Genomic DNA, 57,671 nt, shown 5'->3' with positions numbered 1-57,671 from the left:
ATGAGCTAACTCAAAGCTTGCCTGCTAATTCAGTCATAGTTGTTGTTGGTGGAGAGGTTTTATGTACTAAGAATCAAACACTATATCTGCATATGCAAGGTAGTAGTTTGTATCACTTTGCTTTGAAAATTTTTAGAAAGGTTTTGCCGGCATTGTTCGCTAAATTTGCCGACACCCGATATTCTGCTCAGTGGGAATATCCATTTATTCCTCCGCAAAAAGCATTTTCTCAACCTGTTAATATAGTATTTAATACAGTGGGAGGTGATGTGCAGAGCTTAACTCAAACAGAGCTTGCAGATGTGTCTGCTCGATTTGCTAACGCTAGTTATTTCTCGGTAAGAGATGTAAGAACATACGAGGAAATAAGTCCTTTATATAAAGATACTGTATTAGCGCCAGATTCAGCTTATATAATGTCTGACCTGCTTGCTCAATCTGATCTTGAAGCAAAGATAGATGATACGTTTGTTGAAGAGCTACCAGTACAGTATGTAGTTTTTCAAGCTGCTCCTGGGAAAGTTGGTTGTTCTGCAAATAAATTAACGTTATTAATTGATGATCTAGCAAGCAGGCTGAATAAGAAGGTAGTACTATTGCCTATAGGTTATGCTTCTGGGCATGATGATCATCAACTTTTAAATAAAGTACACCGAGCATTGCCTAAGCAAACTGTACTATTACATGATTTGAATATTTGGCAGATTATGTATGTAATTAAAAATGCTGAGCTTTTTTTTGGAACTAGTTTACATGGAGTGATTACAGCCATGTCCTATAGCGTACCACATTATGGTATAAACCCTCTGGTACAAAAGCTAGATGCCTTTCTTCAAGAGTGGAGTGTTGCTCCATTTAATCAGTGTTATGATATAACTGAGTTGCCTAACTTGCCTTCACTTGTTACTAAAGAAAGCTCGGAAAATCTTAAGACGAAATCAAATCAAAATATAGCCTTAGTCAAGGCCAATTATCATGCCTTATTAGCGTCACTCTAAGAGCATGGTGTCAATTAAAATAGAAAACCGGCATTCATACGTTTGAACCTTCAGCAACCTCGGTTAGTTAAAAAGTAGCTTTAACTAACCGAGGTAGATTATTAATTATTGATAGTAAGCGTGGAGAGAGTGTTACCTTCTATGAGGTACCAAGTATTATTTTTATAAACTGCTTTTCCTAAAAGAATCCCAAAGTGATTAGCTCGCCATCAGGCTTGCTCAAGTACCTTAAGTATTGCTTGAACGCTAGTAAATGTATAAGCCCATAGGCAAAATAGCAGTTTAAAGGTTTTGAAATATATACTAAATAACCATAGTTAAGGGACCACAAAAAGTATAAATTCTATTTGGTTTTTACATTTACTTAATCAAGATTTATCTGAAATAGTGTTCGGCCAATGGCTATATACCACTTACCATTAATATACTTACTTTTTCCTAGACTAGAGCCGATTAATATCAATTCTTCATTAGGCTTACTCAAGTAGCGTTTGTTGTCGTGAATTAACATCAACTCGCCATTGTCTGCCAGGGTGTCGATTAAGCTATCTGAACTAAAGAAAGTTCTTTGTGCTAAGGTGCCCTGAGTATCTCGTGTCCAAACATGAGTTTGTTCTGTACTGCCTAAGTTGGTATAGGCAACCCAGCCGTTATTTACCGCATAATAAGTATGTGGCTCGGGATCAAAGCTATCGTAATCGTAACTGTCAGTGAGCATTACTTCATTGTTGCCATCATGCATGGCAATGGCTAGTGTAGTATTCGTAACTCTATTAACCTTTAGGTATACGCTTATTGTACCGTCGGTTAACGGATCTCTTCCAAACGAGAACGTTGTAACGCTATTATTGTCGTTCTTTTTGATATCGCTTACATACCCTTGCGCACTAATGTTATATACAACTGTGCCATTACCACTAATATCATGCAGAGAGTAATCATTTTCATTTTCATATCTGTGAGTAGAAATACTACTCATCCATGTATTAGCCTTAGTTAACAAATTTCTTTGCCATAAAGAGTCGTTTTGAATATAAGATAAGTAGTTTCCTGCTGCACTTACTGACCCTGTCCAGCCAAGATTTAATAGCTCACCATTATTCCAATCATATGTAACTGCTAGCGAATGCCTAGGTTCATAATTCCAGTCACTATTGACTGCTTGATATACTGCGCCGGTTGGCGTTAGCATACTGTCTACAATAATAACGTTAGAAGGGACGTCTACTGTTTCATCGTTATTAGAATTTATATTGGTGATTGCTAAGCTAGCATTGTTATTATTGGTTTTATGAACTAAAGCTCTTGAATTATCGTAATCTGTTATTGCTGTTGAGAAGTCTTTAATGGTTCTCAGTATGTTTGAGGACTCAACAAATATCGATGTGCTAGTTGATGTTAGCTGATTTGAGCTATCTTTGCATTCAGTATTAAGGGTTACAGCTTGGCCTTCATAGGCACTTAAATCAAAAGTACCTTGAATTTGATTCACTCCAGTGGTTAATATGTTACCGTCTTGCCAATTTGTAGTCGCTCGAACTGTAATTTCGGTATCAGATACATTGTCATCACAACTAAGATTGATTGATAATTCAGGGGTTGCCACTGTGCCTTCTAACGGTGTTGTTAAGGTGATTGATGGTGGGTTATCCATTATTATAGTTTTAGTTGCCGTATTGCTACCAGCAAATATATCTGTTGCGGTAACCGTTAATGTATATTCTCCATCTGGTTTACCTGTTAAATAGATAGTGCTGCCATAATAGCCGCCGTTACCTGTAGGTACAAACTCAAGTTGAGTTGTTAACTCTTCAATTGACGCTGTTATTTCGTTGATTTCAAAGGTAGATTCAATTGTAACACCAACAGGGACACTAGTATCGGTGATTGTATTAGGAACAAAAATGTTTACGAGCAATGGCACTACTTCAACCGTAATAGTTTGTGTTGTGGATACCCCATAGTCATTTGTTACAGTTAATGTGTAAATAGTGGTGGTTTCTGGGAATATCGTTTTTTCTATGCCTGAAGTGATCTCACCTACATTGTTATCAATAGATGCTGTGCCATGAGAAAAGTCAGCGATAATCTTTACTTTATCGCCTGCTAAAATCTCACTTGCAGAGACAGAAAAACTGATGATTTCGGGAAGTATTATTTCAATAGCTACTTGCGCGGTAACAGTAACACCTGCTGAATTGGTAACAGTAAGCATATAAGTTGTGTTGTTTTCAGGAATTATGCTTACTGGCGTATTCGAACTAATAGTACCCACACCGTTATCAATGCTGGCTGTGCCATTGGAAAAATCAGCGAATAGCTCGATAGTTTCGCCAGCCATAATAGTAGTTTTACTGGCGGTAAAGCTGCTAATTATTGGGGCTGGTTCGGGCGTAGGTTGGTTATTATCTGCGTCACTACCTCCACCACAGGCAGTCAGCAGCGTTATGAAGATAAAATAGAGAAAAATGTGCTTAGTCATAGCTATCATTTACTGTCCTTGTATGTGTTTGACTTCATATTATTACATTTAGCAAGCCCATAAAAGTGGCTGTTACAAAGCTATCAAAAAATTAAATTGATTGTTTGCCTAAAACATCAGAACTAGCTAATTATTATTCTAGATCAAGTGCTTGCATTTCTTGCAAGGTGCATAGCAGAATATTGATGTTTTCTATTTTTGGAGGAAACCTTTGTTACTAGGCGAAGTATAAAAGGCTTAGAATTAATAGTGCTCAATAACGCTTAACTAAATGACTTCATATTGTTTTGAGAAGAGGTTATGATCCAGCTTCCCTTTTGATGGTTTTAAATTATGGATTTATTCAAGAATCAATTTTTCTTATCTGCAGAGCAGCCTTCTGGTGTAATTCCCGACTTCCTGAATACTCGGTTTCACAAATTTAATATTTATCATCATTTAAGTTGTGAAATTACTTATACATCTCAAATGAAGCACGATGTTTTACTTATTGGATTTATTATTGATCCAAATAGTTTGCATTCTAATAATCAAGATGTAATCACTAAAATAGCATTGAAATATAGCGATAAAGAAGAGTTTTATGATTATCTCGATAGCCTTTCTGGTCGGTTTGTTTTAGCAATAAAAGATGTGGATGGTTATGTATTTATTGGTGATGCATGCTGTTTGAAGCGATTTTTTTATACGACTAGTATAGATGAGTTCTGTGCAGGAAGTTCAGTTTCAATACTTAATCATATGGGGGTTATCGAGAGTGGGGAAAAAGAGTTGGGTATTTATGACAACTCAAAATATGTTAAAGATAATATAGAGCATTTTATGCCGAGTGGGTTATCAACAAGAAATTCAGTACGTAGTTTGATACCTAATCATATGTTAAAGACTGAGCTCCTAGCTCAAGAGCGCTTTTGGCCTCGTAAGCCGTTAAAATCGAGGGGTGATTATCATTTATCTAAAGCAATATGTACGAGAAAAATTAAAGAGTCAATTCAGATAGCAAATAATAGATATGATTTGTCTTTTCCTGTTACAGCTGGTTGGGATGCGCGACTTCTTTTATCGCTAGCGAAAGACTACCTGAACGATATGTACATATATACTCTGAAATATAGAGATCTAAATGAAGAGTCAACTGATATATCTATTCCTCGGAAGCTGTTGCAAGATAATAATTTTACCCACAATATTATAGATTGTACTCAAAACCCATCGAACGAATTTAGACAAATCTACGAAACGAATACTGAACCCAATCATTTTAATGATTGGGGCATAATTGCCAATGGTCTTTTCCATTCTGAAATAAAAGATAAAATGTGTCTAAAGGGCAATTGCTCAGAAATAGCGAGGTGTTACTATTTCCCTTCTGGTAAAAAAGTTAAGGTAAGTGATTATTGGGAACTAATATCATTAACTGAGCCAGGATGGAAGGAGCTAGATTTTATAGTTGAAGAAGTTGAGCGCTGGTTTAGTGAGGCTAACCCATTATGCGAAAAACTAGGTTATGACATATTAGACCTTTTTTATTGGGAGCATAGAATGGGCTCTTGGCAAGCTCAAAGTCAATTAGAGTGGGATATATCGCAAGAGGTATTTACACCATATAATAACCGTGAGTTATTAGAAGAAATGTTAGGGCTTGATACAAAATATCGTTCAGAGCCGTCATATAAACTCTATAAAGATATTATAAGTGAAAACTGGAAAGAGTCTTTAAATTATAAAATCAACCCCAAGACAAATATTCAGATAATAAAATCTATGTTGAAAAAAGCGCTTGATAAAGTAGGTCTGCTAATCGTAATAAAAAGACTTATTAGGTGAAAATACATTTCTTAATGTTGAATGAATGGTGTACATCTTTTTTTGCTATAGCGTAGATGTTATGAATTTGTTCAACAAGCTTACTTGGTAAATTTTAGTTAGCTATTTAAGTTTGTAAAAAGGTAAAAGTCTAATCTTTTACCTTTTGAGCGTTTTTATATTAATGCAAAATTAGCTCAGTTTGCTGATACATTGTTTTAATTGCACAGTCCAATGAGCTGAAGACTCAATGAAATAAGATTCACTCGCATTGAGTAAGCTAAAGTTTGGCCTTTTGGCAGGAGTAGGGTAGCTAGTTGCAGGAATAGGTTTTACTGGTATTTTCTCTTTTAGTAAACCTTCATCAAAAGCAATATTTTGAATCGCTACAGCAAAATCATACCAAGACGCGACACCGTAATCGCTCCAGTGGTATATTGGCACAATGCTTTGCTGCTCAGTTAATTTCCATAAAAATTTAGCTAAGCTGTTAGCTGAGGTAGGGCAGCCAATTTGATCACAAACCACACCTAGCTCTGGCTTTTCTTGCATTAGCTTAAGCATGGTTTTGACAAAGTTATTACCATAAGATGAGTACAACCAAGATGTTCTGACAATGGCACTGTTTTCAGGGCAGTGTTCTTGAATCTCTTGCTCGCCAGCAAGTTTAGAAGCGCCATATACCCCACAAGGATTAGTATTATCATCAACAAGGTAAGCTTTGCTTTGTTGGCCGTCAAAGACAAAGTCTGTGGAAACATGAAGTAGGCGTATACTGTACTTATTTGCCAATTTAGCAATGTTTTCAACGGCATGTTGGTTTATTGCATAAGCAGCGTCCTCATCTGATTCGGCTTTATCCACGGCAGTATAGGCCGAAGCATTAATGATAACGCTAGGAGAGAGTCTAGTTATGGCATTGTCTAGTGATTCCACAGAGCAAATATCTACATCGTCTCTACCTAAACATAACACTTCAGCGTTATTTGGTTGTTCATCCCTTAATTCGTGCGCCAATTGGCCACTTTTACCTATTATTAATGCTTTCATTTAGTATTATCCTAAAAAAGGCAGCGATAAAGCTGCCTTTGTTATTACGGAGATTGGTTTTAATTACCTAGGCGTTCTCTTTGGTAGCTGCCATCTTGAACGTGTTGACACCATTCTAGGTTAGCTAAATACCACTCTACGGTTTTCTTAATGCCTGTAGAGAATGTCTCCTCTGGTTTCCAGCCCAACTCTGAGCTAATTTTATTAGCATCTATAGCATAGCGAACATCGTGGCCTGGTCTATCGGCAACATAAGTGATTAACTGATTAAAATCAGTAATACCTTCTGGTTTATCTTGCACTAACTCATTAAGATGATTACAGATAGTATTAACAACCTCAATGTTTTGTTTTTCATTGAAACCACCAATATTATAGGTTTCACCAACCTTTCCAGTTTCAACAACACAGAATAAAGCTTTTGCATGATCTTCAACAAATAACCAGTCGCGAACTTGCTTACCATCACCGTAAATTGGTAACTGCTTGCCTTCTAGAGCGTTAAGAATAATTAATGGAATTAATTTTTCAGGAAAGTGATAAGGGCCATAATTATTTGAACAGTTGGTTACCACTACTGGCAAGTTAAAGGTGCGGCACCAAGCTCGAACTAGGTGATCTGAAGCCGCTTTTGATGCCGAATAAGGAGAGCTAGGGTCATAAGGTGTTTCTTCTGTGAATAAGCCTGTCTCGCCCAAGTCGCCATATACTTCATCGGTAGATATATGGTGAAATCTAAACGCTTGCTTCGCTTGTTCATCAAGCGTGACAAAGTAGCTACGTGCTGCTTCTAAAAGTGCGTAGGTGCCAACAACATTGGTTTGAATAAAATCACCTGGTCCATCGATAGAGCGATCAACATGACTTTCAGCTGCTAGGTGCATAATATAGTCAGGCTTAAATGATTTGATTGTTTCGCTCGCGAAGGCTTGGTCGCAAATGTCACCTTGAACAAAGTGGTAGCGGTCATCATTTTCAATTGACTTTAATGACTCTAAGTTACCTGCATAAGTTAACTTGTCAAAATTCATGACGATACTGTCAGTTTCGTTTATTAAGTAACGAACAAGCGCTGAACCTATAAAGCCAGCCCCACCTGTGATAAAAATTCTTTTACTCATAATTTGTGTCTACTTATAGTCACTTTGCCAATACTAACGATAGTATTGAGCATCTTTAAATAATTTACCCGCTTTGTCTTTTTCTGACAGTAGCGGCTGTTCATTCGTTTTAATTGGCCAGCTAATTTTTAGTGCTGGATCATTCCATAATACACTTTGCTCAAATTCAGGAGCGTAGTAATCTGTGCACTTATAGACAAATTCAGCTGATGGTGATGTGACATAAAAACCGTGAGCAAAGCCCGCAGGAACCCACATCATACGCTTGTTTTCACTTGATAGTAATGTTCCGAAAGACTGACCAAAGCTTGGGCTATTTTCACGCATATCAATAGCAACATCATATACTTCGCCAGAAATGACTCTAACGAGTTTTCCTTGTGCTTGTTTCAGCTGATAATGCATACCGCGCAAGATGCCGTGAGATGATTTGCTATGGTTATCTTGTACAAAAGTTACATTAGCGACATTTTCTTTAAACCAGTCATCGCGAAAAGTTTCTAAAAAGAAGCCGCGTTCATCGCCAAATATTCTTGGCTCTAGTATTTTTACATCAGGAATGCTGGTATCGATAATTTCCATTAAAATACTCGCTCATCAAGCAATTTTAATAGGTACTCGCCATAGCCACTTTTACGTAGTGGTTCAGCAATCTCTCTTAATTTCTGTTCAGAAATCCAGCCATTTCGGTAGGCTATTTCTTCAGGGCAATTTACCTTAAGGCCTTGGCGCTTTTCAACCGTTGCAATAAATTGCGCCGCTGCTAATAAATCATCGTGGGTACCTGTATCTAGCCAAGCAGTACCACGCCCCATAATTTCCACTTGCAATTCACCGGCTTGCAAGTATTGGTCAATGACTTCTGTTATCTCAAGCTCTCCGCGGGCAGATGGTTTTACATTCTTAGCAAATTCAACTACGCGGGAGTCAAAAAAGTAAAGGCCAGGGACAGCATAATTAGATTTAGGCTCAACAGGCTTTTCTTCAATAGAAATGGCAGTGCCTTTCTCGTCAAATTCAACAACACCGTAAGCTCTTGGGTTGGCGACATGATAACCAAATACCGTACCACCTGTTTCTTGAGCACAAGCATTTTTTAGTGATTTAGTAAGATCATGTCCGTAGAACATATTATCACCTAAAACTAAAGCAGCTGAGCTTCCGGCTAAGAATTCTTCGGCGATAATAAATGCTTGAGCAAGACCGTCTGGACTTGGTTGCACAGCATAAGATAAATTCACGCCAAATGCATCGCCATTACCTAAAAGGTTTTCATAGCGGTGGATCTCTTCTGGTGTTGAGATAATTAAAATCTCTTGAATGCCCGCCTGCATTAAGGTTGCAAGCGGGTAATAAACCATTGGCTTGTCATAAACAGGCATTAGCTGTTTACTAACAACTTTGGTTAAAGGGTACAGGCGTGTACCACTACCGCCTGCTAATATAATTCCTTTGCGCATAGGTGATTACCTTATAAGTGTCATTTAATTCAATAGGTTGAAGTACTGTTGCTTTACTATTTTCCATGTATATCTGCGCTGTGCAATCTCAAGCATATTGTTACCATTATCAATTTCCGCTTCTTGGTTGATATTAGTAACTAATTCTTCAATATTGGAAAAGTAATGCGCAGACTCTTCTGTGCTAGCCCGATTGTAGTTACAGTCAAAGGCTAAAATTGTTTTATTAAAGTGCATCATTTCAACAAGCGATGGGTTTGTGCCACCAGCTGAATGGCCATGTACGTAAAAAGAGCACTTTTGTCTGAGCTCGAAAAGTGAGTCGAGATCGTAAACTGGCGCTATTATATCGATATTTTCATAACTTTGGTATTTAGCTTTCATTCTTTGGCCAAAGTCACTGTTGTCCCAGTTACCAATAAATTTTAATTTTTTATTCGTTCGGCTAAATGCTTCTAAAATTAACTCGACATTATTTTCTGGCTCGATTCTGCATAACGCCAAAGCATAGTTATCGTCTGATAAATTGAGGGATGAATTAACGGCATGATCGCCACCGTAGGCAATAACTTCTGACTTAACGTCATATTCTTGAGTCACGTAATCTGCAATTGCTTGATTGTCTGCAATAATTGTGTCTGAGTATTTTACTGCAAGCTTTTCTGAGAATTTTAAGAATTTCTGAATCAATGGGTGCCATTTATCTCTTTTCCACTCTAGACCGTCAATGTTAGTAACTATTTTTGCCTTTGAAAATAGCTTAATAAAAGGTAAGCAAATGGCGCCAGATACACCGAGTAATAAAATATTATTAGTCTTTTTTATTGCTGCATGGCACAGAGACCAAATATCGTAAGGGATACTTTGCCCACCATTTGCGTGCAATGGGATATAATGTAAATTGGCATTTTTATATTTTACAGGTTTGTCTTGGTAGCTTTTTGAAGAGCAATAAACGGTAATCTCTTGTGAGCTGTCTTTTTCATCTAATAAGTTTTCTACTAAGGTTTCAAACCCACCATAACAAGCAGGTACACCAACCGTGCCTATAATCGCAACTGTATTCATTATTTAGGCCTGTTTATTTCCGATAAGGTACTGATAATATTCTTTAAACTAAAGTCTAGTTTCCATTCTTCTTTAATGGCTTGAGAAATACTTTCACTGCCCGAGATTTTGAGCATATCTGAAATATCCGCTAAAAGATCAACACTATCGTTATAGTTTCGGATAAAGCGAGTATCAGTGATTTCATAGTCTATAGAGGTTAAGCATGGAATGTTATATTTCATATATTCATAGAGTTTTAACGGTGAGCCATCGTGGCTTTTCTCTGCCAGATAAGGTAATAGGCCAACCTTAAATTGCTGGCAAATGTTTGGGACTTCACTATATGAAAACTTACCAAAGGTTGTCACATTAGAGAGTGATGAAAGAGTTTCGCCAACTTTTTTATCCATGACTTGACCGTAAATAGCTACACTATGATCTTTAGCAATTTTCTTAACAAACTCTATATCAAACTTATCTGTAATGAAGCCTATAAAGCCAAAATCATATTGCTTTGTTGCGCTATTTTCTTTTGTTGGTAGTTCACTCGCTTCAAATACTTTATTTGAAACCACTGTAGTATTATGAGCTCTATAAGGGCCATTACTCTCTAAACATACGGGGGACACCGAACTAACCAAGTCACTATGTTGTGCAACAAAACGGTACTTTTGTTTAACAAGTGCTTTTTCATTTTTGCTAAAGCGATTGTGCTTAGTAAAATTATCTATAAAGTCATACCAATAATGCCAGCCTTGCAATTTAGTAGGATTAAATTCACCTATAGGTAGAAAGTCTAGAAAGACATTTATACAGTCTTCTACTTTTGTTTCATCTAGGTGCTTTTCTATAACTTTATGGTAAACATCGTTAGCCCAGCTTCGTCCTTTAATTGCGCCAAAGATATCTTTAGACGTTGAGTCAAAGGTCGCTACCTTAGTCATCTTTATTTTTTTGCTTGTTGGCTTTTTGAGTAGTAAGCGCTCGAGCACTGATACAGGCCTATTAATAACCGTTATTGAATGTACTTCATTAATCCTGCTAAGTGTTTCTATAAATTGTAAATCACGTACTGCTGAACCATAATCATGGTGAAAATATGCGTCGCGATAAGGGGTGATAAGTAGATTAATTTTCATTAAATTTTACTTTAGTTTAGTACCAATATAAGTGTTATTAAGGGTTAATATGACGATGACGAGGCTTACTCTTTTTTTCTTCCAAATAGCAAGTAAATCCATCTTTTATCGCTTTTAGATATGTTCTAATGTTATTGAGCTTAAACGTTAATAAGAACTGTGTAATAAATATTAGGCTGAAGATAACTACATTTGATACATATTGCCCTTTGGAGTTGCTTCGTAACAGGCCTAACCAAGTGTTATTTCTTACTGAGTAATATAGCTGTGTTGCATTTGCATTGCTAAAGCGATTTGATAGCAATTTGCTTCCCTTTCTAAGGTGAAAGCTCTTTTCTAAATCTTCAATTAGAATATCTTCAGAGAAGATGATTTTGAAATTATATTCTGTTACTAATCTATTAGTGTACTCATAGTCATCGGCATATAAATAAAAGTCTTTTTTCGGGAGTATGTCTGTATCAAGAGCCTTTTTATTTAATAGCAGACCTCCATATGGAGCCGCGATAATATCACCAGCGTACTTAGAGTTTGATTTAATTATTTTCGAGAAGATATCTCTTCCTAAGAAAGAGTTCTCACTACCCATGACAAATTCGGGTTGTCGCTTCTCTTTTGCTAATTTGGGCAGCATTCTATCGGGGCGGTGGAAGTAATAAAGCTCATCTTCTTTAATATCTAGCTGCATTAATGTTTGATAGCAATTCCTAGGGACTAAATTGTCATCGTCAAGTAATAAAACATAATCGGCGTCATCATTTTGTGCAATATGTGTTATTAGTTCATAGTAACCTCCTGCAGAACCCAAATTTGTATCTGAATATAAGGTTATAACAGGTGTACCGTGATATTTGCTTGTTAACTTTTGATAGTTGTCTTTAGTAATACCATTACAAAAGACATAAATCATATCGAAGCCTTGCTCTAGTAGCCTATCTATTGATTGGTATAAAAAATTTAATCTATTACCGTAGGTTAGGGTCGCGGCAGATATTTTTTTTAACATATTAACTATGTGACTTGTAAGTAAAAGTTGGAGATAAATAGTTAGCTATTTAGCTGTAGATATTTTGTTATTATACTCGTTTTTAAATACGAATAATAATGGGAATGTCCAATAAAATACTAAAAATATGTTTTCATAGAAAGAGTTGTTTAAAAACATTGAAAACAAACCTGCATTAAACATAATTAAGCAAGCTGCTGACTCGTGGCTTGGATTTTGATTGTAGATTCTTTTTAGCTTGAAAAAAGTTATCGAGATTATAGCGAAAAAAAGCAACAACCAAAAAATACCATTTTGGCTAATAAAGTAATAGAAGCCATTATCGAGATAAAATTCCGTATTGGCTAAGCCTTGAACGAACCCTTTACCTATAAGTATGTCAACATAATTCTCGGGGCTTAAAAATGATACCCATGCGTCAAATCTTACTGCTAATGTGCTCATTTTACTGAATAAGCCAGAGGTAGATGAGTGACCAAACTCGTATTCAACGACATTAAGGAGTAACGGAAGTAAAAATACGGTTAATAAAATAATGGTAAGTAGTGATGACATATACAGTAAGAAAAAGCTTTTTAAATATCGCCAGCAGAAATAAGCTGAAATACTAATAGCAGCTACGGCCATGCCATTACGATTGAATGTCATTATTAGCAATGGGAGAATTACTAACACAGTCAATATTTTTTTTAATGGGCTCTTTATATAAAATAAAGCAAAAACTATCATAACATTGCAGTAAAGAGCTAAAGAGTAGGCAGAATAAAAAATGCTGCTAAATCTCAGTTGTAGGCCGTCTTTGTGCGACTGAATAGGGTTAACAATTAAGTTTTGTTTCATTAATACAACAAAAAAGTCTGTAACAGTTTGGGGGTTCTTAATAAATAGAACAAATAAAATTGATGTGGTAATTAATGTAAATATGCCTAAAATGATATTTGATCTCATTATGGCATTGAACATGTGAGTTGGATGTGAATAAGCTATAAGAAGTAAGGTTATAGGCATTATTCCTTGAAAGAAGAGTGCAATTAATAAATTAAAAATATTGTAATCATATGTATTATCGAGTAAGTAGTATAAGATAAAAGATATATTATTCCATGAGAAAAATATGAGTAAGAGAAGTGCGATACTCGAGATTTTTTTTCTTAAATAGATATGGGCAGATGCAACTAAAAAAAATACCACATGTAACGGTAAAAATATGTAATTTACATTAAGAGGAATAAAATAAGTAAGTATTTTAAAGAAGTCTTTTAATAACAAACTTAAAATTAAAAATGTTAATAGGTAATGTAAACCATTCTGTTTTATATTTGGAATTTTCATTAATTTTTATCAAAAAAGAACTGGTTAATTTCATCAACGCTTTTTTTAACATTCATTAAAGAGCTTTTCTCTTCTTGTATGATATGCTCTTTTACTAGATGTGCTGTTAATTTTGCTTTTTCAATATTATCAAACCCGTAAGCTAGCCCATATCGATCAGTCTCTTTAGGATACCATTCTATTTCACTTGTCCCTTCGTCTGGTATTACAATTGATTCACAGCCACATAACACGGCAAAAATAGAATAAGCGGTATAGGTATCATAAGATATGAATTGCTTGGATTTTTTTAATATTTTAGCGACCTCTTTGTGAGGTAAGTTATCAATCAAAGTCGCATTAGTAGGATTATGAACTAGCTTTTTGTGCTTTCCTTTACGAATACAGTAGGCAATTCCTTTTTTTTCAACAGGCACTTCGTTTAGATTGTAATGCTCTAAGGGGTAATGAATAACCTTTAGTTCTTGCGTTGAGGTTTTTGAACCTGGAAATTCAAAATCATTTATGGCGCTATTAAATTTAAAAAGTAGTTCGCCTGGGTTGTACATTATCTGTCCATAATGAAAGCCGGGCTGGTGTAATAACCAACGAACAACATTCTTAGCATTAAGAGGGTTACCTAATACTATTTCTGAATAAATTACTACGCAGTCATCATCAACTTGATAATCTTTCGAAGGTTTAATTACTGGTGTATTTAAATGTGGGTTTGTTTCAAATCCTTTAATCAGCTTTTTAATTAAATACTTTAATTCAACTTTAAAAAATAACTTAAGTGTATGGAAAAAATTTACTTTATCCATTACAAACTGCTCGTAGTGGGGGTAAATTTTTGCATCATGTCCTAGTTCATTTAGAAGGTGACATAATTTATGTAATACTACAACACCACCCCATTTTTCATTATATGGTGGTGAGAAGATGACAAACTTTTTTACTTTGGACATTTATTTCTCTGTAATTAATGAAACTTTTTTTATCGTTGAATTAATAGGCTGTCTTAAAATTAAGGCTGCTAATAATAAAAGACCTACACAACTAATGCCAGTAAAGCTTAAAGATAAAAATGTTAATCCTCGTTGATTGCTATATAAACTAACAAAATATTCCAAATTTGTTAGTACAATGGTTGAAAAGATAGAGGTAGTTATCAGGGCTGGAATGAATATTAAATTTACAAAATTGCGCAAATATTTTTTGAATGTATACCCCCCCCAAAGAATAAAGAAAATTATATTGTGACACATCCAAAAAATAGCTGCGCCTTCACCTTGATAGTAATCGATAACAGGGAAAATTAGAGGTATTAAAATTGCGCTGTATAGGGCGTAAGCGATTAAGTGCTTTTTTAGATTTTTAAGTGTAAATTGTAATAAAAAGGCGAAGTTCATAAAAATGACAGCAATGTTGCCTATCGCTAACCAGGAAATATAACGAGATGCCTCTTGCGCAGCTTCCTCATTTCCTGTCCAAGCCCAAACCAACTCTGTTCCAAATACCACTAAAAATATACCAAGAGGGATGAAGGTAAGGATTGAAAATAATACAGACTTTATCAGAATGGTAACATATTTGGCGTTGTTCTTATTTGCCATTAAAGCGGTTAATCTTGGCATTAAAACTTGATTTAAAGGTATGTTTAAAGTAAACATAACGCCAGTAACGGTTACCGCTAATGAATAATAGCCAAATTGCTTTAGGTTTAGTGCACCCGACAAAATCAATTTGTCTATTTGTGAGACAACAACCCACAGTATAGATAATACTGAAAGTTGCACAGATAATAATAGTAACGATTTAATTGAAGATTGAGTCGGAGAGCTGGATTCTGTGGCAATTTTAATAGCATGACGCGACTTTAAATAAAACAATGCTTGAAGAGTGCACCATTCTAGTACAGCGATAAAAGCTTGATAGGTAAAGTATGCTTTTAAGGAGCTATCATAAATGTACAAAATTCCGAGCCCAGCAGGATAACGTAATGTGGTATAGAAGAAGTTAAACAAGCCTAGTAAAATATGACATTCTAGGCCAATTAGCCCGCTGCGTAATGGACCACTAAGATATTTAAAGCTTAGCGTTATGGCCATGCTTAAAACGCAATATGAAACTAACTCTAATTGAAGATTTGTTTTAAACCAATGTAGAGAAAATGTCGTTGCAAAGGTAAACCCTAGTATCAGTAGTACTAATGCTATAAAAGCAAATATAAGATAGATCTTATAAAACGATGTGAGAAAGCTTTGAAATGAGCTGCTACAATGCTTAGATAAAGCGACTTGCCGTGATAAAGTGCCGCTAATGCCTGCATCTAAAATTTGTAACCATGTTTGCAAAATTAGATAGAAACCAATTAGCCCAAACCCTTCTGCACCAACAAAGCTAATTAACAAAGGTGTTACAATGAGTGTAACAACCGTTGAATATAGTTGGGCAGAGAAGGTTATAGCAAATGACTTTTTCAGGTGCACTTAATAGCTCTTAACTATGCAAAAAAGGTGTTTATTTTATTGCAGATCATATCAACGTCTTCAAGTGACAAACTGAAATACATTGGTAGTCTTATCAAGCGTTCGCTTTCCTTGGTAGTATAAACATCACTTCCTGAAAATATACCATGTTTAAGACCCGCTTCAGCAGAATGCAAAGGAATATAATGGAAAACAGAATGGATATCTGATTCTTTTAAAAATGCAATAAACTTAGAACGTATCTTAATATCAGCAACTTTTATATAAAACATATGAGCATTGTGAATACAGCCTTGTGGGATTGTAGGTAGCTCAATATGCTGTGACAAAGCAAGACTTTGAAGGTTATTAGCATATCGGTTCCAAAGGGATAAGCGTTTTTCGTTTATTTCTTCTGCTTTTTCTAGTTGACCCCATAAATAAGCCGCTTGCAACTCACTTGGTAAGTAACTGCTACCCACATCAACCCAAGAGTATTTATCAATCATTCCCCTGAAAAATTTAGAGCGATTTGTGCCTTTTTCTCTGATTATTTCTGCGCGCTCTACAAATTCTGGGTCATTAATTAACAATAAACCACCTTCACCGCCACTAGTGTAGTTTTTTGTTTCATGAAAACTATAAGCACCTAAGTGGCCAATAGTTCCTAAAGCTTTACCTTTATAGTTACTCATCACCCCTTGTGCGGCATCCTCAACAACAAATATATTATTATCGTTAGCAAGGGTCATAATAGAATCCATTTCACAGGCTACTCCAGCATAATGAACCACAACGATAGCTTTTGTTTTAGGTGTTATAGCGTCTGCTATTTTGTTTTCATCAATATTTAAAGTATCTTGGCGAATGTCCACAAATATGACTTTTGCTCCCCTTAACACAAAGGCATTTGCTGTGCTTACGAAGGTATAGCTTGGCATTATTACTTCGTCACCAGGCTGAATATCGAGAAGAATTGCAGCCATCTCTAATGCTTGAGTGCAATTCGGCGTAAGTAAACATTTGTTAACATTAAATGTAGTTTCAAACCATTGTTCACATTTTTTCGAAAACTGTCCGTCACCGGCCATCGCAGAGCTGCGAGCTGCGGTTAAAAGGTATTGCTCTTCGTTGCCCGTATAAGGCGGTTTATTGAAAGGGATCATTATTGATTTATTTCCATTAAAAATTCTTGTTCAATATTCAGAATGTCGCGTTTTCGCTCTTTAATTCGTTTAGCAGGAATTCCTGCGTAAATGCCCCAAGGAGATGTTGTCTTTGTTATCAGAGACATTGCTCCTACAGAGCACCCTTCCGATACGGTTACACCAGGCATAACCGTGGAGCCAGTTCCAATAATGACGTGTTTGCCAATAGTAACTTTAGCAAATGTTTCCGTCTTGAATTTTTTGGGAATTAGACTATTGACCATGGAACCGCCTGAGTAATCATCGGTCTGAGCAAAAACATTTACGCGATAAGCCAATGTGGCGTAGTCTTCCATTTCTATGCCTTTGATACCACCAGCAACCAGGCAATACGGGGTTATGTGACAATACTTACCAATTTTTACTTTGCCAGAAACAACACAGAAGTCGTCGATTCTGGAGTTGTCATCGATAGATATTTGCTCACAATTATATAAGCTGGCTTTATCGCTAATCTTTACGTTTTCTCCTATATAAGCGAACCCCAATTCTTTTAATTCGCTACTAGAAAGGTAAGCCATCAGTTGATCCTTCACACATCTTTTAATGATAAAAGATATTTGGTTATTTTAATTATGTTCGAGCTATCTTAATTCTTTAAGTAACTCATTACATTTGTTAATTGAGGTAATTTAGTCGCTAACTTAGTGTTATTTACAAATAACAGAGCTAAAGCTATAACGCATTATTTCTATTGGAGAAAAATCTAAATAAGACTATTAATACTGATAATACACCACCTAATATGGTTCCTAAAACGACGATAAGCGCTCTTTTAGGTTTATCTTTTTCATCTGGTACTTGTGGTGAATCGATAGTCTTTAATACATACTCAGCTTTAACCTGGGTTAACATCATATTTTTCGTCTGCTCTTCTATCAGTTGATAAAATATGGTTTCCATATTACTTGTTTTAATGTTCTCAAGCTTTTCCGTTAGGTAATTTATCGAATCCTGAGCTTCTTTGTAGTCTTGCTCGCGCATAAAGAAATTAATATCTTCAATAAGCCAAGTTAACCACTGCTGGGCCAGCTCAGGAGAGTAAAACTCCATTTCAATAGTAACCATAGAAGTTAATTTTGATTGTGAAACTGTAAATATTTTGTTAAATGCTTTATAAGCTTCCCATGGCGTCGGCTCTGGTGTTTTAGGGAAATCTACTTCTCTGACCCATTTCTGTTGATTTACATCGTATAAATCTTCATCATAAACCAACTCGTTACTTGCATAATCCCAATTCTTAGCAGCAATAAGTGGCACTGTAAGTTGATGTTTTTGAATGAACTTCTCTATGAATGAACGAGTTTTGATAACCTCCAGCGCAAGGCCTGTTTTATCAGAAGACTCTCCACCGAGGTTTATTCCTGCCATACTAGCTAAGCCGCCAAACTTACCTGCTAGACTAGCTAGTCCTCCCATCCCACTATCTGAAGATACTGGAGCTAATATGGCGGAAGCTTTATATATATTAGGAAGAGACAGAGCGATCGCTATCGAACTAATAGCAAATATGCTACTAATAAAAGCAATCAGAATCTTACCTTTCCAAATTGCCTGCATTAGTTCAGAAAACTCTACTTCATAGCCACTGTTGTCTGTACGCTCTTGTGTAATATTTACTTGCTTACTTGCAGGTTGAGGTATGATATTTGTATCTTCTCGTAGTTTATTTGACACTGGGACTAGTACTCTATGTTGAGTTGATAAAATCTAAAGGGCTAGGGCGCCGTATTATATGTTTACCCTGATTATGTGTAAAGGCTTAATAAGTTAGCGACAATTAATTAGCGGGAGCATAGTGGTTAGGAAGTTCAGTTGTGTACCTACCTGCGAATAATCAATTGTTTTTTTAATAGTGATGATGAAGTATAATTTGAACAGTTTTTTATCTGGCTTGGTTAAAATATTATAACACCGATTTATATGGATCTACTTAATTCCCCTTCCTTTGTTCAGAGCGTTAAACTTCGCAGAATTATAGACTTGTTTCATGATGAAGCACGAGGGCAATCATTTGCCTTAAAAATGTCACAACTTTTTTTAGATTACTCTAAACAAAACATTTCCCCAGATGAACTGTCTAACTTGATTACTTGGGCGCGTGACTGTCGTTTAAACGATAGTATTGATGCTATGTTTTCAGGTGAGAAGATAAATAATACTGAAGAGCGAGCTGTGTTGCATACGCTGCTTCGCGCGCCAAGTGAAATTAAATATGCTGTTTTAGGTGAGCAAGCTCAGGAAGTATTGCAAACTGAAGTTAATATGGCTTCGATTGTTGATGATGTTCGCCAAGGTAAATTAACTAGCTGTACTGGTCAGAAGTTTACTGATGTATTAGTAATAGGTATAGGCGGTTCATATTATGGACTAAAGGTAGCGTTAAGCGCTTTATCTCAGTATCAAACACAACATTTAAATGTTCATGTATTGTCAAATGTGGATGGACAAGCCGTAGCTGATAAACTTTCCAGATTAGAAGCTAAATCAACCTTAGTTATCGTTATCTCTAAAACTTTTACCACACAAGAAACCTTGCTAAACGCTCATTCAGTTAAACAGTGGATGTTAGATGAGTTGAAAACTGACGATGCCATATCTCGGCAGTGGTTTGCAGTGAGTTCTAACCTAACTAAAGCGACCCAGTTTGGTATCAATGAAAATAGTATTTTGCCTATGTGGGATTGGGTTGGCGGCCGTTTTTCAATTTGGTCAGCAGTAGGCTTACCATTAGCTTTAGCTATCGGTAATCAAAACTTTGAAAAATTTAAGCTAGGCGCTTATGAAATGGACAATCATTTTCAACAAGCGGATTTTAGTGACAATATGCCCGTATTAATGGCCTTACTTGGTATCTGGAATCGTAATGTTTTAGGTTACCATAGCTTGGCAGTTTTACCTTATGAACATTCGCTAAGGGCATTTCCTGGTTATTTACAACAAATTGATATGGAAAGTAATGGTAAGTCAGTCTCCATTGATGGAGAAAAGCTGTCTTGGGCAACTGCTCCTATCATTTTTGGTCAAGAAGGGACTAATGGGCAACATGCATTTATGCAGTTAATGCATCAAAGTGAGGATATAATCCCTGCTGATTTTATTGTTTCATTAAAGCCCAGTACTAAAGCGTATCAAGAGCATCATAAAGTACTTGTGGCAAATTGCTTTGCTCAAAGTGAAGCGCTGATGCAAGGCGTTACTCTTAAACAAGTAGAAGAGGAATTGAAAAGCGAGGAAACGCTTTCTTTAACTCCTCATAAGGTGATGAAAGGTAATACACCAAGTAATACTTTATTGTTGGAATCAATTACGCCTGAATCGATAGGTGCTTTGTTTGCATTGTATGAGCACAAAATATTTGTGCAAGGTACATTATGGCAGCTTAATCCATTTGATCAGTGGGGAGTAGAGTTAGGGAAAAAACTTAGTTCATCTGTATTAGATATTATCAATGGTAAAAGCACTCAAAGTCATTTATCGACATCAAGTATACAATTGATTAATACTTTTTTAGATGCCAACAAATAGCGAAGCTTTAATTTTCATCAAATGCGACGGGTTATCGCATTTGATGAAATGTCGTCACAATTACTGCGCCTTTAGCACTTGGCCATTAGTTTCTTTACTATCATCAGACATTAAGTAAACATATAACGGCATAATCTCTTCAGCTGTAGCTAGTTTTTCTTTATCTTCTGCAGGGTAGGCACTGGCTCTCATTGCCGTTCTTGTTGCGCCAGGGTTGATTGCATTAGTGCGAAGATTAGAGCTTTCATACTCATCTGCGATTATTTGCATCATACCTTCTGTGGCAAATTTCGACATACTGTAAGGCCCCCAATAAGCGCGACCTTGATTACCAACCCCAGAAGAGGTGAATATTAATGAGGCGTTTTCAGCAAGTAATAAGCTTGGGATTAATGCTTGCGCTAATAAAAACTGAGCCTTCACGTTAACATTCATCACATCATCATAAATTTGTTCATGAATTTGGGTGAATGGTGATAATTCACCCAGCATGGAGGCATTGAGTAATGCGCCGTCTAATTTGCCAAATTGCTGAGCAATGGTTGCTGACATATCAATATAGTTTTGTTTTGTCGCACCTTTTAAATCAAGCGGAATAATCGCAGGCTCAGGATAACCTAAGGCAATAATTTCATCGTAAACCGCTTCAAGTTTCTTAACAGTTTTTCCTAATAAAATTACGGTAGCGCCTAGTTTGGCGTAGGTAAGGGCTGCTGCTTTACCAATGCCAGCTCCAGCACCTACCACTAAAATAGTTTTATCTTTTAAGTTAGCTGAATTGATATCGTAATCGAACATATTCGCTTCTCATTATTAAGGTAAATTTTAATGGCGGGTATTCTACGCTGAGGCGTTTTATAACACGAGCAAAAAAGTAACATTTGTCGGAGTTTTTCATCAGAATGTTACAGAAACTATAAAAATTCTTCATAAATTGAAAAAAGCGCTAGCGCATTACTAAATCTTGCGTTAAGTTTAACTGGTCTAACTAGTTAATTTGATAATGTGGTCAAAGTGCATATTTATCAAAGTAAACAGTAATTACGCAAATGTAATACGCTGAACTAAATAAAATTACGATCAATAATATAATAATAAAGGTGGGTGTTGCGCTTTAGTGTAGTCCATTGCAACAACCACTTTTACAAATAATAAAAACAGGCATTGGGGAATTATAATGAAGAAGTTAGCTCTTAGCCTCGCAGTCATTAGTGCATTAAGTCTAAGTGGTTGCGGTAGCGAAACGATTGACGATGTTAAAAAAGATGTAGAAGAGAATGGTACGCCGATATACCCAACGTCTCGAGTGGTATTTGATCCAGCCAATGGCGTGATGTCTGTTCCTAATGATTTGCTTTTTAGTGGCAGTAAAGATGGCACGCTTAACCTACCGGTAGCCGACCCTGATAATGCTGCCGACCCGACTGTTGCACTGAGTCGTTTAGATGGTTGGTCAACTAATACTGCGTTTACAATTGATATGGATTTCCCTTCAGAAGTAACACTTAGTGAATCGAGTGTTGCAGCTCCTGGTGCTGTTCGTATTTTTGAAACCATTATGGGAGGGGATGCAGCCGATCCACAGTGTGAGCAGGTAACTCGAGGGTTAGCATGTAAAGTAGTTGCTGAACTAGCATTTGGCACTGACTTTGTCTCAAAAGCGTCTAACGGCAGTATTGCGGTTATTCCACTAAAACCACTTAAGCCACAAACAAGTTACATTGTGGTGTTAACCACTAATATTGAAGACAGTAATGCTCAGCCTATTGCTGGCTCTTCAACTTATGAAGCTGTACGTGAAGATATTAACGAGAAGCCGCTTGGCTCTGAAAGTCAGTTAATGCTACAGGGCATAATCAATAGCTATGAAGGCGCAGTTGTTGCCGCAGGTGTTGATAAAGAGAGTATCGCTTATTCAATGGCAATGACAACTCAATCTGTTGGCCAAGTGTTAGGCGTTAGTAAGCAATTATTATTATCTGGTCTGACGGAAACTCCGCTTGTACCTGTACCAGCTATTAATGTACAGGATACTACGCTTTCTGTTGCTGACGTGATGATTCAAGCTGAGTTATTAGATCCAACAGACCCGGCAGATGCGCAAAATATTGCTTTATATAGTTCAGCAAATTACTACTTAGGTAATGTGTCTTTACCATATTATTTACATACTCCAAGTGCAGAGAATCCACTTGCTCCACTTAATACTTGGATGAACGCACTTTGTGATTCAGGTGCCGCAATAGCTGGACTTACAGCAAGTAACCCAGAGTTAATCCCAGCTGAGCCAATTGGTACCAATGATGCTGTTTGTATGTCTTTTGGTTTACGTGACTTTAGTACGTCTGATAACCCAGTTTTAGCTGGGCTAGATACAGAGCGTAATCTTACCAAATATAACCCGATTCCAAAGATTAATAGCTTCCAAAATGTTGAAGTGCAAATGACAGTGCCAGATCTTGCTGTGGTTAATGCACTTCGCCCAAGTTTAGGTTTAGGTGCAATTGAAAAGCCTGAAGCAGGTTGGCCGGTTGTTATTCTTCAGCACGGTATTCCATCAAAGAAAGAAGATATGCTAACAACAACGGCAATGCTATCTTTATTTGGTATTGCTAGTGTTGCGATTGATTACCCGCTATTTAATTCACGTGGGTTTGATTTAACCGGAGATGGTAACAATAATATCGATGCCTCGGTGAATCCGCTTGATTATATTAACTTGCAAAGCTTTAGCACAACAGCTTCAAATGGTCGACAAGCTGTTATTGACTTATTAGGCTTACGCTTTGGTTTGAACTTCCTAAATGGCGCAGATATTGATAAATCTAAAGTATACTTTACTGGTTTATCTTTAGGCTCTATCGGTGGTTCACAATTCTTAGCTTTAGCAAATACTAGTGTGCCTGAGTCTGAGCAGTCAGAACAAATCAATGCCATGTTTAAAGTACAGGCGGCGACATTAAATGTGCCAATGCAAGGGCTAGGTTTTGGCGCTATCATAGGTTCAAATACATTTGGACCATTGCTGCAGTCAGTCCTTGCTTATGGTGGTGATGAAGGCTTCCAACAATATTTTGCTGATAATAACCAAGGTGGCTTATCCCCAGCAGATGGTGCGGTATTTATTGGTTTCTTAATGCAAACTTATGCAACATACCAAACAACGTTATCGCCGGAAGATGCTGCTGCGTTATCGAGCACTATGGTACAAGCGGCAACTGCATTCCAAATGGCATTAGATGATGCTGAGCCGATGAACTATGCTGCTGCATTAAAAGCGACAGAAACGCCTATTTTACTTCAAGAAGTGGTTGGAGATGGTGGTGAGAATCTACCTGATCAAGTGCTGCCAAATGTTGTCTCTAGCTCGCCTGTTGCTGGTACTGAGCCATTGATAGCACTATTAGGCTTAGATCCTGTTAGTATGACAACAGTAAGCCCTGAAGCTAAAATATCTGGCGCGGTACGCTTTACTGCAGGTCATCACTCTTCGTTAATCAATCCTAATCAGGATGTAGCACCAACTGCTGAATTAGCATTACGCGCATTTAAAGAGATGCAAATGCAAATGGTGAATTATATAGCTAATGATGGTCAGCTTATTTTGATTTCAGATGATGAAATTATTAAATAAATAAGCTTAACTTAATTTTTGTAAAGCCCAGTTTCTACTGGGCTTTTTTATGTCTGTAATATTTGATAACAAGAATTATTTTTTCTCATTCTATTACATGGTAAATTATCGCCAGTTTTTATTTATAGGATATTGATTTTGGAATTTTTATACGATTATGGTTTGTTTTTAGCAAAAACCATTACCTTTGTTTTGGCTATTATCGCAATAATAGCTGTTGCCGCGGCATCTGCGATAAAGCAAAAACATAAGAAGGGTGATTTAGATATAACTGATCTTTCGGAGCAGTTTGATGAAGTAGAACAAGATATTGTTCATGCACTGTTATCAAAAGAAGAGCTAAAAGAAAAAGAAAAGCAAGATAAAAAGCTCGCTAAAGAAAAAGCAAAGGCTGATAAAAAGGCCGCTAAATCTGACGAAGACGTGCCTGTACAGCCACATTTATTTGTACTGGACTTTAAAGGCAGTATTGATGCTAAAGAAGTATCTTCATTGCGAGAAGAAATCAGTGCAATCTTATCTGTAGCAACAAAAGATGATGAAGTTTTTGTAAGGCTTGAAAGTGGTGGCGGCATGGTACATGGTTATGGCTTAGCTTCATCACAATTAGATAGACTTCGTCAGCATGAGATCCCTTTGACTATTTCGGTTGATAAAGTAGCGGCAAGTGGTGGTTATATGATGGCGTGTGTCGCCAATCATATCATTGCTGCACCTTTCGCCATTTTAGGCTCTATTGGAGTCATCGCGCAATTACCTAACTTTAATAAGTTACTTAAAAAGCATGACGTTGACTTTGAGCAATTTACTGCGGGTGAATTTAAGCGCACAGTGACCATGTTTGGTGAAAATACGGATAAAGATAGAGAAAAGTTTACCGAAGAGTTGGAAGAAACTCATGTGCTATTTAAAGACTTTGTTAGTGCCCACAGACCAAGCCTTGATGTGGCAAAAGTTGCTACTGGTGAACACTGGTTTGGTACTAAAGCGTTAGAGCTAGGATTGATAGATACCATTCAAACAAGTGACGATTATTTACAAGAAAAAAATAAGACACATAAAGTTGTAGCAATTAAATATGAGTTGAAAAAAGGTTTAGCAGAGAAGTTTTCAAAAGCTGCAAGCTTAACTGTAGACAGTGTATTAAATAAACTAACTCAAAAAAATAATGTTTACCCAGGCTAAATTAGTAAACTAGGTAAAAATTGATTACAAAAAAAGGGCGTAAGCCCTTTTTTGATTTCTACAAGTTTAATTCAGATTAGTCGTTTTTCAGATGGTGAAAATCGATATCTTCAATTGTATGACCTGCCTGTTCATCAAGGTACATATCGTTGTCAAATTGCTGTTCGCTTTTAGCAACCACAATACTTACCATAGAATCACCCGTTACATTTACCGCCGTTCTTGTCATATCAAGTAATCTATCAACACCAATAATTAAAGCGATACCTTCTACAGGCAAACCAACTTGCTCAAGAACCATAGCTAGCATAATTAAGCCAACCCCAGGTACACCGGCAGTGCCAATTGAAGCAAGAGTGGCAGTAAGTACTACAGCTAAGTAATCAGCTAAGGTTAAATCTTGGCTAAAAACTTGTGCAATAAATACTGTAGCTACACCTTGCATTATGGCAGTACCATCCATATTGATTGTCGCACCTAATGGCACAGTAAAAGAGGCTATGGAATTTTTTACACCCATTTTGCGTGTTGCTGTTTCAAGCGTAACTGGAATCGTGGCATTTGAACTTGCTGTTGAAAAAGCAAAAATAGCTGCATCGCGCATTTTCTTTAAAAAGATTAATGGGTTTAGCCCGGTAAGTAATTTTAAAATAACCGAGTAGGTAATGGTTGCATGTAAAATAAGTACAAATAGCACTACTAAAAAGTAAACAATAAGCTTACCGAAGGTCTCTATTGATACCGTAGTAAATAAGCTGGCAAGCAAGGCAAATACACCATAAGGAGCAATATTCATTAATATTGCTACTAGGCGCATAATGACTTCGCTTAAGTCATCAAACATTGCTGCAACACGTTCACCAGCTTTGCCTGATAATGCGATGGCGATACCAAAGAGTAGAGCAAAAACAATTACTTGTAACATGTTTCCTTGGGCAAAAGAAGCAAATGGGTTTGTTGGAAACATTTGAATAATAACTTGTGCTAGTGATGGTGCTTCTCGGCTAGTAAAACTGCTACTTGTTGGCATGTTAACGCCTTCACCAGGGCCGATGATAAGAGCAATAAAAATAGCAAAACTAATGGCAATTGCTGTGGTGGCTAAATAGAGAGCAATGGCTTTGCCGCCAATTCTACCTAACTTGCTGGTATCTTTTAGTGAACAGACACCGCAAACTAATGATACAAACACTAGCGGCACAACTAGCATGCGCAAGCTTGCCATAAAAATTTGCCCAATGACTTCTAAAATACCATCGACAAAAAGCCCTTTTACCGATATTTCAAAAAGATAAAGATTAAAAACTAGGTCTGAGCCATCAGGCATTAACCATTGAAAAAAGCTACCAACTAAAATGCCGGCAATCATACCGATAACAATGCGTGTGGTTAGACTCGCTTTTTTATTTGCGGGTTGAATCGTACTTTCGTTACTCATAGTTATTATTGACTGTGTTAGTGATTGAGTTTTAAGTTTGGCTATATAAAGCTAGCCATAAGCTGGTTAGAGTAGCAATAAAAGAGCCGATTAAAAACTAGTTTATTGGCAAATAATGAAAGCAGTTTTTTTAAGCCGCTAAACTATTTCGCTTTTTTTTGCATTAAGCAGTACCTTTTTGTTATTTATCGGTTAATATGTTTAATTATGAACAAAGAAAAACAAAATAGGGATGCTGTATGCAGTTACTTCGACGTTTAAGTTTTACTATGCTAATGATGTCATTGATGACATTAGTTGGCTGTGGCGGTGGAGATGGAGGCGATCTCACAGGTGGTGGCGGTGGAACTGATCCAGAGCCAGATGCTATCGTTATTACTTTATCTAAATCTGATGGCGATTTATCGGGGACAAATGATGTAACTATCACCGCAACGGTAACGGAAGGAGATTCTGCTTTAGCGAATAAATTAGTTACCTTTACTTTATCAGATGATAGCTTGGCTTCATTTACGCCAGAATCGGGTACTGCTGTAACTAATGCAAGTGGTGTGGCTACTATTGTTGTTAAAGCAACCACTATTACAGGTGGCCTTAGTGTTACTGCAACGGTTGAAGATGTTGACCCTGTTAGCATCGGCTTAACGAGCTTAGGTGGTGGTGAAGGCCCTAATGAGTTGGCAGTATCTTTAACAATATCGAATCCAGAAGTTTCAGCTGCAAACCCATCTGTGTTGACATTTAGCATTCGTTTAAATGATGTTCCCGTGCCTGATCAGCTGATCACATTTACTATAGATAATACAGAGTTAGCATCATTTATTCCTTCAGCTGGTACAGCAAGTACTGATGCAGAAGGTATTGCTACCATTAGTATTACTGCCGCAAGTCAAGCAGGCGCAGGCTTAATTACAGCAAGCATTGATGGAAATGCTCTAGCAACTACTACTTTTAATAGTTTAGGTGATGGTAATGATGGTGGAACACCAAATGTTGCAACACTTAAGCTGTTAACAAGTAGCCCACAATTAGCCTCCAGTGATGCTGATGAAATAACATTAACAGTAATAGCTAAAGATGCTAATAATAATTTGATTGAAGGTGTTCCAGTTGTTTTCTCTGCAAATGCGAAAGCATCACTAGGGAATTTTGTCGACAGTAATGGTGAAAGCTCAAATGTTACTAACGCTGAGGGGCGGGCATTTAAGATCTTAACTACAGTTGGTGAGCCTGAAAACCGTTTAATTACAGCTACAGTAGCTAGTGGTTCAATATCTGATACTGTAACCGTGCAAGTTGTAGGCACAACAGTCACATTAACAGGGTCTAGCTCGTTAGCTATTAATGATGAAAATACATTTATTATTAATGTGTTAGACTCAGACGGCAAACCAATTTCAGATACAACAGTATCACTTTCTCTAACAAATGAGTCAACAGAAAGTCCAACAGGAGATGTTGCAAACATCACACTGCCCGAATCAGTACAAACAGACTTTACCGGACAAGCTAGAATTGTAGTGATCGGTACTAGTGGTGGTACTAATACTATTGTGGCTTCAGCTTTGGGAGCGGAAGTTACTCAGGGTGTAAGTGTTCAAGCTGATTCATTCTTATTCACAGAATTTGGCGATGGCTCGAATAATGTTGATCCAACTGTAGTAGAAGTACCTGACGTTTTATTGTCAAAAACAGCTTCTATAACTTTGACTTGGTTAAGAGACGGGCTTCCTGTTGAAGATGGCACTGATGTTGGCTTTACTTCTACACGCGGTTCCTTATCTTCATCAAGTGCAAAAACGGTAGACGGTAAGGTGACAGCCACTATAACCTCAAACAATGCCGGTAAAGCACTCGTTACTTTTACTGGTACCGATAGCGTAAATGGCAAAGCAATAGAGCTAAACAACCAGCTAGAGTTTGAGTTTGTGGCAGATAATGCAGCGACATTGATCGCACAAACATCACCTAGTTCAATTGGCCCTAATGGTCAAACTTCTACTGTATCTGTTGTTGTTCGAGATGCTGCTGGCAATTTAGTTAAAAACAAAACCGTGGACTTTTTCTTGACCGATGTAAGTGGCGGTTCTATTTTCCCTGCTAGTGCGGTAACTGATAGTAATGGTAATGCTTCAACTGTTTATACCTCAAATAATATATCTGCAAAGGATGGTGTAGAGATTATTGCGACAGTAAAAGATACGCCAGAAGTAACAGATACTGCCTATATCACGGTGGCAGAAAGAGAGTTATTTATCGCTTTGGGTACTGGTAACTCAATTGAGCAAGTAGACTTGACGACTTATAATAAGCAGTACTCTATTTCTGTTACTGACATTAACTCAAACCCTGTATCAGGTGTATCTTTGACAGTATCTGCAATTCCGAAAAACTATTATAAGGGGTATTGGGTAAAAGTATTAGATGAAGGAGAGTTTGATCACTATGCGCCAGAGTATACCGCTATTTGTGATAATGAAGATGGCCTTGTTGGTCTGCCAGGCGCAATTGTAAATGGTCGCATAGACAAAGGTGAAGATTGGACCGAGGATTTTAATGGCGATGGTAATCTAACCCCTGGTAATATTGTAAATGTTACTGATCAAAATGCAGGGGTTTTTACCCATGAGTTTGTAACGGATAGTACAGGTAGAGTCCTGTTTGATATAATTTATGCAGAAGTTTTTGCTACTTGGGCTAATATTGACTTGATAGTAACAGCTAAAGTAGGTGGAACTGAAAGCTCCGCTAATGTATTGTTTACTTTGCCTGTACATTCAGAAGATATAACCAATGAAGATAACCCGCCAGCAAGTTTTATTGGCGGTCATGGCCCATTTGGTCGTGCTGATGATTGCAGAAACCCTAACTAAAATGGATTTTTCTAGAAAATAGGATACTGCTCATGGATAATGAAGATCGTTTAAGTTAATTGAACGATCTTCTGGAGGGCATAATAGGCGACATTGAAAGTGTAGCCTGTTTATATGTCTGAATTTTTTAAAGAGTTATAGACAAAAATAAAGTGTGAATCTTATCCATATTTTGTGCTAATTAAAGCACCGAATATATAAAACGCCGTTCGTTCTTAAACGAATGGCGTTATGCATATTGAGCCTTTTTATTAAGCTATGTTAACTAAATTTTAATAACTGTCATATGATAGTTACTAAACCTTTAATTCTTCGCCATTTCTTCAAGTAAAAACGCAGAAATTTCAGCACCAACAGATAAAGTCTTATCCCTTGCTTCATTACCGCGACCTGAGCTATCAGTAAAAGGGGCGATTTCCATCATGTCAGCACCGGTAATAGGGTATTTTGCTGCTAAAGCTTTTAAGATTGCCATTGCCTCTTCTGGCATTAAACCGTCTGGTTCTGGAGTTCCTGTGGCGCTGGCGTAGCTGTCATCAATAGCGTCAATGTCAAAGCTAACGTAAAGCTCATCAATATTTTCACCATCAAGTTGGGCAAAGATATTCTCTATGGTTTTTTCTACGCCTTGCTCTTTTACTTCATTAGCCCAGTGCTGTTTGACACCAAAAGTGTCCTCCCAGTGACTTTTTGGCTTACCACTAGAACGAATACCCACTTGAATTAAATGATGGTGTTCATGTAAATCATCTAAAATGTGGGTACACCATGAGCCAAAGCATAAATCGATACCTAAGCGCTCAACCAATAAATCGGTATGGGCATCAAAATGGATAATCGCCGCGCGTTTACCTTGTTTCTTTTTCGCTTGTAAATAAGCTTTAGTTAATGGGTAGCTAATACTGTGGTCGCCGCCAATACCAAAAATACCTTTCTCAGGGAATTCTGCGTAGAAGTCGTGTAATACATCTTCGGTAATGCTTAACGGGCTGATGCAGTAGTTACTGTTTTCATCTTGGTATAATGCTTTACGGCAATTGGCAATTGTTGCTTCGTTTAAGTATTTATCTGCTAAAAGGTGAGGGATCACTCTTACATCACCCATATCAAAAGCTTTTAGCTCGCTATAGTTTTCAATTAAAGTAGAGCGTAAAAATAACGGCCCCCAGTTGGCACCACGTAAAATACCACCGCCACAATCAGAGGCTATACCTAAAATTACCGCATTAGACGCCTCAGGAAGTTGATTTAAGGTGTTTTTCCATAATGTATCAACATCGGTAGCTTGGCCAAAGATTGCTTGATGTAATTGCTCTTTACGCTCTTTTGCTGTATTTACCGTAAATACGCCATTACCAGGAGGGCATAAGCAATTTTCTAGTTTATCTTTAAACGATGTCGTTAGTGACCGTGACTGGCTATTCATATAAAACTCTCGCCTCTTTTATCGGGTTGTTGTAATGGTGCGGCAAACGTTGAAGCACAACTATCAATAGATACCTTTCATATTCGAATTTATATGCTATTTGTTGAGCTGTTTCAGGGTTTTTAACGGGATAATTAAAAAATTCCCTTATTTTTTTTGTTAAAGTCTATTATGATTGCCGCAGAAATTTGACTATGGCTATTATAGCTAAAAGCGGTATACAGGTGAATGCCAGACAACAGGTATTGAAATAATTACTTGTCAGCATGCATATTTATAGATATACCTATAAATAGTTATGCATTGATTAGATAAACATTTAGAGGCTTTTTTTAAATTCTTCGCTTGCACTGCTAGCTTGCTCGCACTGTGCTAGAAAAATTGCATTGATGAATAAAAAAGCAAAAAAAATTTCGCCTTTTCGTAGGATTATTAACATTTATGGCAAAATCACTGGTTATTGTCGAGTCGCCAGCTAAAGCGAAGACAATTAACAAATACTTAGGAAAAGACTTTATTGTTAAGTCGAGTGTTGGTCATGTACGTGACTTACCACATAGCAGTACTGGCAAAAAAGTAGCCAGTAAGTCTCCAGCAGAAGTTCGTAAAATGACGCCGGAAGCCAAGGCTAAATACAAAGCTAAGCGTGATAAACAAGCTTTAGTTAATCGTATGGGCATTAACCCAGAAAAGGATTGGCAGGCAGACTATCAAATATTACCAGGCAAAGAAAAAGTTGTTACTGAGTTAAAGAAACTGGCTGATAAAGCAGATACTGTCTATCTCGCAACCGATTTGGATCGCGAGGGAGAGGCGATTGCTTGGCATTTAAAAGAAATTATTGGTGGCGAAGATGAAAAGTTTCGCCGCGTCGTATTTAATGAAATAACAGAAAGTTCAATTCAACAGGCGTTTTCGACTCCGGGCGAATTAAGCATGCCGGGCGTGAACGCGCAACAAGCAAGACGCTTTTTAGATAGAGTTGTTGGCTTTATGGTAAGCCCACTGCTATGGAAAAAAGTAGCGCGAGGTTTATCAGCAGGTCGAGTACAATCTGTAGCGGTTAAATTGGTTGTTGAGCGTGAGCGAGAAATCAAAGCTTTTGATCCGCAAGAGTTCTGGGAAGTGCATGCTGACACACATACAAGTGATGGTGAAGCATTAGCGCTGGCTGTAACCCATGAAAATGGTAGTGCTTTTAAACCAAGTAATGAAGCGGATACCAATAAAGCGCTAGAAAAATTAGCAAAAGCGAATTATCAAGTAAGTAAGCGTGAAGATAGACCGTCTAAAAGTACGCCGTCAGCGCCATTTATTACCTCTACATTACAGCAAGCGGCAAGTACAAAATTAGGGTATGGCGTAAAGCGTACCATGGGCTTGGCGCAGCGTTTATATGAAGCCGGTCATATTACCTATATGCGTACCGACTCAACTAATTTAAGTAAAGATGCGGTACAAATGTGTCGTGATTATATTAGTGATAATTTTGGTGATAACTACTTACCTGAAAAAGCAAAGGTTTATGGTTCTAAAGCGGGTGCACAAGAGGCGCATGAGGCCATTCGTCCATCAAATGTAAAATTAGAAGCAGCTTTACTTGAAGGCGTTGATGCTGATGCTAAAAAGTTGTACGAACTGATTTGGCGTCAATTTGTTGCCTGTCAAATGACCGCAGCTCGATACACAGTAAGTACATTAACTATTACCGCACAAGACTTTGAGCTAAAAGCGAAAGGGCGAGTCATGCAGTTTGATGGTTGGACTAAAGTTCACCCACAATTAGCAAAAGGTGATGATACGCACCTGCCAGATTTAGCCGTAGGTGAGAAACTAACCTTAGATAAGTTAGAGCCTAGTCAGCACTTTACTAAGCCACCAGCTCGTTTTGGTGAAGCGTCATTAGTTAAGGAGCTAGAAAAACGCTCGATTGGTAGACCGTCAACCTACGCTTCTATTATTTCTACAATTCAAGACAGGGGTTATGTTCGTCTTGATAAAAAGCGCTTTTATGCTGAAAAAATGGGTGAAATTGTCACTGATAGCTTATCAATTAGTTTTGAAAACTTAATGAGCTATGATTTTACTGCCAATATGGAACAAGAGCTGGATGCGATTGCTGATGGTGAAGTTAATTGGAAAGATGTACTGGATGAGTTCTATAAAAACTTCAGTAAGAATTTAGAGCTGGCTAATAAAGAGTCCAATGATGGTGGCATGCCAACCAATAGCCCAGTATTAACCGATATTGATTGCCCAAGTTGTGGTCGTAAAATGGGTATTAGAACAGCATCTACAGGTGTATTCTTAGGTTGTTCTGGTTATGCCTTACCACCAAAAGAGCGTTGTACTACGACAATGAATTTAACGCCAGGTGAAGAAGCGGTTAGCGTGCTGGCAGAAGATCAGGAAACTGAAGCGTTACGTGCAATGCATCGTTGTGGTAAATGTAATACTGCGATGGATAGCTATTTAATAGATGAAACGCGCAAGCTTCATGTGTGCGGTAATAACCCTGTTTGTGATGGTATCGAAGTTGAGCAGGGCACTTTTAAAATTAAGGGTTATGATGGCCCAGTTTTAGAATGTGATCGCTGTCAGTCAGATATGGAGCTGAAATCTGGTCGTTTTGGTAAGTACTTCGACTGCACTAATGAGGAATGTAAAAATACTCGTAAGTTGCTGGCAAATGGTGAAGCAGCGCCGCCGAAAGAAGATCCGGTGCAGTTACCAGAACTTGCCTGTGAGAAGTCTGATGCGCATTTTGTTTTAAGAGATGGGGCGGCTGGTATCTTTTTAGCGGCCAGTACTTTCCCACGCTCAAGAGAGACCAGAGCGCCGAAAGTTGCTGAGTTGAAACGCTTTAGAGATAGAATTTCCAGTAAATTTCATTACTTAGCTGATGCGCCGGAGCAAGATGCAGAGGGTAATTTAGCTATTGTCCGCTTTAGTCGTAAAAGTAAAGAGCAGTATGTTATGACTGAGGTTGACGGTAAGGCAACAGGTTGGACTGCAAAATATATTGACGGCAAGTGGGTTGAAGAGCAGCCGAAAAAGAAAGCTGTTAAGAAGAAGGCTCCTGCAAAAGCTAAAAAATAACTCTAGCTATAGTTGAATTGTAAAGGTGGCACTTGCCACCTTTTTTATTGCGGCTCATCTTAATTGTTTAATCTAGCCCTTCGAGCTCATCGAGTACTTTTCTTGCCTGTGCTATGGTGCAGTCGGTTTGTGCCATTAAACTTGCAACCGTGACATTTTGCATCCTGTGAGCCAGTTGGATAAGTGACTCGTGGCTTAGGTCCTGATATTGCTGTTTAAGTAGCTTTGCCAGCCAAAGCCAGCTAGCTTCATCTTGGCATTCAATTTCATGAATAATAGCTTGAATTTGTGAGAAGTTAGCTTTTAATTGCCAATTTCTTGATTTGCCAATGCGTTGAAGCTCACAACCTTGGGCACGTATTATTGCTTTTAATGCGTATGCCTTCATTGTTCTACGTAAAAAGGAAGGTAAGGTTATGGAGTTAATAGATTGCACTTAAAATCTCAAACGAGCATATTTACTAAAACTATTGCTATCATACACAAAAAAGCCAGCGATGGCTTAACACATGTCAATTAAGCATGTTTTGATTTGACAGGGTAGCGGGTTTTAGAAATACGAACGGTCCGGGCTTTGGGCCGTTTTCGTTTCTCTGGCAATATAAATTGTTTTACGTTTTCCCGCATCGCCCTCAACTTTTTAGGAATACTACCTGGTGAGGCTATTGCACACCACATAAACTCATCTTGGATAAATCGCATTGCCATCACAAAGCTTATGCGTAACGGAGAGACTTGTGCTTCTGTCGCTATTTGGCTTATCTCGGCTCTAATTAGGTTATACGCAATTAATAATCCCCATATTTCTTGCTTTATGCCCTGAACTGTTTGGCTTCTAAGCAATATTGCATTATCAAGCTGAAATTGCTTTAACTCCCCATAGCCATTTTCTATCTCCCAACGCTCGAAGTACACTGCCAGAATATCTTCTGCTTTGTATTTATTAATGTCAGTTAAAGAGCTCAGGAGCCCTTTAATATGATTACTTTGTTTGTTTTCTGGGTAAGTAACGAGGCGAGCTTGCCAAACTTCAGGTAAACTCGGGTCTTGTTTTCTGGCATGATTTGATACTGACATTTCAATGAGAAAATCATGTTCACTGTACTGTTCAATGACACGGTATTTGGTATTACTTTTTATGGGGGTTAACCAGTGCTGCTCTTGGTTATGCTGTTGCCAATTAATCATGAGCTCTGCGCTTAGGTAGCACCTATCAAAAATAGTGAGTGAATTTGCTGATGCTGATGAAATTAACTGTTTCGCATAATTAACCTCGCCAACTCGGCTTGAGCCAAATGCGACATCTTTTATTAGGCGACTACGCAATGACATTAATGCACATAATCGTACTACTGGATATTCAAGGTGTTTATCTTGGCGGTGCTTGATATACCCAAACTCGCTTGCAGTTTCTGGCGTGTCTGCACAACGAAGCTGTGTGCCATCCACTGAAAAAAGTGATAGCCCACACCAAGTATCATCCCCATCTTGTTGTTGTGACCAATGTGTCGCCGTCAATTTAAATAGTTCAGCTAATGGAGTGTCACTTAAGCGCTTTCGTGCTTGCGGGATTGCACTGGGAGCAAGTGTTTCACCCAGTTTATCTGACAGTATTAGGTCAAGTTTATCAACAACCTCGGTAATAGGGTGATTACGATAAAGGCCTATTCCCACGATGAGCCAGACAACAAGCTCAGCTGGTAGTTTGCGCCTTCTCATACTGGCTTTATCCGTTTCAACGAGTACCTTCTCTATCCATTCCATTGGCAAATGTTTTTGGAAAACAGATAAATCTTCGGGAGCAGCAAAAGTGTCTGTATCGAGTAACCAATTTGAAAGCATAAAAAAATCCAGTGACTTGTGATCACTGGATTTTGACAGATTGTAAAGATCGTTCAACCGATCATAATAATTTTCTTAACTGATCGGTGTTAAGCGATGGCTGGCTTTAATCGGGAATAGCGTATTGTTACTACCATTTCTTTTTTGGTTGAAACAGCATATCCAATTCGTCTTCTTCACTTTTGGCCTTTTTCGCAGCATCTTTGGCATTCGTATTTTTCAGGGCGTTGGTGATTTCTTCAAGTTGCTCTTTTATTTCTGCTTGTCTTGTGGCGATATAGTCAGTTTTTACTGGGCTATTGGCTAGTGTTTGCAGTGCTTTTTCAAAATACTGGCGCGCAGAGCCCAACATTTCTTTATTGTATGCTTGTGTGCCACGCTTAACTAAGCTTTCTATATTAATTTTTAACTGCATAGCGCCTAAACGGTTATCTTCGTGAGTAAAGGTTTGTGCATCTAAAGCTCCCTTACTTTGCTCTGACTTGAGTGTGACTCGTAATTTTTTTATACATTGCAATATGGCTACAAGCTGTTGCTCATTATCAGGCAAGGTAAACTTTTCATCTTGTGGTGGGTTGTTAGCGGCAAGGTCTTCGGCTGCTTTTAAGCGAGATGTTAATTCTTGTACGCGGTTTTTAATTCCTTTTACGTCAGGCATTAACTCTTGCATTGCTTTTGCCGCATTTAAACTTCTGCGGTTAAGAATTTGTACAACTGTAGGGTTACTTGGCAAGTTTGCCAGATTCAAGATCAGCTCTTCACTTTCATCAATAATAGCTTTTTGTTTGGCTACTTTTACTCGCTTTTCTGCTTCAAGCTTTTCTTTGTGTTGTTGAATTGAGCTAACCACTACAACAAAGATAATAAGGGCAAGGAGTAGGCCAACAATAATTGCGATCATGTAAAGTTCTCTTATTTGATTTAGGCAAGTGCATAATGATGTACTTTGCTAAGTGTATTAACTTTTTATCTATAGGCAGTCTACAAAAAATGCTTTGTTTAGCAAAGTGCTAGTTGCAACTTTATTGTAAATAATATGCGATAAAAAATTTAGTATAAGAAACCAGTAAATATGTGGGTTTATTATCTATTATAATTTAGTTTAAAAATGTATAAGCAGTGTTTTTGCTCGAATGTTGAATTTTATTTACGAAAAATGAAAATTATTATGGAATAAATGTTCGATTAAGTATATTCTTTTGGCATAAGAAGTCCTGCGAAGTCCTGTTTATGAAATTGCAACAACTACGTTATATTGTCGAAGTACTTAATAATAACTTAAATGTTTCAGCTACAGCTGAAAGTTTGTTTACCTCTCAACCTGGTATTTCTAAACAAGTTAGAATGCTAGAAGATGAATTAGGTATTCAAATCTTTGGCCGTAGTGGTAAGCATTTAACCCATGTTACATCCGCGGGTCAAGATGTTATTAATATTGCCACGCAAATACTTTCTAAAGTGGAAGGCATTAAAGCGGTTGCCAGAGAGCATACTCAGCCAGATGAAGGTAAATTACGTATAGCAACGACTCACACACAGGCTAGATATGCTTTACCAGATGTCATTCAGGGCTTTGTGAAAAAATACAATAAAGTTTCTTTGCAGATGTCACAGGGCACACCGGCACAAATTAGTGATATGGCGGCAAAAGGTGAGGCAGATTTTGCCATTGCCACTGAGTCATTACATCTTTATAACGATTTAGTGATGTTGCCATGTTACCACTGGAATCGCAGCATTATCGTACGTCCTGATCATCCATTAGCTAAGATGAAACATGTTAGCATTGAAGATGTTGCTAAGTACTCTTTGGTTACTTATGTGTTTGGGTTTACTGGCCGTTCAGAATTGGATGCCGCATTTAATGCTGTTGGCGCAGAGCCAAAGATTGCCTTTACAGCAACAGATGCTGATGTGATTAAAACCTATGTACGTTTAGGTGTTGGTGTCGGTGTTATTGCCTCTATGGCAATAGATGAGCGTATTGATAGTGATTTAGTTGCCATTGATGCTAGTCACTTGTTTAAAAGTAGTACCACTAAAATTGGTTTTAGAAGAGGCAGTTTCTTACGTGGTTATATGTATGACTTTATTGAGCGCTTTGCACCACACTTAACCAAAGATATCGTTACACGAGCCATGCTCCTTAAGAACAACCATGAAGTTGATGAGCTGTTGGCAAATGTAAAACTTCCTACGCGCTAATCATTCTATTAGCTGAAACAAAAAAGCAGAACTTTCAAGTTCTGCTTTTTTGTTGGTATTTTGTTATTAACCGTGCATCTTGAAGAATTTAGCCAGCAGCGCTTCTTCATCTTCTACATGATTTTCATCAGGTTTAATGCAGTCAATAGGGCAAACACTGACACAAGTGGGTTTATCATAGTGTCCTACACATTCTGTGCACTTATCAGGATCAATTTCATAAATGTTCTCTCCCAGGGCGATTGCACCATTGGGACATTCAGGATCACACATATCACAGTTGATGCATGCATCTTCAATGATTAATGCCACGTTTACTACCTATTTATCTGCTTGGTTTTGCGCGAATGGGTGGCGTGTTGTTCCGCCTTCATCTAAATAGCGCATAATAATGCCGAATTTTAAGTCTAAATCGGTATCTAGCTCAATTGATACTTGATGACCTGAGCCTTTAGCATCGGTAATTGCTTCGCCTTTTCTATTAAGCATATTCTCTAATGTAAAAGTGATATTGCCTTGTGGTGTCATTAGCTCTAACTGATCGCCCACTAAGAACTTATTTTTTACATCTATTTCGACTAAACCTGTTTCACTGTTTCTACCGGTAACTTCACCAACAAACTGCTGCGTATCACTTTTTGAATAACCGTAATCATAGTTTTGAGTATCGCCATGGCGGTGACGTTGTAAAAAGCCTTCCGTATAACCACGGTGAGCTAAGTGCTCTAAGTCAGTATTAAGTTGTTGATTAAACGCTTTATTATTCATGGCATCTAAGATGGCTTGATTATATACTTGAGCCGTTCTTGCGCAGTAATAGAAAGACTTGGTACGTCCTTCAATTTTTAATGAATGCACACCCATTTTTACAAGGCGCTCTACATGCTCAACGGCGCGTAAATCTTTTGAATTCATAATATAAGTGCCATGCTCATCTTCGAATGCCGGCATATATTCACCCGGTCGCCCTTGCTCTTGCAGTAGTACTACGTCATCAATAGGTTTTTGCTCAGGAATAATGATATCTTGCTCTGGGGTATATATTTGCGGCGGCTCTTGCTCGGCCGGTGCTACGGCAATAATGTCACCTGTTTCGGTTTCTTTTGCTTCATGGGTGTCATACTTCCAACGACATGAGTTGGTGCAAGTCCCTTGGTTCGGATCGCGCTTATTAATATAGCCAGAAAGCAGACAACGGCCAGAATAAGCCATACATAGCGCACCATGAACAAAGACTTCAAGCTCCATTTCTGGGCAATGCATACGAATATCTTCAATTTCATCAAGCGATAATTCTCTTGATAAAATGACACGCTCAACCCCTTGTTGGTGCCAAAACTTAACCGTAGCCCAGTTTACTGCATTGGCTTGCACTGATAAGTGAATCGCCATATCAGGAAAGTTTTCTCTTACCATCATGATCAGGCCTGGATCTGACATAATCAGGGCATCCGGCTTCATATCGATTACCGGGCTTATGTCTTTTAAGAAGGTTTTTAGCTTGCCGTTATGGGGGGCAATATTATTAACTAAATAGAACTTCTTACCCAGTTGATGCGCTTCATCGATACCAATTTTGATATTTTCTAAACTAAATTCGTTATTACGCACTCGTAGTGAGTAACGAGGTTGACCTGCATAAACGGCATCTGCGCCGTAAGCAAATGCATAACGCATATTTTTTAAGCTACCTGCTGGTGAAAGTAGTTCAGGTTTGATCATGGTAAATATCTTTTCAATGTTAGTGAAACTCAGTATTGCTCTTTAGTTATAGCAATACTCGCTAGGCAGCGCATTATAGGGAAAAGCAACAAGCTCAGCAATGATCTTGTCGATATTTTCAGCTGTTGTTCAATATTCGTTTTTAAAGCAAATATACGCAGTAATTTCACTGCAAAAATATGTTGCTATTTTATTGAAAAATCATCAAAAAACCTTTTAGTTAATTTTAATTGTGCTACTTTTAATAGTAAGCACAATAAAAAAAAAGGTGGACTTTATGGCGACTGAAAATGCCTTATATACGATTTTAGTAGAAAAAATTAAGCAAGATACCTTAGTTCTTCCTACATTACCTGAGGTTGCATTAAAAGTTAGAACTGCTGCCGATGATCCTGATATTAACCTTAATCAAATGAGTGATATTATTGCCCAAGATCCTGCACTATCTCTAGGTATGCTAAAAGTAGCAAATAGTGCTTTGTTAGGGCGAAGTGTTAAGGTTGAGACCGTATCCCAAGCGGTGACTCGCATAGGTTTGAGACAAATTAAAAGTATTGCTACTGCAATGGCAATTGAGCAAGTATTTGTTTCTCAAAATGAAATTGTTGCTATGTATATGAAGAAGTCGTGGAATAAGACGATTGATATTGCCTCTGTAGCGATTAGCTTAATGTCAACTTATCTAAAAGATCACAAGCATACTTCTTTAAGCTTAGATACCATTACATTAGCGGCGTTAATACATAATATTGGTGTTTTACCTATTCTAACGGAAGCAGAGAGCCATCCTGATGTTTTTGCTAACCCAACATTCTTACAACAGGCGATAATTAAGCTATCAGGCCGAATTGGTGGTTCTATAACCAGAGCTTGGGGCTTTTCTGAAGAGCTGACTTTATTAGCGGAAAGTTGGAGCGATTTAACGGTTTTACCAGAAGAGGTACACTACTTAGACTTTATTCGTGCTGGCGCTATTTATCATAATGTCTTTAAAAATGAGTCAACCAAAGAAGCCTTGTTAAGTAATTATGTTAAGAAGGGCGTTTTATCTGATATTGATTATATGGAATCTGAAGAATTTAAAGATATGTGCGCTGATGTCAAAGCCATGTTTACTTAGTAAGTTAATTAGCAAATTACCCAGTAAATAGAGTGGCGCTATGTTTGTTCAGCATAGTATTAATCATGAAAAAGGGACTACTAAGTCCCTTTTTCATTTTATTACTTTAATTGCTTTAGTCTTTTGTTAAGTAATCAGTTGTTTTCATTGAAAACTCGGCAATAAGCTCAATAATAAATCGATTTAATTCGCCCGACATCAGGGCAAAGTCAGCGTCAAGTTTGGCAATTATATCGTCGCTGTCTATATCATCATTTTGTTCTTGTAATACATCATAAAACTTTAAGCGCTTTATCGCTAAGTCGTCGCAAAGAATAAAAGATAAAGACTCATCCCATTCAAGTGCAAGTTTTACTACATATTTGTCCGCATCAAGGTGTGCTTTCATTTCTTCACTTTGAAGATCTTGGTTTTTAACACGAACCACTGCACCATCATCACCTAAAGCATTAAGCTCTGCTTCCATGCCTAGTTGGAAATTTCCACCTAAGTTATTTTCTGTTAACCAGTCTGTCATGGTTTCATCGGCAGCTACGTCTGGATCAAAGCTTGTTACAGGCAATGTACCCAGTACCTTTCTTAGCAGTGCCAGTAAATCTTCCGCTTTACCGCGAGAGCTGCTGTTAATAACAATAATATTATTGGCAGGTGATATATAGGCATGAGTATCCGTTATGCGAGAAAACGCTCTTGGTAATAACTCAAAAATAATGTCTTCTTTGAATTGCTCTTTTTCTTTTTTGGTTGCACCGCGACCTTGGTCCTGCTCAAGTTGATTTACTTTCTCTTCTAGCTGATCTTTGATTACAGGGGCTGGTAGAATCTTTTCTTCTTTTCTAGCGCATATAAGAAAATTACCGTTTGCACTATGAACACAAGTGCTGCCGTGCTTTCCTAATGCGTTTACCCAGCCAAAGTGTGCTAATTCGGTTGAGCCGCATGGTGTAAAAAGGTGTTCTGATAAGTGCTTTTCTAAGTCTTGCTCACTCCACTCGAATGGGCGGGTAAAAGCGAAAAAGTATAAGTTTTTAAACCACATAGAGGAAATCCTAGGCTATCAACCTAGATATGTGTGACTGAATACATCTAGGTTAAGAAAATTTAGCTGGCTATCATACCTGAAAAAAAAATATCAGGCATTAGTTTCTCGCTTCATTAATTTTTCAGTGATAGCAAGAACACTAGGTTAGCTATATCTCATATCAGGGAAGTTCATTTCATAGATCAGCCCTTTATTTTCAGGACTTTTTGCTGTGATGGCACCATTTAATGTATCTATAGCAAGGTTGTACACTATATGTGTGCCTAAGCCAGTACCACCATGCTCAGCTTTAGTGGTGTAGAACGGCATAAACAGTTTCTCTAACTCCTCTGCGCTTAAACCACGGCCGTTATCTTGATAGGTTAAGTACAGTCGTTGTTGCTCCATTGCGATATCAATAATAATTTCACCGCGATTGATATGTTCAAAGCCATGGATTATAGAATTAATAATGAGGTTGATAATAATTTGCGCAATAGCGCCAGGGTGACTATAGAGCTCGATATCCGCTGCACAATGTACTTTGATGGTATGGTTGGTTTTTTTCAGTTTAGGGTGCAGCGATTGAATAATTTCATCTAAGAATTTAGCAACATTAATTAATCGGATTTTGTCATTGGTTTGATCAACAGCGACTTGTTTAAAACTTGCGATTAATTCTGATGCCCTATTTAAATTATTTAATAGTAACTCAACACTCTGCTCGGCATTATTTACAAAGGTTTCAATCGATTTTTTTGATAGTTTTTGTTCATTAATATCCTGATGGAGCTTGGCGATTATATCGGATAAGTAACTGGTAGAGGTGATACTAATACCAATTGGCGTATTGATTTCATGAGATACTTCAGCACTTAATATCCCTAATGATGCCATTTTTTCTGCATCTAATAGCCTATCTTGTGCTTTGCTTAGTTCAAGAATAGAGCTTTTTAGTTCTTTGTTGGTGGCAACTAAAGTATCTTCTGTTTTTCGTCTACGTAAGTTCTCTTCTTCGAGTTGCTTTTGTTGGTTTAGCATTTCTTGCTGTTGCACTTCCATTTTCAGCATATTGCTACTTAATGTGGATGTTTTACGCGCAACTTCTTGCTCTAACAATAAGTTTTGTTCATCGAGTTTATCGTTGGCTGAAATTGTTTCCCGTTGTGAAAGTGCTAGTTTATCTTTAAAGTCGACTAGCTCATCAATTAAGTTGTTATAAGCATCTTCGAGAATATTTAACTCATTTTTTTCATAGTTCATGGTGTGAAGCTTTGATGCTTCAGGATCGTTAAGATCAACTTGTTTGATTTGCTCTGTTAACTCATTCAAAGGCTCTGTTAGCAGCTTATTAAAGGCAAGCAAGAATAAAAATACTAAAAAGGCTGTTTTCACCACGGCATTACCAATAAGGAAATAGATGCCAACCTCTATTCTACTAAAGATAACATCATTACTTGAAAGTAGGGTGACTGTACCCACTGTTGTGGTTCTACCGGAAAATTCGAAGATAAGCGGAAATGAGTGACCAAATAAACCTTCGCTTAATGAGTTAATACTTTGGTGATCTGTGCTGATGCTAACATCTTGGCCTTCTTCCGTTGTATGATCTGATATCACTTCCCCTAGCTGGGTAATAATATTGTTAGCTTCATCGCTTACCGTGATCCCTTTAATCATAGGTATGGCAATAAGGCCTTCAGAAATATCGATTGCTTGCTGGGTGTTTAGCTCCCAAACCGCACGCGTTAAGCTACCACTAATGGTTTTTTGTAGGGTGAGTAATTCACTGTTGATATGGCTTTTGGTATTAAAATATTCAGCAATTATCTGAATGCCCGTCACACTTACCGTCAAAATAAAGTATACGGAAAGCACTCTTGTTAGCAGTTTTCTCGAAATGCTGGTTATTTTCATAGAAGTTTCTTTATTGCCTTTATCTCTATATTTTCGATTCTAGCTAGTTTTCCATATCAATAACATGAATTTTATTGATTATTAAGTGCTTATTAAGCAAACACTGTAATTTTAGACTAAAATTTTCAAATATTGCACATGGCGACAAAACATTTGTGCTTTTTGTATGAAAGATCTAATTTTTGGCAAATTTTTGTCTTGCTGTCATATTTGTGTAACAAAGAAGACATAAAATTATCACATTAAAGTAATTAAACGGTCATTTTGATTAAATGTTAGGGTCTAACAATATGAAATTTTCTAAACAAGCACTACTCGTTGCAATGCTACCTGTTATTCATGCTCCAGTTATGGCAGCAAATGTTGATATTTATGGGCGTGCAGATGTCTCGGTTCAATCTTCTGATGATGGTGAAGGTAATTATTCTGAAATTAAGAGTAATGCTTCTCGTATTGGCTTTAAAGGCAATCATGCATTAACTGAAGACTTAGAAGTTGTTTTTAAGGCGGAGTTTGAAATCGATATTGATGGTGATGGCGATACCTTCAAGCAGCGTAATCAATATATCGGTTTAAAAGGTGTTTTTGGTGAAGTGTTATTTGGTAAGAACGATAGCATGCTTAAGCAGTCGCAAGGTAAAGCAGATGTTTTTAGTGATCTTAATGGTGATATCAAGCACTTATGGGTTGGTGAAAATCGTCTTAGCAATACCGTTAGCTATAAGACACCTAAATACCATGGTTTGCAACTAGGTTTGACTTATGTGGCAGAAGATGAGGTTGACGGTCAAGATGCGTTATCAGTTGCTGCTTTTTATGGTGATAAAAAACTTAAAAAATCAAATGTATATGCTTCAGTAGCGTATGACTCAGAAGTGAAAGGTAAGTCTAGGGACGGCGCTGTATCAGGTTATTTTGATACTATACGTGCTACGGTAGCAGGTAAGTTTTCAGGTGTTACGTTAGCACTAATGCTACAAAACCAAGAAGATATCGATACAGGTGAAGAAATGGATGGCTTTATGGTATCGGCAAAATATAGCTTAGATAAGTTTACCTTTAAAGGCCAGTACCAAGGAGCCGATCATAAAGATGGTGACAATCGTAGCGGTATGACAGCTGGTGTCGATTATAAGCTGGCAAAAAGCACCAAGTTATACGCTTTTTACACTAGCTTTGATTTAGATACTGTTAATGATCAAGACTATTTAGCGGCTGGTATTCAGTATAATTTTTAATTAGCTCTTTCATAATTAAAGAAAAAAGTCGCAGTAGCGACTTCAGACTGATGATAAAGTCCTAGACAGTAGTCTAGGACTTTGATCTAATAAAAACATGGAAAATTACAAAAATTAACCATGTTAAGAGAACCTTCCCCGCAACAACATGAACTCGAAATGGTCACGCTAGACCAGTTAGTTCCAGCCAACCATCTAGTTCGTAAACTCGATAAGTATATTGACTTTGAGTTTATTCGAGATGAAGTCAAAGACTTATATTGCACTGATAATGGTCGTCCTCCGGTGGAGCCAGTCCAGCTATTTAAAATTATGCTACTTGGGTACTTATTTGGTATTAAAAGTGAGCGCCAAATCATCAAAGACATCGAAGTAAATGTCGCGTATCGATGGTTTCTCCGCATGGGGCTTACCGAGAAAGTTATCGATGCCTCAACACTTAGTCAAAATCGTATTCGTCGTTTCAATGGCACAGATGTATTTGAACGTATATTTAATCACATCGTCCAACAAGCCATTAAACATGGTCTAGTTGGGGGCAAAGCCTTATTCACCGACAGCACACACTTAAAAGCAAACGCCAATAAACGAAAGTTCACCAACAAGCTCAAACCCGTCTCAACCAGTGCCTATATTAAGCAAATCAACAAAGCTGTGGAGGCAGACCGTAAAGCGGCTGGAAAAAAGCCACTCAAGGATAAAGGCTATTGTGAGATAAAGCGGAATAAGGTAAGTAAAACCGATAGTGATAGCGGTTATATGCACCGAGATGAAAAGCCAAAAGGTTTTTTCTACCTAGACCACAGAACCGTAGATAACGACTATAACATTATTGTAGATACGCATATTACGCCAGGTAATGTCCACGATTCTCAACCATACATTGCTCGCCTTGATGCCATTGAAAATCGCTTTGCACTATCCCCTGAATTTGTTGGTATTGATGCAGGCTACTTCACAGCGCCCGTCTGTTTTAATCTGGAACAACGTAACATCCAAGGGGTGTTTGGTTACCGTCGTCCTTCACGAACGAAGAATGCCATTAAGAAAAAGCACTTCAAATACGACGAGAAAGCAGATACGTATACCTGCCCGCAAGAGCAAACGTTAATCTACTCGACCACCAGTCGAGAGGGTTACCGAGAATATCATTCTGACCCCAAGGTATGCGTTAATTGCCCTCAATTAAAAGATTGCACTAAGAGTAAAAGTCATAAGAAAGTGATAACACGCCACGTAATGGCTGCGAGTCAAGATCGGGCTAATGAATTTCGCTTAACAAGCCTTGGTAAATACCTTTACAAACGACGATGCGAAACCGTTGAAAGAAGTTTTGCTGATGCAAAGCAACACCATGGTCACAGGTATGCAAGATACCGAGGTAAGCATAATGTTCAAATGCAAGCATATATGGCTGCGGCAGCACAAAATATGAAGAAGATAGCAATGACGCTATCAAATATTCCCCAAATAATGGCAATCTAAAAAGGATAGCCCTTTAAAAGCTCAATTCGAGACATTAACACGCCAAATAGGGAAGATAAGCCCCAAACAAGTCCAGAAAAACCAAATAAAATAGAAAAGACGTGGCTAGAAAAATATCGAGATCGCAGCCTACGGCTGCTCATAAAAGACAAACCCCGAACAGAATGACGGGGTTTGTCAGTAATCTGAAGTCGCAGTAGCGACTTTTTTCTTGTTTATTGCTAGAGACTAGTTAATGATACGGATAATTTTTCTTTTGTCATAAAAGTGTCATTTAACTTTTGCACAATACTACCACCTTATTTTGAGTATGAAATGATCTTTAAGATCTGTGTAGCTCGTTAATTGTTTTGCAGGATGTTTGTATGAGCAGACAAATTTTAGTTGTTGAAGACGAAACCCCGATCAGGGAAATGATCACCTTTGTATTAGAGCAAAATGGTTTTAATACAGTAGAAGCGGCAGATATTGACCAAGCACAATCGAAAGTGACGGAGCCGTATCCCGATCTAATCGTACTAGATTGGATGCTACCTGGTGGCACTGGTGTAAAATTAGCCAAAAGCTTAAAGCAAAATGAATACACACGTAATATCCCTATTATCATGTTAACAGCACGAGCTGATGAAGATGATAAAGTTGCTGGCTTTGAAGCCGGCGTTGATGACTATGTCACTAAACCATTTTCTCCCAAAGAGCTTATAGCTCGCATTAAAGCCGTTATTCGTCGAGTATCGCCAACATCTCTTGAAGAAGAAGTTGAATTTCATGGTTTAAAATTAGATCCCGTAGCTCATCGCGTATCTATTAACGATGAAGCCATTGATTTAGGGCCAACAGAATTTAGATTGCTACACTTTTTTATGACCCATACAGAACGAGTTTATTCACGTGAACAATTACTTGATAATGTTTGGGGTACTAATGTTTATGTTGAAGATAGAACGGTAGATGTTCATATCAGACGCTTACGTAAAGCCATCTCAGGTGCAGGTCATGAAGATTTTGTTCAAACAGTTCGCGGCTCTGGTTACCGCTTTTCAGGGAAATTGAAAAAATAAACTATGCACTTTCGTCTTTCTCTTCGTGATGTACTCGCTAGATTAGCTGTTATTTTCGCCATAAGTGGTTTTTTAGGATTCTTGTTCGGCTACACCTTACTTGCCTTATTAATTACCAGCTTTACCTTATTATGCTGGCACTATCATCACTTATTTAAACTGGCTAACTGGCTATGGCAAAGTAAAACTTTATCACCACCTCAGGCTGAGGGGGCATGGGGACAAATATATGACGGCTTATATCGTCAAAATAAGCGTCACCGTACCAAGCAAAAACAGCAAAATGAAAAAATTCGTCGGTTTCGAGATGGGGCTGAAGCTTTACCTGATGCAGCTTTAATGCTATCACAAGAGTTAACTATTGGCTGGGCAAATAAGAAGGCACAGCGCTTGTTAGGCATACGTTGGCCTGACGATATTGGCCAGCGTATTGATAACCTTATCAGGGCGCCTGAATTTGCTGAGTATCTTGCTCATGAAAATTTTGAATCGCCTTGCTTATTGTTATCACCGGTTAATGCTGAAATTCAATTAGAGATACGCATTATGGCTTATGGCGCAGAAGATGTTCTGCTATTGGCTCGTGATATCTCTAATGTACATCGCCTTGAAGAAATGCGTCGTGACTTTGTTGCTAATGTATCTCATGAATTAAAAACACCGCTAACAGTAGTGCGTGGTTATGTAGAAATGATTCAAGCAACAGAGCATGCGCTTGACCCGCACTGGAAAAAAGCCTTCTCAACTATAGAGGGGCAGGTGTCACGTATGGACAGATTAGTAGAGCAACTATTAAACCTGTCTAAAGTTGAAAATAACAGCGATGATGATAAGCAGCCTGTTGATATGCCACAAATGATCAAGCACCTTGTGGAAGATGCGACTTGGCTGAACCAAAATAAACAACATCAAATAAAACTGAATATAGCAAGTGATCTTGGTGTATTAGGTTTCGAAACTGAGCTTAAAAGCGCCTGTGCCAATTTACTTTCTAATGCTATTGCCTATACACCTGCGCAAGGCTTAATTGAAGTGAGTTGGCAACAAGAGGGCGATAAGATGCGTTTTGCCGTTAAAGATAATGGTGATGGTATTAAGCCTGAGCATTTAAATCGTTTAACAGAGCGCTTTTATCGTATCGATAGATCGCGATCTCGTGATACTGGCGGCTCAGGTTTAGGCTTAGCTATTGTTAAGCATGTTCTACATCACCACCAAGCTGAACTCGTTATTAGTAGTCATTGGGGGCAGGGAAGTGAGTTCTCTATCTACTTTGATGCCAGTACCCTGATCACACCTACCCAATCATAGTTGTCACATTAGTATCATATAAATTAAATATAAGTGTCACATAAGCTTTGTATAGTTGTCATACTTTAAAAAAATCAAACTCAATTTGGAGATTATTATGAGTTTAAAGAAAGCGCTCGCTACCGTTGGTTTAGCAAGTTTAGTTAGCTTCTCAACATTGGCATTAGATGAAAATTTACCAGTATATAAGAAAGTAAGTGGCATATCTGGCAATGTTTCTTCAGTTGGCTCTGATACCTTAGCAAACATGATGACTTTTTGGGCTGAAGATTTTAAGCGTACTTACCCAAATGTTAACGTTCAGATTCAAGCGGCTGGCTCTTCAACTGCGCCACCAGCTTTAACTGAAGCAACTTCTAACTTAGGCCCTATGAGTCGTAAAATGAAGTCGCGTGAAATTGAAGCGTTTCAAAAGCGTTATGGTTATAAGCCAACACGTGTTCGTGTAGCGATAGACGCATTAGCTGTTTTCGTACACAAAGATAACCCGCTAAAAGGCTTAAAGATTTCAGAAGTTGACGCTATTTTCTCAAGCAACCGTAAGTGTGGTGCTGCCAAAGATATCGATCGCTGGGGTGACTTAGCGTTAACGGGCGCTTGGACAGGTAAAGATATTCAGTTATACGGTCGTAACTCTGTATCAGGTACTTATGGTTACTTTAAAAAGAAAGCACTTTGTAAAGGTGACTTTAAAAACAATGTTAATGAGCAGCCAGGCTCAGCATCAGTAGTTCAGTCAGTATCTGCCTCATTAAATGGTATTGGTTACTCAGGTATTGGTTATAGAACTTCTGGCGTACGTGCACTGCCTTTAGCGAAAAAAGGTGAGAATTATGTAGAAGCGACAATGGAGAATGCTGTTTCTGGTAAGTATCCTCTTTCAAGATACTTATACATCTATGTTAATAAGCATCCAAATAAGCCATTAGCGCCAATGGAAGCAGAGTTCTTAAAAATGATCTTATCTAAGTCTGGTCAAAAGATTGTTGAAAAAGATGGCTACATTCCATTACCAGCAAATGTTGTTGAAAAAGAATTTAAAAAGCTTGGTTTAACACTTTAATTAGTCACTAAGTTATCAACATACAAAAAGCCGCAATATATTATATTGCGGCTTTTTTGTGTGTTGGTATTTGAAAAAGTTTAAGCGAATAAACTTAACTTACTTGATGCTAGCGAGAAATATCAACCATCAAATCATCGGCAAGCTGCTCTAAAGACTCTATTAAAGCATCGGTATGACCATCTGCAATGGCAATTTGTACTTTGGCTTTAAACATTACTTGCCCAGAGTGTGCTGCGCTGTCTTGCGAGCTGACAAGTTTGACTAAGTTACCACCTTGCTGATGAATAACCGACGATACATCTTGCACTATGCCAGCTCGATCATTGGCGGTAAGCTCTAATACTAAATTACTCTCAACTGGCGGAAGGTTAGGCTCAGCCACTTCAATTTGACAACTTAAGCCATTAATCGCTTTAATTGCTTCGGCTAATGACTGGGTTTGCTCTTCGGTTACAGCCACTTCGATAACGCCTGCAAAATAGCCGGATAAGTGATGCAGACTACTGACTTGCCAATTACCATTATGTTGGTTAATCACTTTTGACAAGGTGTCAACTAGACCTGTTTGGTCGGGGCCAATGCATGAAATAACAAGATAATTCATAATACGTCCTTAAATGGCTGTTAATAAAATTACTGACTTGGCAATAATAATCAGTTTAAGCGTGAAAGCTGGCTAAGCTCTTTATTGAGTTGGTCGCTATCACCTAAGTTGAGTTCAACTAATCGTCTTAAGTGGGTAACGCTATCAATATCAATGGCGTTACATTGCAAGCCAGTTTCATCATCGTGCTCGTGCACAACGGCAATATGCATGGTCACTTCTGATAAGCCGTCAGAAAGGTGAAAGTTTAGCGTACCTAGCTTTCCTTTTAGTGATGATTCACTATTTACCGCGGTAACTAGTGCGCCATTTAAGGAAATATCATGTATAGATACCGGGTAGCAAACCTCTTCTATTTCGAGTTCAGCTTTGATTGAAAATAATATGCGGGTAAATTGTCGTCTATTTTCCATTGAAATAAGCGCGTTACGATGACTGTATTCTTAGCATAGCTGCGTTTTATGGAAAAGTAAAAGTGAAAAAGGCAACTTAAATTACTATTTTAGCTGCCTTTTATTTAAATCAAAGAATTGCCGTTAAATGGGTTAACCTATCTTTTTATATTTGATGCGATGTGGCTCAATAGCCGCTGCACCTAAGGTTTTCTTTAGCCATTCTTCATAGTCTGTGAAGTTACCTTCAAAGAAGTTCACTTGGCCTTCGTCTCTATAATCAATGATATGAGTTGCAATTCTATCTAAGAACCAACGGTCATGCGAAATCACCATAGCACAGCCTGGGAACTCTAACAGTGCTTCTTCAAGGGCACGTAGTGTTTCAACATCTAAGTCATTGGTTGGCTCATCCAGCAATAATAAGTTACCGCCAGTTTGCACAAGTTTTGCTAAATGGACACGGTTTCTTTCACCACCCGATAATTCACCAATGATTTTTTGTTGATCTGTGCCTTTAAAGTTAAAGCGGCTCACATATGCTCTACTAGGAATTTCAAAATTACCAATTTGCAGTATATCGTTACCTTGCGAGATTTCTTGATAAACCGTGTTGCTATCATTCATATCATCGCGGAATTGATCAACGCTGGCTAATTTAACTGTTTCGCCTAGTACTACTTCACCAGAGTCTGGCTGCTCAGCACCTGACATCATTTTAAATAGGGTTGATTTACCTGCACCATTTGCGCCGATAATACCAACAATAGCCCCTTTAGGAATGCTAAAGCTTAAGTTGTCGATTAATACTCTATCGCCAAATGACTTGGTAAGATTAGTCACATCAAGTACTTTGTCACCTAAGCGTGGCCCAGGTGGAATGTACAGCTCGTTAGTTTCGTTACGTTTTTGGTGCTCTTGGCTATTTAGCTCTTCAAAACGTGCCATACGAGCTTTGTTTTTCGATTGACGTGCTTTAGGGTTAGAGCGTACCCACTCTAGCTCTTGTTTGATGGTTTTTTGTAGCGCACTTTCACTTTTGCTTTCTTGCTCTAAACGCGCATCTTTTTGTTCAAGCCAAGAAGAGTAATTACCTTCCCAAGGAATACCATGGCCTCTATCAAGCTCTAGAATCCAACCCGCTACATTATCAAGGAAGTATCTATCGTGGGTAATAGCGACAACAGTACCTGAGTAATCATGTAAGAAACGCTCTAACCAAGCCACAGATTCAGCATCTAAGTGGTTGGTTGGTTCGTCTAGTAATAACATGTCTGGCTTTTGTAGCAATAAACGACAAAGGGCAACGCGGCGACGCTCACCACCACTTAGTACTTTAACAGGTTGCTCCCAAGGTGGAAGACGAAGTGCATCAGCAGCACGCTCTAAAACATTGTCAATGTTATGACCATCTTGTGCATTGATGATATCTTCTAATTCGCCTTGCTCTTTTGCTAAGGCGTCAAAATCAGCATCTTCTTCTGCATAGGCTGCATAAACTTCATCTAAGCGTGTTAATGCATTTTTCACCGTTGCTACTGCTTCTTCTACTACTTCACGAACGGTTTTACTTTCATCTAGCTCTGGCTCTTGTGGTAAATAACCTATGTTTGTACCAGCAAGTGCTTTAGCTTCACCTTCGAAGTCTTTGTCTACGCCTGCCATGATACGAAGTAAAGTTGATTTACCTGAGCCATTTAAACCTAATACGCCAATTTTGGCGCCAGGGAAGAATGAAAGTGAAATATCTTTGAGAATAGTGCGCTTTGGAGGAACGACTTTACTCACGCGGTTCATCGACATGATGAATTTATCCGGAAGTGGCTGTGCCATAAAAAAACCTTTTGAATGCTTTAATTAAAATTGTCGTTATTTTAGATGAAGAGCACAGAGATAAGCAAATGAGAAAGCGTAACTTTTCAGCATTGCCAAAATTAGTTGGCAATGCCTGTAATAAGGTTAAAAACTATATACCAATACCGCAGCAGTTTGTGTGTCGGTATTTGCTTTATCCTGCTCAACTTTTGAATTGTAATCAATCACGAAGCTGAGTTTTAGCTGAAGTGAATCAATAAGCTTACTGGTGACGGATGTTTCGGCTTTATATAAGCTATTTTCACCGGATTCTATAGCATGTTTAGCGACAAAAAGCTGTTTAAATTCAATGTGTTCATTTATTTTTCGAATATAAAGTGCCTGTGCTTGTAAAATGATAGAGTCCTTGGTTTCACTTAAAAAAGGCGCATCGTCACTTGCTTGAGTTGGTTTAGTCACATCTCGTTTAAAACCAGGGCCAATATCGGCATCTAAACTTGCTTTGCTATCTTCATACCAGCGGCGGCCCCAGCCAGTTGATAAAGATGCTTGAGAGTCAAAACTAGAGAAACGGTTTTCTTCATAGAATAAATTGCCATAAAGGTAGTTTTTATTCTTGGTATCTACGATGTAATTGGTTTGTGTTACCACACTCCATTTATTGTCCGTTGTATCAAAACTTGTTTGACCTTGGTCATCGGTAAGCTCTGTCTTTTTTAAAAGACCATCGAAAATGACTAAACTACGCCAAAGGTTTTTTTCGTAACGAAAATCTAAGCCAGCTTTGATGTCTGCGCTTTTGGTATTACCTGTTTGAAATAAAAAACCAAGCTGGGCAGAAGCGGTAAAAATGGGCTTGTCTGTTGTCGATACAGTGTTTGCCTGCTCTATACTGGCTAAAATATCTTCGGTACTTGCTAATTCACTGCTGTGCCTAGCATGATATTTTTCAACTTTATAATCAGGGTATGCCCGGCTGTATAAAGGGCTAGAAGTGATAAGTAACAGTAATAGAAAAATAAGTTGATACATCGGCGGTTTTTACTTAATGCTGCGTAATTACGTGTAATACACGGTAAAATGAGCACAGCATTATAACCATTGACTTTGATATAGTGCAATCAGTTCTATTTTATCAATTTGTAATTTAGTGATGCTAGGGCAATAAAAAAGGGCCATTTAGGCCCTTAGCATAGTGTGACTCATCCTAGAATGAGTCTTGGCAATTATATGTAATTACTTGATTAACGCATTTAATTCGCCACTTTGGTAGCGTTCAAACATTGTATCTAAGCTTATAGGTTTGATTTTGCTAGCATTACCAACCGTGTTAAATGCTTCGTATCTTGCTTTACAAATTTCATACATAGCGGTAGTTGAAACTTGTAGGAATTTTCTTGGGTCAAATTCACTCGGGTTTTGAGCCAAGAAGCGACGGATTGCGCCGGTAGCGGCAAGGCGTAAATCCGTATCAATATTTACTTTGCGCACACCGTGCTTAATGCCTTGTTGAATTTGCTCAACAGGTACGCCGTAAGTTTCAGGGATTTCACCGCCATATTCATTAATAACAGCTAACCAATCTTGTGGTACAGATGAAGAGCCGTGCATAACCAGGTGAGTGTTAGGAATGCGTTGGTGAATAGCTTTTATTCTATCAATAGCAAGAATATCGCCTGTTGGTGGGCGAGTAAACTTATAGGCACCGTGTGATGTACCACAGGCGATAGCTAAGGCATCAACTTGAGTTTTATTAACAAAATCAGCTGCTTCTTCTGGATCTGTTAGCATTTGCTCTTTAGTTAAAACACCTTCAGCGCCAACACCGTCTTCTTCACCAGCCATGCCAGTTTCTAATGAACCAAGGCAACCTAATTCACCTTCAACTGATACGCCACATGCGTGAGCCATTTCAACCGTGCGGCGAGTAACATCAACGTTATATTCGTACGAGCTTGGGGTTTTGCCATCATCCATCAGTGAGCCGTCCATCATTACAGATGAAAAACCTAATTGAATCGAACGCTGACAAACACTTGGTGATGTACCGTGATCTTGGTGCATTACCACAGGAATATGTGGGAATTCTTCAATGGCAGCTAAAATTAAATGACGTAAGAATGGTGCACCTGCATATTTTCTTGCACCTGCTGAAGCTTGCATAATAACTGGGCTATCAGTCTCGCTTGCTGCAAGCATGATTGCTCTTACTTGCTCTAAATTATTTACATTAAATGCTGGAATGCCGTATTCAAATTCTGCTGCATGATCTAACATTTGACGCATTGATATTAAAGCCATTTAATTACTCCTAATTAACTGTTTGTCGCTGTGGTTGAAAGTTTTTACTTTAGCTACAGGAATTATATCAGAAGGTGGTGATTTTTGTCAGAATAAATTGAAATAACTTGTCTTTTTGACAGCTTGATTAGATAAAAGTGAATTATGTACGAAAATTACAAGAAAACTTGTGCAAAAATACGCAATGATAACGTTGTCATTGGTTTTTTAGTGGATATTGTGTTGAAAGTTAACCACATTACTTTCGAATCATTAGGGTGTAGGGAAGGAGTAATATGATATGCGCCGTATTAACTTCACGATTAACCTTAGCATTATTGTCGCCTAAAACTGGCATGCTTTAGGCTTAAATCTACTCAGATAAGCATTCTCAGCTAGATATAAAAAAGCCGCTTTAACTAAAGCGGCTTAGGTATTTGCTTTATAAGCTAGATTTATTTAGCGTCTGCCGCTCTTTCTTCAAGAATTGCCACAGCAGGAAGCTTCTTGCCTTCTAAAAACTCTAAGAAAGCACCGCCGCCGGTAGAGATATAAGACACTTTATCGGCAATATCATACTTATCTACAGCAGCTAACGTATCGCCACCACCGGCAATTGAAAATGCTGAGCTGTTGGCAATTGCTTGTGCGATGACCTTGGTCCCTTCACCAAATTGATCAAACTCAAATACACCAACAGGGCCGTTCCAAACAATGGTTCCCGCATTTTCAATGATATCAGCAAGTGCTTTCGCTGAGTCTGGACCAATATCAAAAATCATATCGTCAGCAGATACTTCACTTACAGGTTTTAATGTTGCTTTTGCTGTTGGTGAAAACTCACCAGCTACTACCACATCAGTAGGTACGGGAATATCACCGTTATTCTCTTGTGCTTGTTTAGTTAGTCTTGTCGCTTCTGCAACTAAGTCAGCTTCATAAAGTGATTTACCGACATTATGACCTGCTGAGGCGATAAAAGTATTAGCAATACCACCGCCAACAACCAGTTGATCAACAATGCCAGCTAATGAATCTAATACGGTTAGTTTAGTTGACACTTTTGAGCCACCAACAATAGCAACCAGTGGACGAGCTGGATTGTCTAATGCTTTACCTAAGGCTTCTAATTCGCCAACAAGTAAAGGACCAGCACAAGCTGTTGGTGCAAATTTTGCCACGCCGTGAGTACTTGCTTGCGCTCTGTGAGCCGTACCAAAAGCATCCATAACGAAAATATCACATAAGCTGGCTAATTTTTGTGCCAATTCATCATTGTTTTTCTTTTCGCCAACATTAAAACGAATGTTTTCGAAAATAACCAACTCACCTGCGCCAACTTCAACGCCATTTAAGTAATCTTTAACTAAACGTACAGGGAAGTTTAATGCGGCAGCTAAGTAATCAGCTACTGGCTGTAATGAAAACTCATCATTTGCTTCGCCTTCTGTTGGACGGCCAAGGTGTGACATCACCATCACTTTAGCACCTGCTTCAAGTGCTAATTTTAGTGTAGGTAGTGCAGCTTTTAAGCGAGCATCTGACGTGATTTTGCCATCTTGTACAGGGACATTTAAATCTTCTCTGATAAGCACGCGTTGGTTATTTAGTGCTAAGTCGGTCATTTTGATAATTGACATCAGTGTCTCCAGTTTAAATCTAGTTAAATATTTAATATAAAAGTTAGTAAGTTATTGCTTGTGCAGTATCTAGTAATCTATTGGCAAAGCCCCATTCGTTATCACACCAGACCAGCATTTTGACTAAGCGCTTATGACTAACGCGCGTTTGGCTACCATCGACAATACAAGAGTGAGGATCGTGATTAAAGTCAGCCGATACTAACGGCTCTTCAGTATAGGCGAGTATGCCAGTTAATCCTGTTGTTTGAGCTACCTTAAAGGCACGGTTTATATCGTCAATAGAGACATCAGTATTGACGGTTACGCTTAAATCCATCGCGGTGACATTGACCGTAGGCACACGTACGGCAATGGCCTCAAAGCGTCCTTTAAATTGCGGCAGAATACGCTCAATCCCTGTGGCTAATTTGGTATCTACCGGAATAATAGATTGGCTTGCGGCACGTGAACGCCTTAAATCAGGGTGGTAGGCATCAATCACTTGCTGATCATGCATCGATGAGTGAATGGTGGTAATTGTGCCACTTTCTACGCCAAAGGCATCATCAATGACTTTAATAACAGGGACGATACAATTGGTGGTACATGAGCCATTAGAAATGACCTTATGCTCTGAGGATAGGCTGTTATGGTTTACACCGAAAATAATGGTGGCGTCTAAGTC

The 57,671-nt window shown here is 38.0% G+C and carries 45 protein-coding genes (2 of these 45 cut by a window edge); 14 read left to right on the top strand and 31 right to left on the bottom strand.

Translation table 11 applies throughout. From position 1 onward, the window contains the following. A protein-coding gene (locus EMK97_RS05960) for a polysaccharide pyruvyl transferase family protein (protein WP_170176726.1) crosses the window boundary here: on the top strand, window positions 1-998 show its 3' portion. Its footprint begins 187 nt before the window's first position; 998 of the gene's 1,185 nt are visible here — the last part of the coding sequence; its start codon lies off the left edge, out of view; it ends in the stop codon at window positions 996-998. Window positions 999-1,362: 364 nt separating this feature from the next. Here EMK97_RS05960 and EMK97_RS05955 read toward each other — a convergent pair whose 3' ends face one another. Continuing rightward, window positions 1,363-3,489: a hypothetical protein gene (locus EMK97_RS05955; RefSeq protein ID WP_130600328.1), complete on the bottom strand. Its 2,127-nt coding sequence runs from the start codon at window positions 3,487-3,489 to the stop codon at window positions 1,363-1,365. Between the two features lie 324 nt (window positions 3,490-3,813). Between EMK97_RS05955 and EMK97_RS05950 the strand changes: the two genes are divergently transcribed. Further along, a complete protein-coding gene (locus EMK97_RS05950) occupies window positions 3,814-5,307 on the top strand; it encodes a hypothetical protein (RefSeq protein WP_130600326.1) in 1,494 nt (497 codons plus the stop codon). A gap of 171 nt (window positions 5,308-5,478) precedes the next feature. Here EMK97_RS05950 and rfbD read toward each other — a convergent pair whose 3' ends face one another. The 13 genes from rfbD to EMK97_RS05885 all read right to left on the bottom strand — a co-directional run bounded on the left by rfbD (window position 5,479) and on the right by EMK97_RS05885 (window position 18,779). After that, window positions 5,479-6,336 (bottom strand): dTDP-4-dehydrorhamnose reductase, encoded by an 858-nt coding sequence (gene rfbD / locus EMK97_RS05945; protein WP_130600324.1) that lies wholly within the window; start codon window positions 6,334-6,336, stop codon window positions 5,479-5,481. Window positions 6,337-6,395: 59 nt separating this feature from the next. Beyond that, complete coding sequence (gene rfbB, locus EMK97_RS05940; RefSeq protein WP_130600322.1) at window positions 6,396-7,457, bottom strand: dTDP-glucose 4,6-dehydratase; 1,062 nt, start codon at window positions 7,455-7,457, stop codon at window positions 6,396-6,398. Between the two features lie 33 nt (window positions 7,458-7,490). After that, window positions 7,491-8,039 carry a dTDP-4-dehydrorhamnose 3,5-epimerase gene (gene rfbC, locus EMK97_RS05935; RefSeq protein WP_130600320.1) on the bottom strand — a complete coding sequence of 183 codons (549 nt, stop codon included), beginning with the start codon at window positions 8,037-8,039 and terminating at the stop codon, window positions 7,491-7,493. After that, complete coding sequence (gene rfbA, locus EMK97_RS05930) at window positions 8,039-8,917, bottom strand: glucose-1-phosphate thymidylyltransferase RfbA (protein ID WP_130600318.1); 879 nt, start codon at window positions 8,915-8,917, stop codon at window positions 8,039-8,041. The genes rfbC and rfbA overlap by 1 nt, the downstream gene beginning before the upstream one ends. A 24-nt stretch (window positions 8,918-8,941) precedes the next feature. Then, window positions 8,942-9,985 (bottom strand): DUF1972 domain-containing protein, encoded by a 1,044-nt coding sequence (locus tag EMK97_RS05925; RefSeq protein WP_130600316.1) that lies wholly within the window; start codon window positions 9,983-9,985, stop codon window positions 8,942-8,944. Further along, window positions 9,985-11,106: a glycosyltransferase family protein gene (locus tag EMK97_RS05920; protein WP_130600315.1), complete on the bottom strand. Its 1,122-nt coding sequence runs from the start codon at window positions 11,104-11,106 to the stop codon at window positions 9,985-9,987. The genes EMK97_RS05925 and EMK97_RS05920 overlap by 1 nt, the downstream gene beginning before the upstream one ends. A gap of 37 nt (window positions 11,107-11,143) precedes the next feature. Then, the gene (locus tag EMK97_RS05915; protein ID WP_130600313.1) at window positions 11,144-12,112 is read right to left on the bottom strand and encodes a glycosyltransferase; all 969 of its coding nucleotides are present in this window, start codon (window positions 12,110-12,112) and stop codon (window positions 11,144-11,146) included. Between the two features lie 45 nt (window positions 12,113-12,157). Continuing rightward, window positions 12,158-12,952, bottom strand: a complete 795-nt coding sequence (locus EMK97_RS05910) for a hypothetical protein (protein ID WP_130600311.1) — start codon at window positions 12,950-12,952, stop codon at window positions 12,158-12,160. Between the two features lie 491 nt (window positions 12,953-13,443). Continuing rightward, window positions 13,444-14,391, bottom strand: coding sequence for a WavQ (locus EMK97_RS05905; protein ID WP_130600309.1), 948 nt, complete (start codon window positions 14,389-14,391; stop codon window positions 13,444-13,446). After that, entirely contained in the window at window positions 14,392-15,915 is a 1,524-nt protein-coding gene (locus EMK97_RS05900; protein WP_130600307.1) for a lipopolysaccharide biosynthesis protein, read from the bottom strand. 14 nt (window positions 15,916-15,929) lie between these two features. Next, window positions 15,930-17,060 (bottom strand): dTDP-4-amino-4,6-dideoxygalactose transaminase, encoded by a 1,131-nt coding sequence (gene rffA, locus EMK97_RS05895; protein WP_130600305.1) that lies wholly within the window; start codon window positions 17,058-17,060, stop codon window positions 15,930-15,932. Continuing rightward, entirely contained in the window at window positions 17,060-17,623 is a 564-nt protein-coding gene (locus EMK97_RS05890; protein ID WP_130600303.1) for an acyltransferase, read from the bottom strand. The genes rffA and EMK97_RS05890 overlap by 1 nt, the downstream gene beginning before the upstream one ends. Before the next feature lie 154 nt (window positions 17,624-17,777). Beyond that, entirely contained in the window at window positions 17,778-18,779 is a 1,002-nt protein-coding gene (locus EMK97_RS05885) for a Wzz/FepE/Etk N-terminal domain-containing protein (protein WP_246028894.1), read from the bottom strand. Window positions 18,780-19,025: 246 nt separating this feature from the next. Here EMK97_RS05885 and pgi point away from each other — a divergent pair, with 246 nt between their 5' ends. After that, the gene (gene pgi / locus EMK97_RS05880; RefSeq protein ID WP_130600301.1) at window positions 19,026-20,630 is read left to right on the top strand and encodes a glucose-6-phosphate isomerase; all 1,605 of its coding nucleotides are present in this window, start codon (window positions 19,026-19,028) and stop codon (window positions 20,628-20,630) included. Window positions 20,631-20,690: 60 nt separating this feature from the next. Here pgi and EMK97_RS05875 read toward each other — a convergent pair whose 3' ends face one another. After that, entirely contained in the window at window positions 20,691-21,428 is a 738-nt protein-coding gene (locus EMK97_RS05875; protein ID WP_130600299.1) for a YciK family oxidoreductase, read from the bottom strand. A gap of 379 nt (window positions 21,429-21,807) precedes the next feature. Here EMK97_RS05875 and EMK97_RS05870 point away from each other — a divergent pair, with 379 nt between their 5' ends. Both EMK97_RS05870 and sohB read left to right on the top strand, forming a co-directional pair. After that, window positions 21,808-24,264, top strand: a complete 2,457-nt coding sequence (locus EMK97_RS05870; protein WP_130600297.1) for a VolA/Pla-1 family phospholipase — start codon at window positions 21,808-21,810, stop codon at window positions 24,262-24,264. A gap of 138 nt (window positions 24,265-24,402) precedes the next feature. Then, on the top strand, window positions 24,403-25,449 hold the full coding sequence (gene sohB / locus EMK97_RS05865; protein ID WP_130600295.1) for a protease SohB: 1,047 nt from the start codon (window positions 24,403-24,405) through the stop codon (window positions 25,447-25,449). A 76-nt stretch (window positions 25,450-25,525) separates the two neighbouring features. Here the strand turns inward: sohB and EMK97_RS05860 are convergent, their stop codons facing one another. Next, window positions 25,526-26,887 carry a dicarboxylate/amino acid:cation symporter gene (locus EMK97_RS05860; protein WP_211342273.1) on the bottom strand — a complete coding sequence of 454 codons (1,362 nt, stop codon included), beginning with the start codon at window positions 26,885-26,887 and terminating at the stop codon, window positions 25,526-25,528. Window positions 26,888-27,126: 239 nt separating this feature from the next. On the opposite strand from EMK97_RS05860, the gene EMK97_RS05855 reads away from it, so the two are divergent. Next, window positions 27,127-29,760 carry an Ig-like domain-containing protein gene (locus tag EMK97_RS05855; protein ID WP_130600291.1) on the top strand — a complete coding sequence of 878 codons (2,634 nt, stop codon included), beginning with the start codon at window positions 27,127-27,129 and terminating at the stop codon, window positions 29,758-29,760. A gap of 304 nt (window positions 29,761-30,064) precedes the next feature. Here EMK97_RS05855 and EMK97_RS05850 read toward each other — a convergent pair whose 3' ends face one another. Then, complete coding sequence (locus EMK97_RS05850; protein ID WP_130600289.1) at window positions 30,065-31,186, bottom strand: arginase family protein; 1,122 nt, start codon at window positions 31,184-31,186, stop codon at window positions 30,065-30,067. 441 nt (window positions 31,187-31,627) lie between these two features. On the opposite strand from EMK97_RS05850, the gene topA reads away from it, so the two are divergent. After that, on the top strand, window positions 31,628-34,285 hold the full coding sequence (gene topA / locus EMK97_RS05845; RefSeq protein ID WP_130600287.1) for a type I DNA topoisomerase: 2,658 nt from the start codon (window positions 31,628-31,630) through the stop codon (window positions 34,283-34,285). Window positions 34,286-34,352: 67 nt separating this feature from the next. On the opposite strand, the gene EMK97_RS05840 is transcribed toward topA, so the two are convergent. The 3 genes from EMK97_RS05840 to EMK97_RS05830 form a co-directional block, all read right to left on the bottom strand. Continuing rightward, window positions 34,353-34,721 (bottom strand): ribosome recycling factor family protein, encoded by a 369-nt coding sequence (locus EMK97_RS05840; protein ID WP_130600285.1) that lies wholly within the window; start codon window positions 34,719-34,721, stop codon window positions 34,353-34,355. 80 nt (window positions 34,722-34,801) lie between these two features. Continuing rightward, window positions 34,802-36,127 carry an IS4 family transposase gene (locus tag EMK97_RS05835; RefSeq protein WP_130600283.1) on the bottom strand — a complete coding sequence of 442 codons (1,326 nt, stop codon included), beginning with the start codon at window positions 36,125-36,127 and terminating at the stop codon, window positions 34,802-34,804. 130 nt (window positions 36,128-36,257) lie between these two features. After that, the gene (locus EMK97_RS05830; RefSeq protein ID WP_130600281.1) at window positions 36,258-37,028 is read right to left on the bottom strand and encodes a hypothetical protein; all 771 of its coding nucleotides are present in this window, start codon (window positions 37,026-37,028) and stop codon (window positions 36,258-36,260) included. 329 nt (window positions 37,029-37,357) lie between these two features. Here EMK97_RS05830 and cysB point away from each other — a divergent pair, with 329 nt between their 5' ends. Further along, window positions 37,358-38,332: an HTH-type transcriptional regulator CysB gene (cysB, locus tag EMK97_RS05825; protein WP_130600279.1), complete on the top strand. Its 975-nt coding sequence runs from the start codon at window positions 37,358-37,360 to the stop codon at window positions 38,330-38,332. Window positions 38,333-38,398: 66 nt separating this feature from the next. Here cysB and EMK97_RS05820 read toward each other — a convergent pair whose 3' ends face one another. Beyond that, entirely contained in the window at window positions 38,399-38,644 is a 246-nt protein-coding gene (locus EMK97_RS05820) for a YfhL family 4Fe-4S dicluster ferredoxin (protein WP_130600277.1), read from the bottom strand. Window positions 38,645-38,653: 9 nt separating this feature from the next. Further along, on the bottom strand, window positions 38,654-40,054 hold the full coding sequence (trhP, locus tag EMK97_RS05815; protein ID WP_130600275.1) for a prephenate-dependent tRNA uridine(34) hydroxylase TrhP: 1,401 nt from the start codon (window positions 40,052-40,054) through the stop codon (window positions 38,654-38,656). A 277-nt stretch (window positions 40,055-40,331) separates the two neighbouring features. On the opposite strand from trhP, the gene EMK97_RS05810 reads away from it, so the two are divergent. Beyond that, a complete protein-coding gene (locus EMK97_RS05810; protein ID WP_130600273.1) occupies window positions 40,332-41,174 on the top strand; it encodes an HDOD domain-containing protein in 843 nt (280 codons plus the stop codon). A gap of 115 nt (window positions 41,175-41,289) precedes the next feature. On the opposite strand, the gene rdgC is transcribed toward EMK97_RS05810, so the two are convergent. After that, entirely contained in the window at window positions 41,290-42,213 is a 924-nt protein-coding gene (gene rdgC / locus EMK97_RS05805; protein WP_130600271.1) for a recombination-associated protein RdgC, read from the bottom strand. 147 nt (window positions 42,214-42,360) lie between these two features. After that, window positions 42,361-44,112: a sensor histidine kinase gene (locus EMK97_RS05800; RefSeq protein WP_130600269.1), complete on the bottom strand. Its 1,752-nt coding sequence runs from the start codon at window positions 44,110-44,112 to the stop codon at window positions 42,361-42,363. 290 nt (window positions 44,113-44,402) lie between these two features. Between EMK97_RS05800 and EMK97_RS05795 the strand changes: the two genes are divergently transcribed. The 5 genes from EMK97_RS05795 (at window position 44,403) to EMK97_RS05775 (ending at window position 50,270) form a co-directional block, all read left to right on the top strand. Beyond that, on the top strand, window positions 44,403-45,350 hold the full coding sequence (locus tag EMK97_RS05795) for a porin (protein ID WP_130600267.1): 948 nt from the start codon (window positions 44,403-44,405) through the stop codon (window positions 45,348-45,350). A gap of 120 nt (window positions 45,351-45,470) precedes the next feature. Further along, window positions 45,471-46,835, top strand: coding sequence for an IS1182 family transposase (locus tag EMK97_RS05790; RefSeq protein ID WP_130598330.1), 1,365 nt, complete (start codon window positions 45,471-45,473; stop codon window positions 46,833-46,835). 365 nt (window positions 46,836-47,200) lie between these two features. Further along, window positions 47,201-47,896 carry a phosphate regulon transcriptional regulator PhoB gene (gene phoB / locus EMK97_RS05785; protein ID WP_130600265.1) on the top strand — a complete coding sequence of 232 codons (696 nt, stop codon included), beginning with the start codon at window positions 47,201-47,203 and terminating at the stop codon, window positions 47,894-47,896. 3 nt (window positions 47,897-47,899) lie between these two features. Then, window positions 47,900-49,207, top strand: a complete 1,308-nt coding sequence (gene phoR, locus EMK97_RS05780) for a phosphate regulon sensor histidine kinase PhoR (protein WP_130600263.1) — start codon at window positions 47,900-47,902, stop codon at window positions 49,205-49,207. A gap of 97 nt (window positions 49,208-49,304) precedes the next feature. Continuing rightward, entirely contained in the window at window positions 49,305-50,270 is a 966-nt protein-coding gene (locus tag EMK97_RS05775; RefSeq protein WP_130600261.1) for a PstS family phosphate ABC transporter substrate-binding protein, read from the top strand. Window positions 50,271-50,379: 109 nt separating this feature from the next. Here the strand turns inward: EMK97_RS05775 and EMK97_RS05770 are convergent, their stop codons facing one another. From EMK97_RS05770 to epd, 7 genes are all read right to left on the bottom strand, one after another. Further along, on the bottom strand, window positions 50,380-50,877 hold the full coding sequence (locus EMK97_RS05770; protein WP_130600259.1) for a glycine cleavage system transcriptional repressor: 498 nt from the start codon (window positions 50,875-50,877) through the stop codon (window positions 50,380-50,382). 50 nt (window positions 50,878-50,927) lie between these two features. Beyond that, a complete protein-coding gene (locus EMK97_RS05765) occupies window positions 50,928-51,290 on the bottom strand; it encodes a PilZ domain-containing protein (protein ID WP_130600257.1) in 363 nt (120 codons plus the stop codon). A gap of 132 nt (window positions 51,291-51,422) precedes the next feature. After that, on the bottom strand, window positions 51,423-53,102 hold the full coding sequence (gene ettA, locus EMK97_RS05760; protein ID WP_130600255.1) for an energy-dependent translational throttle protein EttA: 1,680 nt from the start codon (window positions 53,100-53,102) through the stop codon (window positions 51,423-51,425). 126 nt (window positions 53,103-53,228) lie between these two features. Beyond that, window positions 53,229-54,116, bottom strand: a complete 888-nt coding sequence (locus EMK97_RS05755; protein ID WP_130600253.1) for a DUF481 domain-containing protein — start codon at window positions 54,114-54,116, stop codon at window positions 53,229-53,231. A gap of 204 nt (window positions 54,117-54,320) precedes the next feature. Continuing rightward, complete coding sequence (fba, locus tag EMK97_RS05750; protein WP_130600251.1) at window positions 54,321-55,385, bottom strand: class II fructose-bisphosphate aldolase; 1,065 nt, start codon at window positions 55,383-55,385, stop codon at window positions 54,321-54,323. Between the two features lie 434 nt (window positions 55,386-55,819). Beyond that, on the bottom strand, window positions 55,820-57,004 hold the full coding sequence (locus tag EMK97_RS05745; protein WP_130600249.1) for a phosphoglycerate kinase: 1,185 nt from the start codon (window positions 57,002-57,004) through the stop codon (window positions 55,820-55,822). A gap of 43 nt (window positions 57,005-57,047) precedes the next feature. Then, on the bottom strand, window positions 57,048-57,671 hold the 3' portion of the coding sequence (gene epd / locus EMK97_RS05740) for an erythrose-4-phosphate dehydrogenase (RefSeq protein WP_130600247.1). It continues 399 nt past the right edge of the window; 624 of the gene's 1,023 nt are visible here — the last part of the coding sequence; the start codon falls outside the window, past its right edge; its stop codon occupies window positions 57,048-57,050.

The organism is Litorilituus sediminis, from assembly GCF_004295665.1.
GTDB lineage: Bacteria > Pseudomonadota > Gammaproteobacteria > Enterobacterales > Alteromonadaceae > Colwellia > Colwellia sediminis.
This window is presented reverse-complemented; position numbering and strand designations above follow the sequence as displayed.

Bases quoted from the DNA above. Each gene is read 5' to 3' on its own strand.
- EMK97_RS05835 (WP_130600283.1), bottom strand. From the start codon at position 36,127: ATGCTTTCAAATTGGTTACTCGATACAGACACTTTTGCTGCTCCCGAA.
- EMK97_RS05955 (WP_130600328.1), bottom strand. From the start codon at position 3,489: ATGATAGCTATGACTAAGCACATTTTTCTCTATTTTATCTTCATAACG.
- rfbB (WP_130600322.1), bottom strand. From the start codon at position 7,457: ATGAGTAAAAGAATTTTTATCACAGGTGGGGCTGGCTTTATAGGTTCA.
- EMK97_RS05790 (WP_130598330.1), top strand. From the start codon at position 45,471: ATGTTAAGAGAACCTTCCCCGCAACAACATGAACTCGAAATGGTCACG.
- EMK97_RS05860 (WP_211342273.1), bottom strand. From the start codon at position 26,887: ATGAGTAACGAAAGTACGATTCAACCCGCAAATAAAAAAGCGAGTCTA.
- EMK97_RS05765 (WP_130600257.1), bottom strand. From the start codon at position 51,290: ATGGAAAATAGACGACAATTTACCCGCATATTATTTTCAATCAAAGCT.
- topA (WP_130600287.1), top strand. From the start codon at position 31,628: ATGGCAAAATCACTGGTTATTGTCGAGTCGCCAGCTAAAGCGAAGACA.
- EMK97_RS05950 (WP_130600326.1), top strand. From the start codon at position 3,814: ATGGATTTATTCAAGAATCAATTTTTCTTATCTGCAGAGCAGCCTTCT.
- EMK97_RS05850 (WP_130600289.1), bottom strand. From the start codon at position 31,186: ATGAATAGCCAGTCACGGTCACTAACGACATCGTTTAAAGATAAACTA.
- pgi (WP_130600301.1), top strand. From the start codon at position 19,026: ATGGATCTACTTAATTCCCCTTCCTTTGTTCAGAGCGTTAAACTTCGC.
- rfbD (WP_130600324.1), bottom strand. From the start codon at position 6,336: ATGAAAGCATTAATAATAGGTAAAAGTGGCCAATTGGCGCACGAATTA.
- EMK97_RS05890 (WP_130600303.1), bottom strand. From the start codon at position 17,623: ATGGCTTACCTTTCTAGTAGCGAATTAAAAGAATTGGGGTTCGCTTAT.
- EMK97_RS05795 (WP_130600267.1), top strand. From the start codon at position 44,403: ATGAAATTTTCTAAACAAGCACTACTCGTTGCAATGCTACCTGTTATT.
- phoR (WP_130600263.1), top strand. From the start codon at position 47,900: ATGCACTTTCGTCTTTCTCTTCGTGATGTACTCGCTAGATTAGCTGTT.
- EMK97_RS05770 (WP_130600259.1), bottom strand. From the start codon at position 50,877: ATGAATTATCTTGTTATTTCATGCATTGGCCCCGACCAAACAGGTCTA.
- EMK97_RS05755 (WP_130600253.1), bottom strand. From the start codon at position 54,116: ATGTATCAACTTATTTTTCTATTACTGTTACTTATCACTTCTAGCCCT.
- rfbC (WP_130600320.1), bottom strand. From the start codon at position 8,039: ATGGAAATTATCGATACCAGCATTCCTGATGTAAAAATACTAGAGCCA.
- EMK97_RS05905 (WP_130600309.1), bottom strand. From the start codon at position 14,391: ATGTCCAAAGTAAAAAAGTTTGTCATCTTCTCACCACCATATAATGAA.
- phoB (WP_130600265.1), top strand. From the start codon at position 47,201: ATGAGCAGACAAATTTTAGTTGTTGAAGACGAAACCCCGATCAGGGAA.
- EMK97_RS05915 (WP_130600313.1), bottom strand. From the start codon at position 12,112: ATGTTAAAAAAAATATCTGCCGCGACCCTAACCTACGGTAATAGATTA.
- EMK97_RS05855 (WP_130600291.1), top strand. From the start codon at position 27,127: ATGCAGTTACTTCGACGTTTAAGTTTTACTATGCTAATGATGTCATTG.
- EMK97_RS05875 (WP_130600299.1), bottom strand. From the start codon at position 21,428: ATGTTCGATTACGATATCAATTCAGCTAACTTAAAAGATAAAACTATT.
- EMK97_RS05810 (WP_130600273.1), top strand. From the start codon at position 40,332: ATGGCGACTGAAAATGCCTTATATACGATTTTAGTAGAAAAAATTAAG.
- rffA (WP_130600305.1), bottom strand. From the start codon at position 17,060: ATGATCCCTTTCAATAAACCGCCTTATACGGGCAACGAAGAGCAATAC.
- EMK97_RS05870 (WP_130600297.1), top strand. From the start codon at position 21,808: ATGAAGAAGTTAGCTCTTAGCCTCGCAGTCATTAGTGCATTAAGTCTA.
- fba (WP_130600251.1), bottom strand. From the start codon at position 55,385: ATGGCTTTAATATCAATGCGTCAAATGTTAGATCATGCAGCAGAATTT.
- rdgC (WP_130600271.1), bottom strand. From the start codon at position 42,213: ATGTGGTTTAAAAACTTATACTTTTTCGCTTTTACCCGCCCATTCGAG.
- EMK97_RS05745 (WP_130600249.1), bottom strand. From the start codon at position 57,004: ATGTCAATTATCAAAATGACCGACTTAGCACTAAATAACCAACGCGTG.
- EMK97_RS05910 (WP_130600311.1), bottom strand. From the start codon at position 12,952: ATGAAACAAAACTTAATTGTTAACCCTATTCAGTCGCACAAAGACGGC.
- EMK97_RS05920 (WP_130600315.1), bottom strand. From the start codon at position 11,106: ATGAAAATTAATCTACTTATCACCCCTTATCGCGACGCATATTTTCAC.
- EMK97_RS05830 (WP_130600281.1), bottom strand. From the start codon at position 37,028: ATGATCGCAATTATTGTTGGCCTACTCCTTGCCCTTATTATCTTTGTT.
- trhP (WP_130600275.1), bottom strand. From the start codon at position 40,054: ATGATCAAACCTGAACTACTTTCACCAGCAGGTAGCTTAAAAAATATG.
- EMK97_RS05925 (WP_130600316.1), bottom strand. From the start codon at position 9,985: ATGAATACAGTTGCGATTATAGGCACGGTTGGTGTACCTGCTTGTTAT.
- rfbA (WP_130600318.1), bottom strand. From the start codon at position 8,917: ATGCGCAAAGGAATTATATTAGCAGGCGGTAGTGGTACACGCCTGTAC.
- cysB (WP_130600279.1), top strand. From the start codon at position 37,358: ATGAAATTGCAACAACTACGTTATATTGTCGAAGTACTTAATAATAAC.
- EMK97_RS05775 (WP_130600261.1), top strand. From the start codon at position 49,305: ATGAGTTTAAAGAAAGCGCTCGCTACCGTTGGTTTAGCAAGTTTAGTT.
- ettA (WP_130600255.1), bottom strand. From the start codon at position 53,102: ATGGCACAGCCACTTCCGGATAAATTCATCATGTCGATGAACCGCGTG.
- EMK97_RS05800 (WP_130600269.1), bottom strand. From the start codon at position 44,112: ATGAAAATAACCAGCATTTCGAGAAAACTGCTAACAAGAGTGCTTTCC.